Annotated in this window: 54 protein-coding genes (1 of these 54 running past the window's edge); 41 read left to right on the top strand and 13 right to left on the bottom strand. The window is 70.5% G+C overall.

Features of this window, described 5'->3' with window-relative positions:
- The 8 genes from VLJ82_RS13720 to VLJ82_RS13685 all read left to right on the top strand — a co-directional run.
- Positions 1 to 275: the 3' portion of a bifunctional 3,4-dihydroxy-2-butanone-4-phosphate synthase/GTP cyclohydrolase II gene (locus VLJ82_RS13720; protein ID WP_408663920.1), read on the top strand. The gene continues 982 nt to the left of window position 1, outside the view; the window shows 275 of its 1257 coding nt (coding positions 983–1257); its start codon lies beyond the left edge, outside the window; its stop codon occupies positions 273 to 275.
- 162 nt (positions 276 to 437) lie between these two features.
- Positions 438 to 920 (top strand): 6,7-dimethyl-8-ribityllumazine synthase, encoded by a 483-nt coding sequence (gene ribH, locus VLJ82_RS13715; RefSeq protein ID WP_408663919.1) that lies wholly within the window; start codon positions 438 to 440, stop codon positions 918 to 920.
- A 17-nt stretch (positions 921 to 937) separates the two neighbouring features.
- Entirely contained in the window at positions 938 to 1552 is a 615-nt protein-coding gene (locus tag VLJ82_RS13710) for a nucleotidyltransferase family protein (RefSeq protein WP_408663918.1), read from the top strand.
- A 218-nt stretch (positions 1553 to 1770) separates the two neighbouring features.
- A complete protein-coding gene (locus VLJ82_RS13705) occupies positions 1771 to 4389 on the top strand; it encodes a fibronectin type III domain-containing protein (RefSeq protein ID WP_408663917.1) in 2619 nt (872 codons plus the stop codon).
- A 7-nt stretch (positions 4390 to 4396) separates the two neighbouring features.
- Entirely contained in the window at positions 4397 to 4675 is a 279-nt protein-coding gene (locus tag VLJ82_RS13700) for a hypothetical protein (protein ID WP_408663916.1), read from the top strand.
- 416 nt (positions 4676 to 5091) lie between these two features.
- Entirely contained in the window at positions 5092 to 5409 is a 318-nt protein-coding gene (locus tag VLJ82_RS13695; protein WP_408663915.1) for a hypothetical protein, read from the top strand.
- On the top strand, positions 5409 to 5873 hold the full coding sequence (locus tag VLJ82_RS13690) for a hypothetical protein (RefSeq protein WP_408663914.1): 465 nt from the start codon (positions 5409 to 5411) through the stop codon (positions 5871 to 5873). The genes VLJ82_RS13695 and VLJ82_RS13690 overlap by 1 nt, the downstream gene beginning before the upstream one ends.
- 39 nt (positions 5874 to 5912) lie before the next feature.
- Positions 5913 to 6188, top strand: a complete 276-nt coding sequence (locus tag VLJ82_RS13685) for a hypothetical protein (RefSeq protein WP_408663913.1) — start codon at positions 5913 to 5915, stop codon at positions 6186 to 6188.
- Between the two features lie 248 nt (positions 6189 to 6436).
- Here VLJ82_RS13685 and VLJ82_RS13680 read toward each other — a convergent pair whose 3' ends face one another.
- Positions 6437 to 7870: a DUF1116 domain-containing protein gene (locus VLJ82_RS13680; protein ID WP_408663912.1), complete on the bottom strand. Its 1434-nt coding sequence runs from the start codon at positions 7868 to 7870 to the stop codon at positions 6437 to 6439.
- Positions 7867 to 9324: an FdrA family protein gene (locus VLJ82_RS13675; RefSeq protein WP_408663911.1), complete on the bottom strand. Its 1458-nt coding sequence runs from the start codon at positions 9322 to 9324 to the stop codon at positions 7867 to 7869. Before VLJ82_RS13675 ends, VLJ82_RS13680 begins: the two co-directional genes overlap by 4 nt.
- Positions 9325 to 9448: 124 nt before the next feature.
- On the opposite strand from VLJ82_RS13675, the gene VLJ82_RS13670 reads away from it, so the two are divergent.
- From VLJ82_RS13670 to VLJ82_RS13600, 15 genes are all read left to right on the top strand, one after another.
- Positions 9449 to 11119, top strand: a complete 1671-nt coding sequence (locus VLJ82_RS13670) for a PucR family transcriptional regulator (RefSeq protein ID WP_408663910.1) — start codon at positions 9449 to 9451, stop codon at positions 11117 to 11119.
- A gap of 159 nt (positions 11120 to 11278) precedes the next feature.
- Complete coding sequence (locus tag VLJ82_RS13665; protein WP_408663909.1) at positions 11279 to 14851, top strand: metallophosphoesterase; 3573 nt, start codon at positions 11279 to 11281, stop codon at positions 14849 to 14851.
- A 153-nt stretch (positions 14852 to 15004) separates the two neighbouring features.
- Complete coding sequence (locus tag VLJ82_RS13660) at positions 15005 to 15187, top strand: hypothetical protein (RefSeq protein WP_408663908.1); 183 nt, start codon at positions 15005 to 15007, stop codon at positions 15185 to 15187.
- Between the two features lie 292 nt (positions 15188 to 15479).
- Positions 15480 to 15821 carry an ArsR/SmtB family transcription factor gene (locus VLJ82_RS13655; protein ID WP_408663907.1) on the top strand — a complete coding sequence of 114 codons (342 nt, stop codon included), beginning with the start codon at positions 15480 to 15482 and terminating at the stop codon, positions 15819 to 15821.
- The gene (locus VLJ82_RS13650) at positions 15818 to 16306 is read left to right on the top strand and encodes an SRPBCC family protein (RefSeq protein WP_408663906.1); all 489 of its coding nucleotides are present in this window, start codon (positions 15818 to 15820) and stop codon (positions 16304 to 16306) included. Before VLJ82_RS13655 ends, VLJ82_RS13650 begins: the two co-directional genes overlap by 4 nt.
- 17 nt (positions 16307 to 16323) lie before the next feature.
- Positions 16324 to 16791, top strand: a complete 468-nt coding sequence (locus VLJ82_RS13645) for a TIGR00725 family protein (protein WP_408663905.1) — start codon at positions 16324 to 16326, stop codon at positions 16789 to 16791.
- 26 nt (positions 16792 to 16817) lie between these two features.
- On the top strand, positions 16818 to 17837 hold the full coding sequence (speB, locus tag VLJ82_RS13640; RefSeq protein WP_408663904.1) for an agmatinase: 1020 nt from the start codon (positions 16818 to 16820) through the stop codon (positions 17835 to 17837).
- Between the two features lie 108 nt (positions 17838 to 17945).
- Positions 17946 to 18122 (top strand): hypothetical protein, encoded by a 177-nt coding sequence (locus VLJ82_RS13635; RefSeq protein ID WP_408663903.1) that lies wholly within the window; start codon positions 17946 to 17948, stop codon positions 18120 to 18122.
- Between the two features lie 129 nt (positions 18123 to 18251).
- Positions 18252 to 19373 (top strand): TIGR03118 family protein, encoded by a 1122-nt coding sequence (locus VLJ82_RS13630; protein ID WP_408663902.1) that lies wholly within the window; start codon positions 18252 to 18254, stop codon positions 19371 to 19373.
- A gap of 185 nt (positions 19374 to 19558) precedes the next feature.
- Positions 19559 to 21091, top strand: coding sequence for a uracil-xanthine permease family protein (locus tag VLJ82_RS13625; RefSeq protein WP_408663901.1), 1533 nt, complete (start codon positions 19559 to 19561; stop codon positions 21089 to 21091).
- Positions 21088 to 21984 carry an FAD binding domain-containing protein gene (locus VLJ82_RS13620; RefSeq protein WP_408663900.1) on the top strand — a complete coding sequence of 299 codons (897 nt, stop codon included), beginning with the start codon at positions 21088 to 21090 and terminating at the stop codon, positions 21982 to 21984. Before VLJ82_RS13625 ends, VLJ82_RS13620 begins: the two co-directional genes overlap by 4 nt.
- The gene (locus VLJ82_RS13615; protein ID WP_408663899.1) at positions 21981 to 22514 is read left to right on the top strand and encodes a (2Fe-2S)-binding protein; all 534 of its coding nucleotides are present in this window, start codon (positions 21981 to 21983) and stop codon (positions 22512 to 22514) included. Before VLJ82_RS13620 ends, VLJ82_RS13615 begins: the two co-directional genes overlap by 4 nt.
- The gene (gene cutA / locus VLJ82_RS13610; protein ID WP_408663898.1) at positions 22511 to 24913 is read left to right on the top strand and encodes an aerobic carbon-monoxide dehydrogenase large subunit; all 2403 of its coding nucleotides are present in this window, start codon (positions 22511 to 22513) and stop codon (positions 24911 to 24913) included. Before VLJ82_RS13615 ends, cutA begins: the two co-directional genes overlap by 4 nt.
- Entirely contained in the window at positions 24910 to 25557 is a 648-nt protein-coding gene (locus VLJ82_RS13605) for an SRPBCC family protein (RefSeq protein WP_408663897.1), read from the top strand. Before cutA ends, VLJ82_RS13605 begins: the two co-directional genes overlap by 4 nt.
- The gene (locus tag VLJ82_RS13600) at positions 25550 to 26449 is read left to right on the top strand and encodes a carbon-nitrogen hydrolase family protein (protein WP_408663896.1); all 900 of its coding nucleotides are present in this window, start codon (positions 25550 to 25552) and stop codon (positions 26447 to 26449) included. The genes VLJ82_RS13605 and VLJ82_RS13600 overlap by 8 nt, the downstream gene beginning before the upstream one ends.
- Before the next feature lie 52 nt (positions 26450 to 26501).
- Here the strand turns inward: VLJ82_RS13600 and VLJ82_RS13595 are convergent, their stop codons facing one another.
- From VLJ82_RS13595 to VLJ82_RS13580, 4 genes are all read right to left on the bottom strand, one after another.
- Complete coding sequence (locus VLJ82_RS13595) at positions 26502 to 26930, bottom strand: type II toxin-antitoxin system VapC family toxin (RefSeq protein ID WP_408663895.1); 429 nt, start codon at positions 26928 to 26930, stop codon at positions 26502 to 26504.
- Positions 26927 to 27181, bottom strand: coding sequence for a type II toxin-antitoxin system Phd/YefM family antitoxin (locus VLJ82_RS13590; RefSeq protein WP_408663894.1), 255 nt, complete (start codon positions 27179 to 27181; stop codon positions 26927 to 26929). Before VLJ82_RS13590 ends, VLJ82_RS13595 begins: the two co-directional genes overlap by 4 nt.
- 104 nt (positions 27182 to 27285) lie before the next feature.
- On the bottom strand, positions 27286 to 27735 hold the full coding sequence (locus tag VLJ82_RS13585) for a hypothetical protein (protein WP_408663893.1): 450 nt from the start codon (positions 27733 to 27735) through the stop codon (positions 27286 to 27288).
- 173 nt (positions 27736 to 27908) lie between these two features.
- Positions 27909 to 29162 carry an MFS transporter gene (locus VLJ82_RS13580; protein WP_408663892.1) on the bottom strand — a complete coding sequence of 418 codons (1254 nt, stop codon included), beginning with the start codon at positions 29160 to 29162 and terminating at the stop codon, positions 27909 to 27911.
- Positions 29163 to 29329: 167 nt separating this feature from the next.
- Between VLJ82_RS13580 and VLJ82_RS13575 the strand changes: the two genes are divergently transcribed.
- The 7 genes from VLJ82_RS13575 to VLJ82_RS13545 all read left to right on the top strand — a co-directional run bounded on the left by VLJ82_RS13575 (position 29330) and on the right by VLJ82_RS13545 (position 37859).
- Positions 29330 to 31414 (top strand): hydantoinase/oxoprolinase family protein, encoded by a 2085-nt coding sequence (locus VLJ82_RS13575; protein ID WP_408663925.1) that lies wholly within the window; start codon positions 29330 to 29332, stop codon positions 31412 to 31414.
- Positions 31411 to 33315 carry a hydantoinase B/oxoprolinase family protein gene (locus VLJ82_RS13570; RefSeq protein WP_408663891.1) on the top strand — a complete coding sequence of 635 codons (1905 nt, stop codon included), beginning with the start codon at positions 31411 to 31413 and terminating at the stop codon, positions 33313 to 33315. The genes VLJ82_RS13575 and VLJ82_RS13570 overlap by 4 nt, the downstream gene beginning before the upstream one ends.
- Positions 33316 to 33433: 118 nt before the next feature.
- Complete coding sequence (locus VLJ82_RS13565; protein WP_408663890.1) at positions 33434 to 34024, top strand: sigma-70 family RNA polymerase sigma factor; 591 nt, start codon at positions 33434 to 33436, stop codon at positions 34022 to 34024.
- Positions 34008 to 35093 (top strand): hypothetical protein, encoded by a 1086-nt coding sequence (locus VLJ82_RS13560; RefSeq protein ID WP_408663889.1) that lies wholly within the window; start codon positions 34008 to 34010, stop codon positions 35091 to 35093. The genes VLJ82_RS13565 and VLJ82_RS13560 overlap by 17 nt, the downstream gene beginning before the upstream one ends.
- A 44-nt stretch (positions 35094 to 35137) precedes the next feature.
- Entirely contained in the window at positions 35138 to 36094 is a 957-nt protein-coding gene (locus VLJ82_RS13555; protein WP_408663924.1) for an ABC transporter ATP-binding protein, read from the top strand.
- On the top strand, positions 36091 to 36981 hold the full coding sequence (locus VLJ82_RS13550) for an ABC transporter permease (RefSeq protein ID WP_408663888.1): 891 nt from the start codon (positions 36091 to 36093) through the stop codon (positions 36979 to 36981). Before VLJ82_RS13555 ends, VLJ82_RS13550 begins: the two co-directional genes overlap by 4 nt.
- Before the next feature lie 131 nt (positions 36982 to 37112).
- Entirely contained in the window at positions 37113 to 37859 is a 747-nt protein-coding gene (locus VLJ82_RS13545; RefSeq protein ID WP_408663887.1) for a DUF5131 family protein, read from the top strand.
- Here VLJ82_RS13545 and tcmP read toward each other — a convergent pair.
- The gene (tcmP, locus tag VLJ82_RS13540; RefSeq protein WP_408663886.1) at positions 37846 to 39027 is read right to left on the bottom strand and encodes a three-Cys-motif partner protein TcmP; all 1182 of its coding nucleotides are present in this window, start codon (positions 39025 to 39027) and stop codon (positions 37846 to 37848) included. The genes VLJ82_RS13545 and tcmP overlap by 14 nt on opposite strands.
- Before the next feature lie 173 nt (positions 39028 to 39200).
- Between tcmP and VLJ82_RS13535 the strand changes: the two genes are divergently transcribed.
- Entirely contained in the window at positions 39201 to 39737 is a 537-nt protein-coding gene (locus VLJ82_RS13535; protein WP_408663885.1) for a dihydrofolate reductase family protein, read from the top strand.
- A 3-nt stretch (positions 39738 to 39740) separates the two neighbouring features.
- Here the strand turns inward: VLJ82_RS13535 and VLJ82_RS13530 are convergent, their stop codons facing one another.
- The gene (locus VLJ82_RS13530) at positions 39741 to 40196 is read right to left on the bottom strand and encodes a hypothetical protein (protein WP_408663884.1); all 456 of its coding nucleotides are present in this window, start codon (positions 40194 to 40196) and stop codon (positions 39741 to 39743) included.
- A gap of 136 nt (positions 40197 to 40332) precedes the next feature.
- Between VLJ82_RS13530 and VLJ82_RS13525 the strand changes: the two genes are divergently transcribed.
- Positions 40333 to 41529: a CaiB/BaiF CoA transferase family protein gene (locus VLJ82_RS13525; protein WP_408663883.1), complete on the top strand. Its 1197-nt coding sequence runs from the start codon at positions 40333 to 40335 to the stop codon at positions 41527 to 41529.
- Positions 41530 to 41557: 28 nt separating this feature from the next.
- Here the strand turns inward: VLJ82_RS13525 and VLJ82_RS13520 are convergent, their stop codons facing one another.
- Positions 41558 to 42790, bottom strand: a complete 1233-nt coding sequence (locus tag VLJ82_RS13520; RefSeq protein ID WP_408663882.1) for a multidrug effflux MFS transporter — start codon at positions 42788 to 42790, stop codon at positions 41558 to 41560.
- A 60-nt stretch (positions 42791 to 42850) separates the two neighbouring features.
- Here VLJ82_RS13520 and VLJ82_RS13515 point away from each other — a divergent pair, with 60 nt between their 5' ends.
- From VLJ82_RS13515 to VLJ82_RS13505, 3 genes are all read left to right on the top strand, one after another.
- On the top strand, positions 42851 to 43342 hold the full coding sequence (locus VLJ82_RS13515) for a MarR family winged helix-turn-helix transcriptional regulator (protein ID WP_408663881.1): 492 nt from the start codon (positions 42851 to 42853) through the stop codon (positions 43340 to 43342).
- Positions 43343 to 43408: 66 nt separating this feature from the next.
- Positions 43409 to 45811 (top strand): glycoside hydrolase family 31 protein, encoded by a 2403-nt coding sequence (locus VLJ82_RS13510; RefSeq protein WP_408663880.1) that lies wholly within the window; start codon positions 43409 to 43411, stop codon positions 45809 to 45811.
- A 125-nt stretch (positions 45812 to 45936) separates the two neighbouring features.
- A complete protein-coding gene (locus VLJ82_RS13505; protein WP_408663879.1) occupies positions 45937 to 48528 on the top strand; it encodes an eCIS core domain-containing protein in 2592 nt (863 codons plus the stop codon).
- Positions 48529 to 48559: 31 nt separating this feature from the next.
- Here the strand turns inward: VLJ82_RS13505 and VLJ82_RS13500 are convergent, their stop codons facing one another.
- Both VLJ82_RS13500 and VLJ82_RS13495 read right to left on the bottom strand, forming a co-directional pair.
- Positions 48560 to 49294 (bottom strand): YcnI family protein, encoded by a 735-nt coding sequence (locus tag VLJ82_RS13500; RefSeq protein WP_408663878.1) that lies wholly within the window; start codon positions 49292 to 49294, stop codon positions 48560 to 48562.
- A 207-nt stretch (positions 49295 to 49501) separates the two neighbouring features.
- Complete coding sequence (locus VLJ82_RS13495) at positions 49502 to 50503, bottom strand: hypothetical protein (protein ID WP_408663877.1); 1002 nt, start codon at positions 50501 to 50503, stop codon at positions 49502 to 49504.
- A gap of 338 nt (positions 50504 to 50841) precedes the next feature.
- Between VLJ82_RS13495 and VLJ82_RS13490 the strand changes: the two genes are divergently transcribed.
- The 5 genes from VLJ82_RS13490 (at position 50842) to VLJ82_RS13470 (ending at position 54753) form a co-directional block, all read left to right on the top strand.
- A complete protein-coding gene (locus tag VLJ82_RS13490; RefSeq protein WP_408663876.1) occupies positions 50842 to 51795 on the top strand; it encodes a carbamate kinase in 954 nt (317 codons plus the stop codon).
- A 70-nt stretch (positions 51796 to 51865) separates the two neighbouring features.
- Positions 51866 to 52975, top strand: a complete 1110-nt coding sequence (locus VLJ82_RS13485) for a ring-opening amidohydrolase (protein ID WP_408663875.1) — start codon at positions 51866 to 51868, stop codon at positions 52973 to 52975.
- Positions 52976 to 53073: 98 nt separating this feature from the next.
- The gene (locus tag VLJ82_RS13480) at positions 53074 to 53337 is read left to right on the top strand and encodes a phosphoribosyl-ATP diphosphatase (RefSeq protein ID WP_408663874.1); all 264 of its coding nucleotides are present in this window, start codon (positions 53074 to 53076) and stop codon (positions 53335 to 53337) included.
- A gap of 8 nt (positions 53338 to 53345) precedes the next feature.
- Positions 53346 to 54218: an ATP phosphoribosyltransferase gene (gene hisG / locus VLJ82_RS13475; protein ID WP_408663873.1), complete on the top strand. Its 873-nt coding sequence runs from the start codon at positions 53346 to 53348 to the stop codon at positions 54216 to 54218.
- Positions 54219 to 54246: 28 nt separating this feature from the next.
- Positions 54247 to 54753 (top strand): PH domain-containing protein, encoded by a 507-nt coding sequence (locus VLJ82_RS13470; protein WP_408663872.1) that lies wholly within the window; start codon positions 54247 to 54249, stop codon positions 54751 to 54753.
- A 51-nt stretch (positions 54754 to 54804) separates the two neighbouring features.
- Here the strand turns inward: VLJ82_RS13470 and VLJ82_RS13465 are convergent, their stop codons facing one another.
- Positions 54805 to 56370 (bottom strand): C40 family peptidase, encoded by a 1566-nt coding sequence (locus tag VLJ82_RS13465; RefSeq protein WP_408663871.1) that lies wholly within the window; start codon positions 56368 to 56370, stop codon positions 54805 to 54807.
- A 141-nt stretch (positions 56371 to 56511) separates the two neighbouring features.
- A complete protein-coding gene (locus tag VLJ82_RS13460; protein ID WP_408663870.1) occupies positions 56512 to 56883 on the bottom strand; it encodes a DUF1844 domain-containing protein in 372 nt (123 codons plus the stop codon).
- A gap of 233 nt (positions 56884 to 57116) precedes the next feature.
- Here VLJ82_RS13460 and infC point away from each other — a divergent pair.
- Positions 57117 to 57671, top strand: a 555-nt coding sequence (infC, locus tag VLJ82_RS13455) for a translation initiation factor IF-3 (protein ID WP_408663923.1), incomplete at its 3' end; no start/stop codon positions are given.

Below are 57671 nucleotides of genomic sequence, written 5' to 3'. Positions count from 1 at the left end.
TGCCGGCCGACGCCCGGGACTACGGCACCGGTGCGCAGATCCTGGTCGACCTCGGAGTGCGGACCATGCGGCTGCTCACCAACAACCCGGCCAAGCGCGCCGGCCTGGAGGGCTACGGGCTCTCGGTGCTGGGCACCGTCCGGCTGCCGATCCACGCCAACACCGAGAACCTGCGCTACCTGCAGACCAAGAAGGAGCGGATGGGCCACGAGCTGGACCTGGGCGACGCCTCGCTCAGCGCGGTGATCGCCGAGTTCGGCAAGAAGCCCTCATGAGCGAGCATCGAGCGAGGGACGAGCGAGGAGCGCAGCGAATGGTGGCGATGAGCGCTCGCGCGAAGAGCGGGGTGACTCGATGAGCGAGCATCGAGCGAGGGACGAGCGAGGAGCGCAGCGAATGGTGGCGATGAGCGCTCGCGCGAAGAGCGGGGTGACTCGATGAGCGGTCACGGCGCCCCGGAGACCGGTGCGGTGGCCGGCGCGTCCGGGCTGAAGGTGGTGGTGCTGGCCTCCCGCTGGCACGCCACGGTGATGGACGGCCTGCTGGCCGGTGCCGAGCGAGCGCTGGCCGATTCCGGGGTGGACGACGTCACGGTGATCCGGGTGGCCGGCGCCTACGAGCTGCCGGTCGCGGCCAGCCGGGTCGCCAACTCCGGCGTGGACGCGATGGTGGCGCTCGGCGTGGTGATCCGGGGCGGCACCCCGCACTTCGAGTACGTCTGCGGGGCAGCCACCGACGGGCTGACCCAGGTGTCGGTCAGCACTGGCATCCCGATCGGGTTCGGCGTGCTCACCTGCGACAACGACGAGCAGGCGCTGGACCGGGCCGGGCTGCCCGGTTCGAAGGAGGACAAGGGCTACGAGGCCGCTCAGGCGGCGCTGGCCACCGCCGTCGCGCTGGCCGACTACCCGCGCCGCTGACCGCGCCGGGACTGCTGGTGGATGCCGCTCAGCCGACCGGGATCACCGGCATCGTGCTGGCCGCCGGGGCCGGGACCAGGTTCGGCCACCCCAAGGCCGACGTGCTGTTCGGGGGCCGGCGGCTGGTCGACCGGGCGGTGGCCACACTGCAGGCCGGCGGCTGCACGGACGTGCTGGCGGTGCTGCGCCCCGGTCAGCAGCCCGCGTACGGCGCCCATACGGTGGTCAACCCCGAGCCGGACCGGGGGATGGGCTCGTCGCTGCGCTGCGCCCTCGCCGAACTCGACGCCGATCCGGACTCCCGGGCCTGCGTGGTGCTGCTGGCCGACCTGGTGGGGGTGCGTCCGGCGGAGGTCGCGGCGGTGCTCGAGCGGCACCGGGCCGGGGCGGACATCGTCGCGGTGCGCCGGGCCGGCCAGCGCTCGCACCCGGTGCTGGTCGGCCGCAGGTGGTACTCGGAGTTTGCGGGCTCGGCAGAAGGTGACCAGGGCGGCCGGGACTTCTTCGACCGGCACTGCGACAACACCAGCTTCCTGGACTACCCCGACGCGCTGGTTGACATCGACACGCCTGAGGACCTGCGCCGGGTGCTCGCCGATCCGTTTCCCGGCGAGGAAGTCCGGGGCAGCTGAGCCAGCTGCTCGCACACCATCGGTCTGCGCGCTTCGGCCTAGGCGCATCGCCTAACAATTCCCGGCAGAACCTCTACTACTCCCTCCTGATTTATACAGTTTCGATCGTTCCGGCGATGCTAATTTGCGGCCCTTCGACCTGATCCTCCCGTGCATCCCTGGATGCGAGGAGACCGTCCTGACTGCGAGGTGCCCGATTGAAGCGTCGGCGTGGTGGGTTGCGAGCGGTCCTCGTGCTGGCGCTGGCAGCCGGTGTGGTGACCGCGATGCAGGTGGGGCTGACGCCGCGGTCCGGCCCGGCGGCAGCCGACGCCTCGACCGGGCCGGCGGGCCTGTTCGTGCCGGCGACGGGCCGGCTGCTCGACACCCGTAACGGCACCGGCGGGTACTCCACGCCCATGCCGGCCGGTGGGGTGCGGACGGTGACCGCGGCTGGGCAGGCAGGCATTCCGGCGTCCGGGGTCAGCGCGGTTGCCCTGACCCTGACGGCGGTCGGTGCCGGCAGCGTCGGGGCGGTCAGCGTCGCGCCGGGAGATGTGGCGACCCCGTCCGGGGCGGCGCTGGTGTTCAATCCCGGCGACTCGATCTCCAACACCGCGCTGGTGGCGTTGCACGCCGACGGCACGCTGCACGTGCTGGCCGACCATGCCGTGAACCTGATCATCGACGTGCAGGGCTACTTCACCGCCGGGCCGGCCACCGCGCCGGGTGGCTTCGTGGCGGTCTCCCAGGCCCGGCTTGCCGACACCCGCAACGGCACCGGTGTGCCAGCCGCGAGGGTCGGCACCGGGGCAGCGGTGACGGTGCAGGCCGGCGGCATGGCGGGCGTGCCGGCCGACGCCAGCGCCGTCTATGCCAACATCACCGTGCTCAACCAGACCGCCATCGGCTACCTGCGTACCTATGCCGCCGACCAGCCGGCGCCGAGCACCGGGGCGCTGGACTTCGACGACTCGGCCACCGCCCAGTCGGTGGCGATCCCGCTGTCACCCGACGGCCAGTTCAAGGTGCTGGTCGGCGCCGGCGGCCCGGTGGATCTGGCTATCGACATCCAGGGCTACTTCACGGCCGCTGCCACCAGCGCGACCTTCACCCCGGCAACGGTGCACCTGCTCGACACCCGGGTGGCACCGGTGCGGACCCTGGCCGCCAACTCGGTCACCAAGCTCACCGTGGCAGGAGTTTCCGGAATTCCGGCCGTGGCCGACGGCCTCGGCGCGGTCGCGATGAACCTGCGCACCGTGCACGCGGCCGGCGCCGCCGGTGGTTACCTCAGGCTGTGGCCGAGCGACCGGACGGAGCCCGCCACCTCGAACGTCAACTACACCGCCGACAACGTCTACCGCACCGATCTGGCCATCGTCGCGCCGGCCGCCGACGGCAGCATCAACGTCCGCAACGGTGGCTCCGCCCCGGTCGACCTGGTCATCGACGTCGAGGGCTGGTTCGCCGATCCCGGGCCCAGCGTCCCGATGGTCGAGTCGAGTGCCTATCCCCAGCACAGCTGGACACCGCCCGGCGGCGCACCGGCCACCTTCACCATCACCGACATCGGGGCCGGCTCACCGGCCACCCGGTTCAGCTACCACCTCGACGACGCGGCACCGACCACGGTGAGTGGCCCCGCGGCCGCGATCAGCTTCACGCCGCCGACCACGCCGGGCGAGCACACGCTTTCCGTGACGGCGACCGACCGGCTCGGTGTCGCCTCGCCGACCATCCGCTACACCTTCAACATCGGTTCGCCACCCTCGCCGCCAACCGGCTTGGCGATCACCGCCGGCGACGGCTCGGCCGACCTGACCTGGACCGCCGGCGGTGACAACGGCGCCCCCATCCTCGGCTACAGCTTCGCGGTCCTGGACCGGACCACCGCCGGCGAACCGGTGCAGCTGGGCAGTTGCTCCATCTGCACCCACTTCGTGCTTACCGGCCTCGATCCGACCCACAGCTACGCCGCGCAGGTCGCCGCTGTCAGTTCGGCCGGAGACAGTGGCACCAGTATCAGCTCGGACTTCGTGGCAACCGGTGACCCCGTCAGCTGCCCCGACGCCGACGGGACCGACGACACCTGCGCCACTCAGGACATCACCAAACCCGCCGACCTCGACCCGCTCTACGCCGACTACGACCAGTCCGGCACCGACGCGGATCCTCCGGTTGACGCCACCGAATCACTGACCGACTCGGGCGCTGAGCTCCCGTGCACACCGGACACCGGCCGGACCGGACCCTGGGTCTGCGCCGTCCCGGACCCCTCGACCGATCGGGATTCGTCCGCGTTGTGGCGCCTATGCAATATTGGCTGGAGATGCTACGAGCGACCCGACGCCTTCCATGCGAACTGGAGTGGCACCATTTATTTCGGCTATTACAATCTGCGCGGCTCCTACCAACTTGGCGCTATCCACGCGAGAGTCGAGTGGGTGACAAACTGGGCCTATACCGAAAGCGAGATGTTCTACAGCGCCACCGGGCCCGCCTACACCCACAACGTAAGGTTCAACGCAAACATGTTCAACGGCGCACCGGGCGCGCGCCACGGCGGCAGTCCCATCAAGCGCACGCGAGCCGACAGCATCGTCTACGAGTACGTCTCGCAGGGCCATGAACTCACCTTCGATTACTATGAATACAACGACGACATGTGGGACCACAACATCGTCAACCAGTTCAACTGGTCGGTACCCGGCGACTCCGGGCACTGGTATTTCTACATTCGCAGCCCCACCGCGCACACCTATAGCCTGGGTTGGTGGGCGCGGTACTCCTTCAACGACCCGTTCGCCGGCGGCCTGCCAAAAGACAGATGCGGAACCGGATACCACCCGTGGTGAGCCGACCATGACCCGTCCACCGTTCGGTCCTTACAACTTCCGGTCGCGCGAAGATGACCCCGTCCGCCAGGCCCGCCGCACGGCTCCCTTCGTCATCATCGTCTACCACCCCCACAGGGGGGCCTGGAAGGCGACCTGGACCGACAAGGTAGACATCCTCGGCAGGTTAAATGGCACCCGCGAAGAGGTCATCGCCTGGGCCCGCGAACGATGTGACGACATCATCTGCGCCGATCCCTACGACGTGACGGCGCCGATGATGCCGCTTGAACCGGACGACGAGTGATGGGCGCCGCTCGCCGGCGGCCTGCCCCAGGACCGGTACGGCACCGGATACCACTGGTGGTGAGCCGACCATGACAGGTCCACCGTGGCAGGACGACTCCGATGATCTCCCGTCGCGCGGGGATGGGCCCGCCCGGAGGGCTCCCTTCATCGTCATCGGCTACTCATCCCGCAAAGAGATCTGGAGGGCGATCTGGATTGACAACGAAGATCGCCTCGGCAAGTTCCAAGGAACCCGCAAGGAAGTCATCGCCTGGGCACGCGAACGATGCGACGACATCCGCATCTATCCCGGTCCGGACGACGACTACCCATACCCCCGACGGCTAGGACCGGACGACGAGTAATGGGTGCCCGCTGCTACGCGCTCGACATTCGCAACTTCACCGGCGATCGGGAGCGCTATGGCTACCACTGGTGACCGGCCATGACTTATCGGCCCAGCGACGATGTCCCGTCCGGCTGCATTACCTGCCGCCAGACTTCGACGTAGCCAGCGACCTCGCCGCTCGCGAGGCCTACCGCTCGGAACCGTTCATCATCATCGACTGCAGGCCCCACCAAGACATCTGGCGCGCCTTCTGGACCGACAAGATATCGCTCCTTGGCAGGTTCGAAGGGACCCGCGAACAAGCCATCGCCTGGGCACGCAAACGGTGCGACGCCACCCACATCTGCGCCGACCCCGATGACGAAAACGCACAGCTCATACAGCTGGGACCGGACGACGAGTAATGGGTGCCCGCTGCTACGCGCTCGACGTTCGCAAATACACCATCGGCACCATCCAGGCCAGGGTCACCTGGGCGACCTACGGGGGCTTTACCCACAGCGAGATGTTCTTCAACCCAAACCTCACGGTCCACAACATGGTGTTCACCGCGACCATGTTCAACGGCTCAGAACACGCCCCTCATGGCGGCAGCCCCATCCGTCACACCTTTGAGAAGAGCGAGACCTACAGTTACGTCTACCCCCACCGCGACCTCACCTGGGACTACTTCAACTACAACACCACCATGTACGACCACAACCTCGCCAACCGGTTCAACTGGTCAGCACCTGGCTACCCTGGCTACTTCTACCTCTACATCCGCAGCCCAATAGCGCACACCAACCGCCTCGGCGACTTCACCCGGTACACCTTCGACCTGCCCGCGGATCTCGCACAGAACCACGCCGGCTGGGGATACAGGTAACCGGCCATGCCACATCCATTCTGGCGCCTTCCCCGCCCGATGTACCTGCCGCCCGGCTACCCATACAACCCCGAAAGAGAGGCCCGCGAGCGCGAGGCCATGCGATCCGATCCTTTTATCCTCATCGACTACAGCTCCCTTTTCGGCGTCTGGCGGGCAGCCTGGACCGACAAAATCAGCCTCCTCGGCAGCTGCGAAGGCACCCGCGAACAATGCATCGCCTGGGCCCGCGAACGCAGCGACAACATCCGCATCTGCTCCAACCCCCACGACCCGGCAGCCATAATGGTGCAGCTGGGACCGGACGACGAGTGATGCGGGTTATCGTTCGGCGGCCTGCCGAAAGACAGGTATGGCACCGGATATCCGCTACCGGAACCGCAAAGGGACCTGGGCGGCGATCTGGACGACAAGGTAAGCAACCTCGGCAGGTTCGAAGGCACCCGCGCGGAAGTCATAGCCTGGGCACGCGAACGATGCGACGACATCCGCATCACCCACGGCCCGGACGACGACCTCCAATACTCCCGACAGCTGGGACCGGACGACGAGTAGGGGACGGCTCAGGCAGGAGCGCGCCGGGCCAGCGCGGCCAGCGCCTTGGGGAAGATCTCCGCCGGCGGGGTGACCAGCCCGGCGCCCACCTGCCCGACCCCGGCCACCTTCCCGGCCACCCCGGTGTTGATCTGCGGCAGGATCTCGGTGCGCACCACCTTGGTGACGTCGATGCCGGTCGGCGCGCCGCGGAAGTCCAGCACCGGGATGGAGTACATGGGGTGTTCGCCGACGGTGATCTCATACATCCGCCGGGACGCGGCCAGCGCGTCGGCCACCTCGCCGCCGACGAACCGGACGATCGCCGGGGCGGCCGCCATCGAGAAGCCGCCCAGGCCGGCGGTCTCGGTGATCGCCGAGTCGCCGATGTCGGGGTTGGCATCGGATGGCCCGTAGTCACCCAGGAACAACCCCTCGGCCACCTGCGCGGGCCCGGTGAACCACTCGTCGCCGGTGCCCGACACCTGGATGCCGAAGTCGGTGCCGTTGCGCGCCATCGCCACCACCACCGTCGAGCCGGGAATGTCGCGGGCGGCGTCCAGGGTGAGCTTGCAGGCCGGCATCGCCAGGTTGAGGAAGAAGTGGTCGTTGCCGGCCACGAACCGAACCGCGTCGGCGACGTCGGACGACGGGGCGCCGGAGTCGATCAGGTCGGGCAGCAGCTCGCGCAGCAGCATCAGGGTGCCGGCCCGGTTGCGGTTGTGCGCCTCGTCGCCCATCTGCAGCATCTGCGCCAGGATCGCCTTGAGGTCCACCGGGCCGCGCCGGCGCACCGCCGTCTGCAGCAGCGGGCCGAGAACGGCTGACATCCAGCGCAGCCGGGTCAGCACCTCGGGGGAGTAGGCGCCGTAGCGCAGCACCTTGCCCAGGCCCTCGTTCAGGCTGCAGTAGGTGCGCCGCCCGGTGGCCGGGTCCTCGACCACGAACAGCCACATGGACGCCGAGACCACGCCCGCCATCGGGCCGACCGTCGCGTGGTGGTGGCAGGGGTCCAGGGTGAAGCCGGTGCCGCCGGCGAACAGCTGCTCGGCCTGCTCCGGCTGCTCGACCACCCCTTCCAGCGCGGCGGCGCCGAGCAGTGCCCCGCGCAGCGGCCCGGACGCCCTGGCCCAGTCGATCGGCGGCCCGGCGTGCAGGAAGTCCCGGTCGGACAGGCCCAGCGCAGGCCCGGCCGGCAGCACGTCCACCAGGTGGGCCTCGGTGCCGACGATCCGGCGCAGCGCCTCGGCGTTGGCGGCCGTCCGGCGCGGGTCGGCCAGCACCCGGGCGAGATCTGCCTCGGTGCCGGGCATCGGCGGGCGCCAGTCCACCTCGCTGACCTCGGCACCCTGGGCGGCCACCGCCTCGGCGAACAGGCCCACCCCGGCGGTGACCACCCGGGGCGCCTCGCCGGTGAACCGGGAGCCGTGGGATCGGGAACTGTTGGAACGGGCGCCGCTCATGACCGGCCTCCGATCAGGCTGAGGGCGTACCGGGTGGCGGCGGCGTTGGAGGCGAACACCGCGGCGCCGGCGTCGGCCAGCCGCCGGGCCGAGTCCGCCAGGTCCTGCGGGTCGCGACGGGCGCCGATCAGGCTCACCACCACCGGCACCGGAGCCTCGGCCAGCAGCGGCACCAGCTCGCCCACCGGGTCGGGATGGCTGCCGTGCCCGAGCAGCACGTCCAGCAGCACGACGGCGGTACCCGGGTCGGCCAGGTACTCGGCCAGCCGCTGGTTGCGCAGCGACGGGTCGATCATCGGGTGCGCCCGGCCCTGGGTGAGCGCGTCGTCGCCGAAGTCGATCATCGAATGACCGGACCAGCGCAGGGTGGCGTCCAGCGCCCAGTCCGGCCGCAGCGCGATGTTCGAGCGCACCTCGCCGAGCTCGGCGCTGGCGATCAGCATCGCCTCGTCGCACAGCGTGCCACCGCAGAACAGCCCGCGCAGTGCGCCGGCGCGGGGTTCGGGCCGATCGGAAAGCCAGCGCGGCCAGTCCGGCACCGGCACCCCGAGGTCGGCCAGCACCGCCTCGGCCGCCTGGGTCAGATCCGGCTGGCCGGGCCCGAGCAGGGCGAACCGGACCGGGGTGGCCAGTTCCGCGGCCACCTGCCGCACCTGCTCGGCGACCGGTTCGGCGGGCGGCTTGGACACCACCAGGATCAGCTCGGTGTCGGGGTCGGCGTCCAACGCCCGCAGCGCGGCCAGCGTGGACCGGCCGGCCACCGGCTCGGACAGGTCCCGGCCGCCCACCCCGAGCGCGGCGCTGACCCCCACCCCGGCCGCGTCCAGCAGGCACAGCAGCTGCTGGGCACCGGTGCCGGACGCCGCCACCAGGCCGACCGGGCCGCGGTCCACGGTGTGCGAGAAGCCCAGCCCCAGGCCGCCGACCACGGCGGTGCCACAGTCCGGCCCCATCACCAGCAGCCCGCGCCCGGCGGCGGCGTCCTTGAGCCGGATCTCGTCGTCGACGGGAACGTTGTCGGAGAACACCAGCACGTCGCAGCCGGCGTCCAGGGCGTCCATCGCCTCGACGAAGGCGTGCCGGCCGGGCACCGAGATCAGCGCCAGCCCGGCGCCGGTGGCGGCAACCGCCGAGCCGGTGGTCCGCGGCGGCTGCTCGACCGCAGCCGAGCCGGAGGTGCGCTGCGGGGTGCTCAGCAGCTGCTCGGCGAGCCCGGTGGCAGCCTCGACGGCCTGCTGGTCGGCCGCCCGGACGGCGATGAACAGCTCGTTCGGCGACTCGCTGCCCGGCGCCTGGAACCCCATTCCGGCCAGCATCTCGAGATTGAGCTCGGTGGCCATCCCGACCATCGCGGCCTGCACCCCGGGAGCCTGGCCGACCTGCCGGCTGACCTGCAGCAGGGTCACCGAATCGGCGTACAGGCCGCGGCGCAGCAGCACCTGTTCCGAGCTCATGCCTCGCCTCCAACCGGTCTCGCGCCCGCGTCCCGGCCGGCGGCCCCTGGCTGGAACGTAATCGGTGAGCTACCTTCTGCCGATGGTTACAGTTGCCAACCATCAGGCCTCCAACCTACGCAACATGCCAGCGGCGATCACCGACGGCGTGAGCGTGGCGCAGCTGCTGGCAGCGCCGAGCCTGGTCGACGCCGCGGTGCTGGCCGGCTGTTCCGGCCTGGAGCGGACGGTGCGCGGGGTCAGCGTCCTGGAGCTGCCCGACATCGTGCCGTGGGTGAAGCCGTACGAGCTGCTGCTGAGCACCGCCGAGGCGCTGGGCCCGCTGACCGACGGCGAGCGCACTGCCGACCTGTTGGCCCTGATCGCCGACCTGGACGCCCGCCAGGTGCCGGGCCTGGCGCTGCGGCTCGGTGCCGAGCCGCTGCCGCTGCCGGTGGTCGAGTTCGCTGACGAGCTGGGTTTCCCGGTGCTGCGGCTGCCCGCCGGGCTGGCCTTCGAGGAGGTGCTGGCCGAGGTCTTCGGAGTGCTGCTGGACCGGCAGAGCCAGGTGCTAAAGCAGGCCGACGCGCTGCACCAGGCGATCGCCACGATCGTGCTCAACGGCGGCGGCCTGCCCCAGATCGCCGACGAGGTGTCCCGGCTGCTGGACTGCGTGCTGCTGATCACCACGCCGGACGGCCGGGTGCTGGCCACCGAGGGCGGCACCGGGCACCGGCAGGGCATCGAGATGGCGGACCTGTTCGACGCCAGCGGCCGGTTCCTCGTCGAGCGGCTTCGGATCGGCCTGCAGCCGGCGCCGGACGACCCGCGGGGCGGTCAGGTCGCGATGACCTCGATCGTGGCCGGTGGGGTCGACCACGGCCGGATCGTGGCCTACCGGCAGCCGGACGGGCTGCCGCCGGGCACCGTGCAGGCGCTGGAGCGGGTGGCGATCGTGGCCGCGCTGACCATCACCAAGGAGCTGGCGGTCTCGGCCGTGGAGGGCAAGTTCCGCGGCGACTACCTGCGCGACGTGCTGACCGGCCAGATCCCGGTGGACGAGCCGGTGGTGCAGCACTGCCGCTCGCTCGGCTGGGACATCGACCGCCCGATGGTGGTGCTGGTGGCCGAGCTGGACGCCGCCGAGCCCAGCAAGCCCGGGGTGGTGCCGGCCGGGCCCTCGGTGGTGCACCGCTCGCAGCACGAGCGGTTCGTCTCGGCCTGGCAGCAGGTGCTGCGGGCCCGGGACAAGGCCGCGCCGGTGGTGGGCTTCAGCCACGAGGTGGTGGCGCTGGTGCCGGTGCGCTCGGGGGAGGCGTCCCGGATCGTGGCCGAGCTGATCGCGGCCGTCTCCGGCGACCGGGGCGGCGGCCGGCAGTCCTTCAGCGCCGGGGTGTCGCGCCGGGTGCTGGAGCCCGCCCAGATCGCCACCGGTTACGCCCAGGCCCGCAAGGCGGTGTCGGTGGGCCGGCGGGTGCACGGCAACGGCAGCGTCTCGCACTTCGACTCGCTCGGCGTGCACCGGCTGCTGTCGCTGGTGCCCGACACCGGGGAGCTGAAGTCCTTCGCCACCGAGGTGCTGGGCGACCTCGCCAGTGACGCCGCCGAGGCCGCCGACCTGCGGCTGACGCTGCAGACGCTGCTGGACACCAACCTCAACGTCGCCGAGACCGCCCGGCTGCTGCACTTCCACTACAACACGCTGCGGTACCGGATCAGCAAGCTGGAACGGATCGTCGGGCCGTTCACCACCGACCCGCACCTGCGGCTGGACGTGGCGCTGGCCCTGCAGGTCGTCCAGATGCGCGGCATCTAGAGCGCCATGATTGCTCAAGGTGTTATGTCGCAACTGCTCAAATAAAACTACCTCCATGTCAGCATTCGTTCGGTATCGTCGCACCGTATGGCTCCAGCTCGACCGCACGGTGGCTGGCCGGAAACTGGTAATGACGGGAGTTGGAGCTGCATGCCGCATGTGAACATCCTGCACTTGACTGATATCCATTTCGGACAAGCTGGGATGGACGCCAGGTGGCCGACCGTTCGTGCCCAGTTTTTAAGCGATCTTGATTACGTAATCAACAAGAGTGGGCCAATCGACCTAATTGCGCTAACTGGCGATATAGCTAATAAGGCAATTGAAGGGGAGTATGGGCTAGCAACTGCGTTTCTTGAAGACCTAGGACTGTGGCTACTTGAGCGGACCGATAAATTTCCGTCAGTAGCGGTGGTGCCAGGCAACCATGACGTAGCGCGACCCTTGAAACCTTCTGCCGAGCAAACAGTCCTTGAACAGGCGTGGAATTATGAGACACAGGCTGCGTTTATGGCCGACAGTGATTTTTATCTGAGGCCGTTTGTCTCGGACTTGTTCGCTAACTACCAGAATTGGCTAAGAGATCAGCCATTACCCTTGGTAGATAGCTCTTACACTGGAATTCTCCCTGGTGAATTTTCTGCAACATTAGTTGAAAACGGGATGCGAATCGGCATTCTAGGTCTAAATAGCGCCTTCCGGCATATTTCTGACCGAGCCACTGCTGGGAGCTTAACTCTTACTGCAGAACAGGCGCAGTTCGCCTGTGGAGGGGACTTGCCAAAGTGGTCTTCTCAACATGATGTTTGCATTGTTCTGACTCACCATCCGATGTCTTGGATTGCTGGTGCAGATTCGACTGTTGATTCGTTGTTCAATGAAGTGACTAATGTTCGTCTACATCTTTGTGGCCACTTACATGAACAGAAGTACTCTCTGGCCGCATTAGGGTCCACCGCTAGCTACTTGACCCACCAAGGTCTGTCCTTGTTCGGGCTTGAGAATTACGGTAAGTCGGATGAGAGGCGTCGACACGGCTACGCAGTACTGACGTTAACCATGGATGACTTGGAGGTCGATCTTAAGGTTTGGCCGCGTGAGGCAGTACGTACCGGTTCTGGCGTTTGGTCAATTGATCGCAGTTCGACTTTCGGACTCGCTAGGGATGCCAGCGCCTCTAAAGCTGTCAAGATCGTCGAACGAAGTTCAAAGGCCCCTAATAAGGCGGAGAGGGGCCTTCATTCAACGCCGATCTCAAGACATCCCGCCAACGAAACCTCGACCTTGGGACATCCTGCCGACGATACAGCCACTGTAGAGGCAGCGTTCCTAGCCGACCTTAGTTCGGGAGAGATGGTTGCCATCGTCGGTGACCGGCAGGTTGACGTTCTCGGAACGCAGAAGCTCGCAGTTCGAGAATTCCGTGCGGTGCTCTGGGAACAGCTTGGGGCAGGGATACCAGACGATGGTATAACGACACTTGAACAACTGCTAATGATTATCGCCGACCGAGATCCAAAAAAAGCCCGTGAATTGGTAGGCGAGCATTTCGGATGGCCGACTGAAAGTTCACTCGCTGAGATGCGCCGCCTTCTTGACGCGCCATGGTCTGCATTGATTTACATGTCTCCATTGCGAGACTTGGACGAAGTGCATAAAGAGGCGTCCAGCAAAAATGCCTTATACATGCTCGTCGACGGTACCGAAGAGCCATTTAGCCTGCCGGAGCCGTTCGCCAAACCAGCTTTGAGACTGGCCGCTGCAGTGCCTCCACAGGGCAGTCTGCAGCTACGTCTACCTACGGATCTCTCCTTGCAAGACCGAGAGAACTCATCTGCGGATTGGACCCAGTTCGCCAGGCAACTACTGGCTAGATCTCGGACCGTGTTCCTAACCGATGATGTTGTTTCGCTTAACTTCTGGAAATGGATTTCGGATCGCGGTACGTCGCCGTCGAAGTATAAACCGACATCATATCTAGTCTGCCCAAATTTGCCACCTCAGTATGCGGCAATTCTGGCCAGATATGACGTTTATTGGATTCGCAAGTCAGTTCACCTTTTTATTGAGTCGATGCTGCAACCGAGCCGTGCACAAGTGGCTGAGGGCCTTTATCGGCAGCGCCGTCGTCGGTCAGCCAGTCAGCGGTCCAATATCGGAATCGACAGCCTTATGCAGAAGAGCCCCGCCGGCAGTCGAAAGTTTCTGCTTGGAGCCAGCCCGACCTGGGGTGATATCCGTGACGGTTTTACGATCCCACTGGCTAGCCAACAGCAGCTGGTTGCAAAGATCGAGAAAGCAGATCCCGGAACGGTTCATGTCGTTACGGGCACCGCAGGAAGCGGTCGAAGTACCGCTCTTATGCAGTGCGCGCTTGAGGTTAGTAATAACGGCCGACAGGTTGCCTGGGTTGATTCGGCTACGATCGGCAGGATCGGTGACATAGTCGAGGACATCATCAACGACGCCGCTGAGGTTATCTTCATCGACGACGTCGATGTTTTCGGAGCTGAAGCCGCGCATCTCATCGACGAGCTACGGGGATCAGCGGATCACCGCCGTGTTGTAATAGCAGGTGTTCGTACGGTGCGTGAGCACCTTATTGAGGTAATGCCTTTTACTACTAGGCAAACCCTAGGTGACCTTATAGCTAGCGACATCAAGTCGCTGGTGCACCTTCTGCGCGAGCACCTGGCTGTAGCGAACAAGCGACTTTCCGATGCCGAAGTCGAGCGATTGCTGCTTGAGAACGCTGCCGGACAGTTGCTTGTCGGGATGATCCAGGCGACGTCCGGCGTGCCATTTACGCAACGAATTGCCAGCGAATGTGCCCAGCTATCCGATATGGCCCTATACATTTACGGCTGTATCTCGCTGGTCAGCGCAGAACGCGAAGGGATGACTATCGATCAAGCCCTTGCTGCGGCAACTATCGGGGCGCATGGTAGCGACCCCAAGACAGCCTGGCGGGAGTTCAACAGGCTTTTGAGCGCCGACCTGATCCGTCTGATCCCGGGCACTGGCCGCTACAGGGTTCGTCATGACCTGATCGCGGAGGAGGTGCGGGCCTACACAGCCAAGAACGGGCTGCTTGCTGGCATCCTCAAAGGTACGCTGCGAGCGTTTTCTGCTGCTGCTGCCAAATCGCGAGATAGCTCTCAGCCGGCGCGACGCACGCTAATCCGACTTCTGAGTCATTCATACCTGATTGGCCTGCAACTGCCACCGTCCGTTACCCGCAGCGTATATGATTCGGTCGAAGATTTATTGCAGGATGACTTCAATTACTGGCTTCAGCGTGGGTCGTTTGAAGTGGAAAAAGGTGAAGACAATCTTGCCATGCATGACCTCACTGCTGCTATGACAACGCCGGGCGGCGAAAAGCATCATAACGTCCTGACAGAATTCTCTTATTTGCGACTCAGGGTTGCACGCCGAATCAGCAGCATAGAAGCAACCAAAATGGGTATGGATGCTATTAATGACTTGCATACGGTAATCTTGCATCGTGGCGCGGCGTCACCCCACGCGTATGTCGTGCTGGCTCAGCAGGGGGTGGACTGGCTTCGATTGGCGCCTATAGGAGCTACTCAACAACGAGAACTTGCCGAAGAGTCTAGGCGGCTGCTCGACCTGGCGAAAGCCCTAGACGAGAGCAACCCACGCGTGGCGCGCTATCGTGGTCCCGCTGTCGCCGCGCTGGACCGGCTATTGCTCGAGACCGGTGGCTAGTAGCCGGCACCTCTCACTTTCGGCCACCAACCTATGGCTGAGCCCTAGTCGCCAGGTGCGGCATTGAGCAGGGCGCCTCGACATCGGTCTCGCTGGTGCCTGTGTTAGGTAGTGCAGAGCGGTCCATCGTCGTCGAGGCCCTCAGGAGAACCCATGATCAAGCGGGTGCTGCTGACCGGACTGGCCTTGGCCTCGTTGTTCCTGACCTCGGTGATCGGCGCCTCGCCGGCCAGCGCCGACGGCCCCTCGGCCTGTGGAACAGTGACCACCCCGCCCGGTACGGCACCGCCCACTTTCGCTAGCTACGGGGAGATCTTCACCGCCTGCGACAACTAGGGCGCAACGGGGAGGGCATCTCGGTCAACTAGTACGTGGTCAGCACCGAGCAATAACGACGAGGTCTATAACACCAGCGACGCCGACGGCAAAGTGCGCGCCATCAGCAACGGCAGCGTCACCGAGGGCAAACGATCGCCTACCGGATCTTGCCGGCGAACAACGGTGCTGACGTCTTCTGCTCCCAGTACGTCCGCGACACCGCCTGATCCTCGACGCAGCAGCGCCACCTATGACCGATGCTCTATGGCTTATGACTTGACGTATTCCTATATCGGAATATGATTGCCGCATGGCACGGGCGGCGACCACGGCGGACGCGTTCAACGCGATAGCCGAGGCCCGCCGCCGCCAGATTCTGGACCTGCTCGCCACCGGCGAGCGCGACGTCACCGACCTGGTGGCGGCCCTGGAGCTTGCGCAGCCGCTGGTGTCCAAGCACCTGCGGGTGCTGCGCGAGGTGGGCCTGGTCGAGGTGCGCGAGGACGGCCGGCACCGGCGGTACCGGCTCAACGCCGCCTCGCTCAAGCCCGTCTCGGACTGGCTGCGCAACTACGAGCGGTTGTGGTCGGCCCGCCTGGACCGGCTGGAGGACGTACTGCAGGAACTGAAGGAAACGGAGCCTGAGAGATGACTGCACCGACCAGTAGCGGCGCCGCCGTGGTGACGCTGCCCACCGACAGCCAGATCCTGATCACCCGCGAGTTCGCCGCGCCCAGCCAGCTGGTCTTCCGGGCCTGGACGACGCCGGACCTCATCCGGCGCTGGTGGCACGCCAACCGCGGCGAGGTGACGGTCGCCGAGGTCGACCTGCGGGTGGGCGGCCGGTGGCGTTTCGTCCAGGTCACCCCGGACGGGTTCGAGGTGGCCTTCTCCGGCGAGTACCGCGAGATCGTGCCGGGCCAGCGGCTGGTCTGGAGTGAGATTTACGAGCGGATGCCGGACGCGCCGGCGCTGCAGACGATGACCCTGACCGAACGGGACGGCCGGACCGGCATGACCATCCTGGGCGAGTACGGCAGCCGGCAGGTGCGCGACGCGGTCCTGGAGTCCGGCATGGAGGCCGGCATGCAGGACGCGCTCAGCCTGCTGGAGCGGGTGGCGGTGTCGGAGCACTGAACGCGACCGATCGCTACGTGGCGGTGATCGGGCCCGGGACGGCCGACCCACAGCTCGCCGCCCTCGCCTACCAGGTCGGCGCGGAACTGGCCGCCCGGGGCGCGGTGCTGCTGTGCGGCGGCCTGGCCGGGGTGATGGAGGCGGCGGCCCGTGGCGCCCGGGAGGCCTCGCCGCCGGGCCGCTCGATCGGGCTGCTGCCCGGCACCGACCGGTCGGCCGGCAACCCGTACCTGGACCACGCGCTGGCCACCGGCCTCGGCGAGGCCCGGGACGGCGCGCTGGTCAGCAGCGCGGACGCGGTGATCGCGGTCGGCTGCAACCCCGGCACGCTGATCGAGATCGGCTATGCGCTCACCCGGGAACGCCCGCTCGCGGTGCTGGCCGGCTGGTCGGTGCTGGACCCCGCCGGCGAGCCGGTCGCCGGGTTCCGGGTGGCCCGGACGCCGGCCGAGGCGGTCGCCCTGGTGCTCGGCCCGGCGGACTGACCGGACGCCGCGCGCCATACTGGGACATGGCCACTGACGACCCAGCCGTACCGGTCGGCCCGCTGGACGGCGCGGTGGTCCCGCGCTACGCGGGCCTGGCCACCTTCGCCCGGCTGCCGCGCCGCGATGAGGTGCCGGACTACGACGTCGCCGTGCTGGGCGTGCCGTTCGACAGCGGGGTGAGCTACCGGCCGGGCGCCCGGTTCGGCCCGGCGCACATCCGGCAGTCCTCCCGGTTGCTGCGCCCGTACAACCCGGCGCTGGAGGTGTCGCCGTTCGGCACCCAGCAGGTGGTCGACGCCGGTGACCTGACCGTCAACCCGTTCGACATCGGCCAGGCCATCGGCCAGATCGAGGCCGGCGCCGCGGAGCTGGCGGCCGGCGGCAAGCTGCTGGTGCTGGGCGGTGACCACACCATCGCGCTGCCGCTGCTGCGGGTGATGCACGCCCTGCACGGGCCGATCGCGGTGCTGCACTTCGACGCGCACCTCGACACCTGGGACACCTACTTCGGCGCGCCGTACACGCACGGCACGCCGTTCCGCCGGGCCTCGGAGGAGGGCCTGCTGGACCGCGAGCACTGCCTGCACATCGGCATCCGCGGCCCGCTGTACCGGCCGGAAGACCTCACCGAGTCCTTCGACCTGGGCTTCGCGACCGTGCACTGCACGGAGCTGGAGACCCTCGGGGTGGCCGGCACCATCGAGCGGATGCGGGCCCGGCTGGGCGACCGGCCGGTCTACGTCTCGATCGACATCGACGTGCTGGACCCGGCGTTCGCGCCCGGCACCGGGACGCCCGAGGCCGGCGGCATGACCTCCCGCGAGCTGCTGGCCGTGCTGCGCGGCCTGATGGGCGCCAACGTGGTGTCCGCCGACATCGTCGAGGTGTCGCCGGCCTACGACCACGCCGAGATCACCGGCATCGCCGCCGCGCACGTCGGCTACGAGCTGCTGTCGGTGCTCGCCCTCACCGGACCCACGGACGGGCCGGACGGCGACCTCGACGCCGACGCCATGGTGCGGGATCTCGACGCCGAGCGCTGATCCGCACCGTTACCGGCAAGGCATGGCGTTCGGTCCGGTGCCGTCCTACCGTTGAACGCAACGGCACGGTACGCGGCCAGAGTGACGGCGCCGGCCGGGGGAGTCGCCATGACCATCCATCAATGCCCCAAGTGCGAACTGCGCTTCACCTGGAAGACCGAGCTGGACGACCACTGCGCCACCGATCATCCGCAGTTCAAGCACGAGTACCCGGTGCGCAAGCCCGCTGCCGGCCACGAGCCGGTAGCCGGCCGCGGCGAGCCCGGCGCAACACAGCGACCCTAGGAGCCGGCCGGTGCCGCCGGATTCGCCGGCCGGGGGTTGAACCGGGCAGAGATCAGTGCCGTAGTCCCGGGCGTGCACGCTGGCGCGCCAGCAGGACGCGCCACACTCGGACTCCTCTGGAGGCACACCATGATCACAGCTGCGCTCTCCGGCCGTCAGGCGGCGCTTCTCGCGACGGTGGTGACGCTCACCCTCGGCACGGTGGTTGCCGCGCCGGCGGAGGCGGCCACCGCCGGCAGGGTCGCCGCGCACGGCGGCCGATCCGGGCACGATGCGGATGGCTACCGGCAGATCAACCTGGTGTCCGACGTGCCGGGCCTGGCGCAAGTCCTGGACCCGAACCTGGTGAACGCCTGGGGCCTGTCGGCCGGCCCGACCAGCCCGATCTGGGTGTCGGACAACGGCACCAGCAAGTCCACGCTGTACCGCGGCGCGACCAAGCCGGGTGAGCCGGCCAGCATCGTGCCGCTGGTCGTGTCGATCCCGGGCGGTGGCTCGCCCACCGGCCAGGTGTTCAACAGCACCGGCGATTTCGCCCTGCCGTCCGGCGGAAAGGCCTTCTTCGTCTTCGCCGGTGAGAACGGTGACATCAGCGCCTGGAATCCCGCGCAGGGCAGCACGGCCGTACTGGTGGCGCCGAGCAGGGGCGGCGTCTACAAGGGCCTGGCACTGGTGGCCGGTTCGTCGGGCAACCGGTTGCTCGCGGCCAACTTCGCCGCCGACCGGATCGACGTGTTCGACGGCGCCTTCCAGCCGGTGCCGGTGCACGGCTTCCGCAGCGTCGGCATTCCGCACGGGTACGCGCCCTTCAACGTCGCGGTGCTCGACGGCCGGGTCTATGTCAGCTACGCCAAGCAGGACGCCGACAAGCACGACGACGTCGCGGGCTCCGGCCACGGTTTCGTCAATGTCTTCAGCACGAGCGGAAAGTTCCTGCACCGGTTCGCCAGCCGCGGCGTGCTGAACTCGCCCTGGGGGATGACCATCGCACCCGAGGGGTTCGGCGACTTCAGCGGGAAGGTGCTGGTCGGCAACTTCGGCGACGGCCGGATCTACGCCTTCGACCGCTCCGGAAAGATGGCGGGCACCCTGCGCCGTGCCGACGGCCACCCGCTGGCCATCGACGGCCTGTGGGCGCTGATGCCCGGCAACGGAACGGCTGGTGCCACCTCCGACCTCTGGTTCAGTGCCGGGCCGGCCGAGGAGACCCATGGTTTGCTCGGAATCCTGCGCTCCCTCGGCGACGACTGAGCTGACCGCACCCAGCCGGGGCGGGGATCCGACCGGTTCGCCGGGTAGTTCCGCGCTGTCCCGGCCACCCCGCTCCCGGCTGCGGCGTGTCACAGCCGTCAAGCCGATCTTTGGCCCAACACTGCACCGTGTAGCTGAGGCTGCCCGGCGGAAACCGGGCGGCCATACCCCATGCTCGGGAGGCCATGATGTCTGCGTTCGGATGGAAACTGGTCTACGACGGCAAGACGCCGCCGCCGGGCGCGGTGGTGCGTCCCGGCGAACGGCTGTCCTGGCTGCGGATGGGCGGCCTGGGCGCCCAGCACGTGGTGGCGATGTTCGGCGCCACCTTCGTCTTCCCGGCGATCATGGGCCTGAACCCGAACCTGGCCGTGATGATGTCGGGCGTCGCGACCATCCTGTTCCTGCTGATCGTCAAGGGCCGGGTGCCGTCCTACCTCGGCACCTCCGCCTCGTTCGTGGCCGCGGTCGCCGCGATCCGCGCGCAGGACGGCGACTCCGCCGACGTCACCGGCGCGATCCTGATCGCCGGCCTGATCCTGGCCGCGGTCGGCCTGCTGGTGCACTTCGGCGGCAGCCGGTTCGTGCGCCTGGTGCTGCCGCCGGCGGTCACCGGCGCGGTGGTGATGCTGATCGGCTTCAACCTGGCCACCGTGGCCACCAGCATCTACTTCCCGACCGAGCAGTGGATCGGCCTGCTCACCGCGCTGTTCGTGCTGGTGCTCGCGGTGCTGGTGCGCGGCTTCCTGAGCCGGATCGCGATCTTCCTGGCCCTGATCTTCGGCTACCTGATCAGCTGGATCGCCGACCGGATCAACGACGTGCCCAAGTGCGGCGGTGCGGTCACCACCGCCTGCACCGGCACCGGCCACCGGATCGACTGGAGCGGGGTGCGCAGCGCCGACTGGATCGGCTGGCCGCAGGACATCATCAGCCCGACCTTCGGCCCGCTCACCGGCCCGCACCTGCCCACCTTCAAGATCACCTTCATCCTGCTGGTGATCCCGTCGGTGATCGCGCTGATCGCCGAGAACTCCGGCCACGTCAAGGCGGTCTCGGAGATGACCGGCGACGACCTGGACCCCTACCTGGGCCGGGCCTTCGTCGGCGACGGCGTCGGCACCGCGGTGGCCTCGCTGGTCGGCGGCTCGCCGACCACCACCTACGCCGAGAACATCGGCGTGATGGCCGCGACCCGGATCTACTCCACGCTGGCGTACTACATCGCCGCGGTGGTGGCCATCCTGTTCGGGTTCTGCCCCAAGTTCGGGGCGATCGTCGCCGCCACCCCCGGCGGGGTGCTCGGCGGCATCACGCTGGTGCTGTACGGCATGATCGGCCTGCTCGGCGCCAAGATCTGGGTGGAGAACCGGGTCGACTTCGGCAATCCCGTCAACCTGGTGCCGCTGGCCGCCGGCATCATTGCCGGCATCGGCAACCTGGCGATCAAGTTCACCGACACCTTCTCGATCACCGGAATCGCGGCCGGCACCCTGATCGTGCTGATCGGCTACCACCTGGTGCATATCCTTGCTCCCAGGGTCGGGGTGACCCCGGTGGTGGAGAACACCGCTCCGATCACCGACCGACCCACGCAGGGCACTGACACGCCGAGGTACCCAGACGCTGACGCGCCGACCTACCAGGGCACCGACGCGTCGACGTACCGAGGCACCGACGCACCGAGGCACGGACAGGGAGGTTCTGGGACAGGGTGAAGCCGCCAGCGTTCGACTACAGCCGTCCGGAGTCTCTCGACGAGGCCCTGGACCTGCTGGCCGGTTTCGGCCCGGACGCCAAGGTGCTCGCCGGTGGCCAGAGCCTGCTGCCGCTGCTGTCGATGCGGCTGGCCGCGCCGTCCCGGCTGGTGGATGTCAACCGGCTGGCCGAGCTGGCCTACGTACGCTCCGGCCCGGACGCCGTCCGGGTCGGAGCCCTGGCCCGGCACGCCGCGGTGCTGCACGACGCCGGTGCCCGGGACCGCCAGCCGCTGCTGGCCGAGGCGCTGGCCGCGGTCGCCCACCCGACCATCCGCAACCGCGGCACCTCGGTGGGCAGCCTGGTGCACGCCGACCCGGCGGCCGAGCTGCCCGCGGTGCTGTGCCTGCTGGGCGGTTCGGTGACGCTGGCCTCGACCGCCGGCCGGCGCACCGTGCCGGCCGGCGAGTTCTTCCTCGGGCCGCTGGAGTCGGCCGTCCGGCCCGGTGAGCTGGCGGTCGAGGCGAGCTTTCCGGCCCTCGGCGCCCGGTCCGGCACCGCGTTCCTCGAGGTGTCGCGCCGGCACGGCGACTACGCGGTCTGCGGGGTGGCCGTCCTGGTCGAGCTCGACTCCGACCTGCGGATCGCCACCGCCCGGGCCGGCTACCTGTCGGTGGCGCCCACCCCGCTGGTGCTGGACCTCACCGGGGCGGCCGGCGGCCGGGCGTACGACGCGGACTACGCCGGCCCGGAGTCGGCCGTGGCCGCTCTGGTCCGGGACGCGGTGGACCCGGAGCCGGACATCCACGCCAGCGCGGCCTACCGCCGCCAGCTAGCCGGGGTGCTGACCGCCCGGGCGCTGGGCATCGCCGCCCGGCGGGCCGCCGGTGCCGCTGCCGAGGTCGCCGCGTGAGCGAAGCCATCCAGCCGGGAGCCGTGCAGTCAGAGGCAAGGCACCGGGTCGCCCTCACCGTCAACGGCATCGAGCATCGCGTCGCGGTGCCGGCCCGCCGGTTGCTGTCGGACTGCCTGCGCCACGACCTGGGCCTGACCGGCACCCACGTCGGCTGCGAGCACGGGGTGTGCGGCGCCTGCACGGTGCTGGTCGGCGGTGTGCCGATGCGCTCCTGCCTGCTGCTGGCGGTCAGCATGGACGGCGAGCAGATCACCACCGTGGAGGGCCTGGCAGGTACTGGAGACACAGCCGGCGAACTGTCGCCGGTGCAGCAGGCCTTCGCCGAGTGCCACGGCCTGCAGTGCGGCTTCTGCACGCCCGGCTTCCTCACCACTATCACCGCCGGGCTGGCCGACAATCCCGACCCGACGCCCGAGCAGGCCCGGGAGCTGATCGGCGGCAACCTGTGCCGGTGTACCGGCTACCAGAACATCGTCGCGGCCGTGCTGCGCGCTGCCGAGCTCACCCGGGAGCGGGGTGCGTCGTGACCACCCGGATGATGGGCGAGCCGGTCCGCCGGGTCGAGGACCGCCGGCTGCTGACCGGCAACGGCCGTTACCTCGACGACCTGGGAGCCGACGCGGTCGAGGTGGCGGTGCTGCGCTCGCCGCACGCGCACGCCAAGATCCTCGACATCGACGTCACCGGGGCGCTGGAGGTCGAGGGCCTGCTGGCCATCTACACCTACGACGACCTGACCGGCCCGCTGGCCGACCCGCTGCCGCTGCTGATCCCGCACCCGGCGCTGACCCATGGCCGCACCCAGTACCCGCTGGCCCGCGACGAGGTCAACTACGTCGGCGAGGCGGTGGCGTTCGTGGTGGCCGAGAACCGCTACCTGGCCGAGGACGCCGCCGAGCGGATCGTGGTCAGCTACGAGGTGCTGCCGCCGGTGGTCGGGATCACCGCCGCCCGAGCCGCCGAGCAGCTGGTGCATCCGGACGTGCCGGGCAACGTGGCCGCCCACCTGGTGCAGGAGGTCGGCGACGCCGCCGCCGCGATCGCCGCCGCCCCGCACCGGCTGGAGCTGGACCTGACCGTGGAGCGCTCGGCCAGCACCCCGCTGGAAGGCCGGGGGGTGCTGGCCCGCTGGGACGCCGACGCGCAGCGGCTGCGGATCTGGACTTCCACCCAGACCTCGACCGGGGTGCGCGCCGCGGTGGCGGTCAAGCTCGGCCTGGACCTGGGCAGCGTCGAGGTGATCACCCCGGACGTCGGCGGCGGCTTCGGGGTCAAGATCGTGCACCCGTGGCCGGAGGAGGTGCTGGTGCCGATGGCGGCCCGCGCGCTGGGCCGTCCGGTGAAGTGGACCGAGGACCGCCGTGAGCACTTCATCTCCTCCGCGCACGAGCGCGGCCAGCAGCAGCACGTCGAGGTCGGCTTCGACGACGACGGCCGGCTGCTGGGGCTGTCGGTGCGGTTCTGGCACGACCACGGCGCCTACATCCCGTACGGGCTGATCGTGCCGATCATCACCTCGACCCAGCTGCTCGGGCCGTACAAGCCCGGCGCGTACCGGGTGGAGTTCGAATCCCTCTACACCAACACGGTGATCGTCACTCCGTACCGTGGCGCCGGCCGGCCGCAGGGCGTGTACGCGATGGAGCGCACGATGGACGCGATCGCCGGCTACCTGGGCCTGGATCGGGCCGAGGTGCGGGAGCGCAACTTCATCCAGCCGGAGGAGATGCCTTACGACCACGGCCTGATCTTCCAGGACGGCCGGCCGCTGGTGTACGACTCCGGGGACTTCCCGGCGTCGCTGGCCAAGCTGAAGAAGCTCGTCGGCTGGGACGACTGGCCGGCCTACCAGGCCGCCGCACGCGCCGAGGGACGCCGGGTCGGCATCGGATTGGCCTGCTACGTCGAGGGAACCGGCGTCGGCCCGTACGAGGGCGGCCACGTCCAGGTCGAGACCACTGGCAAGGTGAAGGTGGCCACCGGCCTGACCTCGCAGGGCCAGGGCCACCAGACCGCGTTCGCCCAGATCGTGGCCGACGAGCTGGGCGTGCCGATGTCCGACATCGAGGTGGTCACCGGCGACACCCGGCGTTTCCCTTACGCGGTCGGCACATTCGCCTCCCGGGCCGCGGTGATGAGCGGCTCGGCGATCGCGCTGGCGGCCCGGGCGGCCCGGGCCAAGATCCTCAAGGTGGCGGCCGACGCGCTGGAGGCCGAGCCCGGTGACCTGGAGATCGTCGAGGGCCGGGTGCGGGTGAAGGGCAGTCCCGGTGCCGAGATCTCGCTCGGCACCGTGGCGGTGCTGTCCAACCCGCTGCGCTACGCCTTCGACGAGGCGTCCAAGGCGGCCACCCAGTTCGTGGTCGGGCATCCGGACCAGCCACCGGTCGGCGAGGACGACGAGCCCGGCATCGAGGGCCGGGACTACTACTCGCCGGTGGGGTCCACCTTCGCCAACGGGATGCACGCGGTGATCGTGGAGACCGACCCGGACACCGCCGAGATCAAGATCCTGCGCTACTGCGTGGTGCACGACTGCGGCACCCTGATCAACCCGATGATCGTCGAGGGCCAGGTGCACGGCGGCGTGGCACAGGGCGTCGGGGGAGCGCTCTACGAGCGGATGGCCTACGACGAGTCCGGGCAGTTGCAGAACGCCTCGTTCATGGACTTCCTGATGCCCTACGTCTCCGAGGTGCCGGCCTCGATCGAGATCGACCACCTGGAGACGCCCTCGCCGCTGAACCCGCTGGGCATCAAGGGCGCCGGCGAGGCCGGGGTGATCCCGAGCGCGGCGGTGTTCGCCGCCGCCATCTCCGACGCCGAGGGTTTCGCGATCACCTCGATGCCGATCTCGCCGAGCGAGCTTTTCGAACTCCGGGCGGCACATGCCGTGCCGGGCCAGCAGGAAGGGGACCGGTCGTGAAGGTGGCGGGCGAGGCGGTGCTGCACGCGCCGGTCGAGCGGGTCTGGACGGCGTTGCGCGACCCGGCGGTGCTGGTGGCCACCATCCCCGGCTGCGAGCGGCTGGTGACGACCGGCCCGGACAGCTACGACATGACGGTCACCGCGGGGGTGGCCTCGATCAAGGGCAGCTACACCGGCACGGTGTCGCTGGCCGAGCTGCCGGAGCCGAACACCTTCCTGATGAAGGCATCCGGTGCCGGCGGCCCGGGCACCGTCAGCGCGGACGTGACGGTGACCCTTGTCGAGGAAGGCGATGCCACCCGGCTGCGCTATGACGCCGATGCGGTGGTCGGCGGAGTGATCGGCGGGGTCGGGCAGCGGATGCTGGCCGGGGTGGCCAAGAAGCTCGCCGGCGAGTTCTTCGCCGCGGTGGACGAGGTGCTGACCGGTGCCCGGTCGATGGCCCCGGCCCCGATCGGCGAGGCGGGAACCGCCGGCATGCCGACGGTGTACCGCGATGCCGGGCCGGGACGGCTCGCGGCTCGTACCGGTGAGCCGGTGTCGTTCATACTGGGAGCGGTGTTCGGTGCCGCCACCGCACTGGCCGGGGTACTGGTCGGGGTGCGGGTGGCCCGGGGTGGACGGAGGCTTGACGATGCGTGAGTTCGTAGCGGCCGCGGTGCAGGTGGCGCCCGCGCCGGGGCCGTTGACCGCCGCCGGGGTGGCCGCCAACACCGACCGGGCGCTCACGCTGACCCGGCAGTGCCACGCCTCGACCGGGGCCGAGCTGATCGTGCTGCCCGAGTCGGTGACCACCGGCTTCACCCCTGGGGTAGCCGCCGAAGAACTGTGGGACCTGGTCAGCGAGCTGCCCGGTGAGGTGCTGCAACCGTTCGCCGACCTGGCCGCCGAGCTCGGCACCCACCTGGTGCTGGGGACGTACGAGCGCGGCCCGGAGCGCGGCGTGGTCTACAACGCCGCGGTGGTGCTGGACCCGGCCGGCGAGCTGCTCGGCGTCTACCGCAAGACCCATCCGTTCGGCACCGAGCGCGCCGACCGCGGCGGCTGGGTGACGCCGGGCGAGGACGTCCTGGTGGTGGACACCGCGCTGGGCCGGATCGGCGTGATCATCTGCTTCGACGGCGACTACCCCGAGCTGTCCCGGATCACCGCGCTGGCCGGCGCCGAGCTGATCTGCCGGCCGTCGGCGCTGCTGCGCCCGGCCGACATCTGGGAGCTGACCAACCGGGCCCGGGCGTATGACAACCACGTCTACGTGATCGGGGCGAACGCCACCGGGACCGACCCGGGCGGGGTGATCTACTTCGGCAACTCGATGATCGTCACGCCGACCGCCGAGGTGGTGGCGCGGGCCTCGTCGCACGAGTGCTGGGTGTCGGCCCGGTTGGACCCGGACACCGCGATGCGCTCGATGAGCCCGGGCTCGTCGGTGCCGCAGACCTTCGACCACCTGGCCGACCGCAACCTGGCGCTGATCCGCAAGAACGCCGAGCTGCTGCTCTCCGAGGGCCGGACGCCCTTCAAGCTCGGCTGAGCCGGCCGGCGCTCAGCCTGGCCTACAGCGCAAACGCTCGGCCGGGATCCGGTCAGGAGCGGGTCGTGTCATAACAGGCGACGCCCAGCTCAGCCCAGGCACGCAGCAACTCCTGGTCGCCGGCGGCTGCCACCAGCTCCGCGTCCTGGACGCTCTCGGCTGCGGCGCAGTGCACGGCGTCATAACCCCGCAGTGCCAGTTGACGGGCGAGCGCCGCGGCCCGGGAAACGGTGACGTGGTCGGCTTCGACGACCTCGAACTGCTCCCACAACTGATCGAGCAGCGCCAGCGCGTTCCGGTGCGTCCGGTTGGTGATCCGATCCAGCCGTCGGGCCTGGGCAAGTGCCGCTGAAGCTTCGACGTAGGTCAACCGGCTGGTTACGACAGCGTCGGCGTCGTCCCAGAAGCGCCGGCAGGATGGGCTGCTGGGTTCTGAGATCAGCAGCGGAACGACGGCCGAGGTGTCGAGGTAGCCGATCACCGCCGCTGGTCGTCGATGAGATCGGTGACTGTTCCGGCAGCCGGCAGGGGATCGGGAGCCGGGCCCTTGGAACGGCCGGATCTGGTCACCCGGCCATCGGCGATCAGCGTCTCCAGCCTGGTGGGCCGCCCGGCCGGCACGATCCTCGCCACCGGCCGGCCGTGGTCGGTGACGGTCACGGTGTGCCCGTCCCGGACCGAGGCGAGGTGCCGGCTCAGATTGTCGCGCAGGTCCTTGATGCCGACATCCATGACGCCTCCAGGTGGCTAGATTAGCTAAATCAATTGTAGCCACCTAGCCGGCCTGCTGTCGTACGAACATTCGCCGCAGCACATCCGCCAGGGCTACCCGCCGGTCAGCTGGCCTTCTTAAAGTGCCACCGGTCGTTGTCAGCCACCACCTGTGCGACTACCCGCTGCAGTTGCGGCCTGCCGGTCGGGTCGGCTATCCGCAGCAGCAGGGTGGTGGTCCCGCTCGTCGTGGCGGTGACGGTCACCGGGATCACGCCGCCGTCCTTCGGCACCGTGACCTGGTTCGGCTGCACGGTGACCGGGGTGCCGGACTGCATCAAGCTGACCGTGGATCCGGTGAAACTGCCGAGGCAGAAGTAGGCCTGGGCCGGCGTACCCAGTGGCCGTTTGCCGGACGGCCACTTCAGCCCGGCGACGGCGCCGCCGTCCGGGCTGCCGGGATCGGCGGCCGTGCCACAGTCACTCAGCGTCGCCGGAGGTCTGTCCGACCCACCTCTGCCGTCGCAGCCACCGGCCAGCAGCGCCACCAGGAACATCGCGAACAGCCGAAGCACCTGGGACTTCCTTGCAGATGTGGCAGGCAGCCGGTCTGGCGGCGCGGTGGGGCTCACCGGACCCCGAGCGACGTGACCGCCGGCTACCGCCATGTGGAAATGCTATGGCTTCGCGCGGTCTTCCGGCCTGACTTGCACGGCGCGGAGCCCGACCCAGCCCTGTGGGTGTGGAGTCAGGCGCCCGGGCTGCCGGACGTCAGGGCGACCGCCGGGGTGCCGGCTCCGGCCAGCCGCCCGTAACCGACCGCGGCGAGCACGCCAACCAGGGCGCACCCGGCCCACACCGCGCCGTCGCCGTACCAGTCCGTCAGCGCACCGCCGAACGCCGGCCCGGCGAACGCGGCCCCGGCGTAGGCCAGCGCGTAGATCCCGAGGTAACGGCCACGGGCAGCCACCGGCGCCATCTCCGACGCCACCGCCATGGCCGCCGGCGCCAGCAGGATCTCGCCCAGGGTCCAGACCACCACGGTGCCTGCGTAGGCCGGCGCCGTGTAGGCGAACGCCACCAGCCCGAAGCCGCCGCCGGTCAGCATCGCGGCCAGCATCAGCACCAGCCGCCGGTCCACGCCCTGCACCAGTCTGGTCACCGGCAACTGCAGCAGCACGACGACGAAACCGTTGACACCGACCGTGAGGCCGTACTGCGCCGGGGTGAAACCGTGCCTGCCCATCCGGAAGGCGAGCGTGGAGTTGGCCTGGTGGTAGGTCAGGCACACCGCCCAGGTGATCACCACCAGGCTCATGAAGGGCCGGTCTCGCAGGACGCTCGCGATGCTGTACCGGTGCGTCTCGGGCGGCGCGGGGCTGCCCTCGATCCCGGACGACTCGGCAGCCGGGCGGGTTTCGGGCACCCGGATCAGGACCGCCGCGGCGGTGAGCAGGCTGGCCGCGGCCTCGCCGTAGAACAGCGGCAGGAAGCTGCGCTCGGCCACCAGGCCGGCCAGTGCCGCCGAGACGCCGAAGCCGAGGTTGATCGCCCAGAAGTTCAACGCGAACGCCCGCGCCCGGTCCGGCGCCGGGATGATGTCGGCGATGATCGCCGAGATGGCCGGGCGGGAGGCGTTGCTGGCCATGCCGACCGAGAACGCCACGACGGCGATGACCACCGGAGCCGTGCTGTGGCCCAGCGCGACGGTGGTGACGGCGGTCGCCAGCTGTGCCACCAGCAGGGTGATCCGACGCCCAAGGCGATCCGAGAGCACGCCGCCGATCAGGTTGCCGAGCACGCCGCCCAGGCCGTACAGCGCGACCACGAGCCCTACGAACGACGCCGAGGAATGCCGCTCCAGGGTCAAGTAGAGCGCCAGGAAGGCCACCACGAAGCCGCCGAGCCGGTTCACCAGGGTCGCGGCCCACACCCACCAGAACGTCGCGGGGAAGCCGGCCAGCGCCGATCCGGAGGTAACGGGTGCGCCGGTGCCGGGCATAGGCCGAGCTTTCGCGTAAAGGCAATCCATGGTAAAAGCCATGGGGTAGCCCACAAAGGTACAGCAGGAACAAGTCACTGACTACGCCCCAGTGAATGCCAACGCCTCCCCGCCTTCTCGGGCAAGATTCGCCCAAGCGCTGAGCAACATTTGCCAGTTGGATCCTGATCGTGGCAGGAATTCGGATCGGCATCGACACCGGCGGCACCTTCACCGACGTGGTCGCCTTCGACGAGGGCACCGGCCGGCGGATCAGCACCAAGACCGCCTCCACCCCGAGCGACCCGGCCGAGGGTTTCCTGGCCGGCATCGCCAAGGTGCTGCGCCAGCTCGGCCTGCCGGAGGCCGAACACGGCGCGGCGATCGCCGCGGTCAGCCACGGCACCACGGTGGCCACCAACCAGCTGCTGGAGGGCAAGGTCGGCGACCTCGGCTTCGTCACCACCGAGGGGTACGAGTTCCTGCTGGAGATCGCCCGGCAGTCGGTCCCGGACGGCTACGGCAACAGCTACTTCTGGGTCAAGCCGGACCGGATCGTGCCGGTGGACCGGGTCCGGACGGTGCCCGGCCGGCTGGACCACACCGGCGCCGAGGTCCGGCCGTTCGACGAGGACCAGGCCCGCGAGACCGCGCGCTGGTTCAAGGCAAAGGGCATCGACACGATCGGCGTCTGCCTGCTGCACTCCTACGCCAACCCCGACCACGAGCTGCGGATGCGCGACATCCTCGCTGCGGAACACCCGGATGCGGTCGTGTCGATCTCGGCCGAGGTGCTGCGCGAGTACCGGGAGTACGAGCGCTCGATGACCACCCTGGTGGACGCCGCGGTCAAGCCCAAGGTGGCCGGCTACGTCCGCTCCATCCGCCGCCGGCTCGACGGGCTGCGGCCGGACCCGCCGATCCCGTTCTACGTGATGAAGTCCAACGGCGGCGTGCTGTCGGCCGAGGAGGTGGTGCGCCAGCCGATCAGCACGGTGCTGTCCGGCCCCGCCGCCGGCGCGCTCGGCGCCGCGCTGATCGCCGAGCACGCCGGCTACGACCGGGTGCTCACCTGCGACGGCGGCGGCACCTCCACCGACGTGGCGGTGGTGCTGGACGGCCAGCCGGCGCTGACCACCGAGGGCAGCGTCGGGCAGTACCCGTCCAAGATCCCGATGATCGACGTGGTGACGGTTGGGGCCGGCGGCGGCTCGATCGCCTGGCTGTCCCCGGAGGGCGCGCTCAAGGTGGGCCCGCGCTCGGCCGGCGCGGAACCCGGCCCGCTGTGCTACGGCAAGGGCGGCACCGAGGTCACCGTCACCGACGCGCACCTGGTGCTCGGCCGGATCCCGCCGCACCTGCTGGGCGGTGAGATCGGCCTGGACGCCGACGCGGCCCGCACCGGCCTGCACCAGCTGGCCGGCAAGCTCGGCCTGGAACCGGCCGCCTGCGCGCTCGGGGTGCTGGAGATCTCGGCGTGGAACCAGGCCAATGCGCTGCGCCAGGTCACCGTGCAGCGCGGGCTGGACGTCCGCGAGTTCACCCTGACCACCTTCGGCGGCTCCGGGTCGCTGCTGCTCTGCCGGCTGATCGACATCCTCGGCCTGCCCCGGGTGCTGGTGCCGCCCGAGCCCGGCAACGTCTCGGCGTTCGGGCTGCTCACCGTCGACGTCCGCAATGACTACGTGCAGACCTGCGTCGCGCAGCACGACGCGCTCACACCCGACACGGTCAGCCGGATCATCGAGCAGCTGACCGGCCAGGCCGCCGAGGCGCTGAACCGGGAGGGCTTCGCGCCGGCCGAGCAGCAGTTCCGGCGCAGCGCCGACCTGCGCTACTTCGGCCAGGCCTTCGAGGTCCGGGTGCCGGTGCCGGACGGCCCGCTGGGCTGGGCCGAGCTCGACGCGGTGGCGGACGACTTCCACCAGGCCCACGCCGAGCTGTACGGCTACTCCTTCGCCGCCGATCCCCGGCAGCGGGTGGAGTGGGTGAACCTGCGGGTGACCGGGGTCGGCCCGATCCGCCGCCCGCAGCTGGCCGAGTACCCCGATTGCGCGGAGCCGGCGCAGACCGGCGTCCGGGAGGTCTGCTTCGACGTCACCGGCTACCAGCCGACTCCCTTGTACGACCGGACGAAACTCAGTCCCGGCGACCGGATCGGCGGGCCGGCGGTGATCGAGGAGTTCGGCTCCACGGTGCCCATCCATCCCGGCTTCACCGCCGAGCTGGACCGCTACGGCAACCTGCGGGTGACCAAGGACGGTGCCCGATGACCGACTCGCTCACCCCGGATCGCGGCGCCGGCGTCGACCCGATCGTGCTGGAGATCGTGCAGGGCAGCCTGGCCTCGGTGGAGCAGGAGGTGGAGACCGCCATCGCCCGCACCTCCCGGTCGCCGATGATCCGGGACGCCCACGACTTCCGGGCCGGCATCCACGACCGGCTGCTGCGCAAGCTAACCGGCCGCAGCTACTCAGCGCTGGTGCACCCGGTGGCCCGGGACTTCCCGCTGGCCGAAATGCGACCGGGGGATGTGTTCTTCCACAACGACGTCTACCTCTCCGAGGGCGGCATCGGGCACCTGCCGGACCTGTGCGTGACGGTGCCGGTCTTCTGTGACTCCGGGAACAGACCAGAGGTGGTGGCCTTCGTGCAGGCCTTCGGGCACCACGACGACATCGGCGGCGCGGTGCCGGGCTCGATGCCCAGCCACGCCACCAGCGTGTTCGAAGAGGGCCTGATGGTGCCGCCGATCAAGCTGTGGGACCAGGGCGTGCCCAACCAGGCCGCGTTGCGGATCATGACCCGCAACTCCCGGATGCCCGAGTCGCTGGCCGCCGACCTGGACGCCGAGTGCGCCGCGTGCCTGATGGGTTCCCGCCGGCTGGCCGAACTGTTTGCCCGGTACGGCCGCGAGGTCGTGGAGGCCTGCTTCGACCAGATCGTCGAGCGCACCACCGAGACCTACCGCCGGGAGATCCTGGCCAAGATCCCGGTCGGCAGCTGGACCTGGGAGGACTACGCCGAGCACGACGGCGTCGAGCCGCCGAAGCTGCACACCCAGCGGATCACGCTGACCCGGACCGGGCCGGACGACGCGCAGGGGGAAAGGCTGATCCTGGACTTCGCCGGCACCGCGCCGCAGGCCAAGGGCCCGATCAACCACTGCGCCGACTACGCCGACGGCAACTTCCTGAAGAAGTGGCTGGCGCCGATCCTGCGCAACCTGGCCGACAGCCCGGAGCGGATGGCCGAGCTGGACGTCAACGAGGGCGTGGTGCCGCTGATCGAGATGCGCTTCCCGCCGCCGGGCACCCTGCTGACCCCGGTGTTCCCGGCGCCGACCAACGCCCGGACGTTCGTGATCCTGCGGCTGCTCGGGGTGCTGGCCGGAGTGCTGGCCAAGGCGGTGGACGGCCGGATGCCGGCCGACCAGGAGACCATCCGCTACACCGGCGTCTACGGCAACGACCGGGACGGCCGGCCGTACCTGATGCGCGAGGTGCTCGGTGGCGGCTCGGGCGGGCGGTACTACGCCGACGGCGAGGACACCATCCACGTGGTGCCGGACTCCCGCAACCTGCCGACCGAGTTCACCGAGGCCCGGTTCCCGTTCCTCATCGAGCGGCTGGGCCTGGCGACGGACTCCGGCGGGCCGGGGGAGTACCGCGGCGGCCTGGGCTACGACAAGCACATCCGGATGCTGTCCGACGGCCACTTCATGTCCATCGCCGACCGCTCCATCCTGGCCTGCTGGGGGGTGCGGGGCGGCCTGGCCGGCCGGCCGTTCTCGGTGGTGATCGACCCGGGCGGTCCGAACGAGCGCGAGGTGGACGCGTTGGCCGACGCCGAACCGGTCCGGGCCGGCGAGGTGATCCGGATTCGCACCACCGGCGGCGGGGGCTGGGGCGACCCGCTGGACCGGGCGCCGGCGGCGGTGCTGCACGACGTCCGGTGGGGCAAGGTGTCGGCCGGCGCGGCCCGCGACGACTACGGCGTGGTGCTGGCCGGCGACGGAGATTCACTGGCCGTCGACGACGCCGCCACCGCGGCGCTGCGCGAGCGGCTGCGGGCTGCCCGGCCGGCGACGAGGCCGTTCTTCGACCGCGGGCCGGGGTACGCCAGCCTGTCCGGCGGGGCGGCGTCGTCCGGCTATGACCATCTGGCCGACTGACCGTCAGCCGGACACTGACCGCCCGGACTAGTGCGCGGCGCCGGCCGAACCCGAACGGCTGGTGGTTAGCTCGGGCAACCGGGTGTCACATTTCCGCCATCGGCGGTGCTGTAAGGACATGGACCCGGTTCGAGCAACGACGGCCGTCCTGGCGGCACCCGAGGTGGCCACCGGTGCGGCGGGGCGGGACGAGAGGCAGGTGGCCGTGTCGGGTGCGGTGCGCGCCGACCTGGAGGTGATCTTCCGCCGCGACTACCGGCAGGTGGTCGCGGTGGCCGCCCGGGTGCTGGGCTCGCGCGACCAGGCCGAGGACGTCGCCCAGGAGACCTTCCTGGCTTTCAGCCGGTCCACCGTGCCGGCCGAGGACGCCACCGGCTGGCTGTGCGTCGCCGCCGCCCATACCGCGCTGAACCTGCTCCGGTCCGGCCGGCGCCGCGCGTCGCGGGAGGAGACCGCCGCCGCGGTCCATCCCGTCGTGTCGGATGTGGCCGAGGCGGTGGTCACGCTGGAGGAGCGCAGCCGGGTGCGTGCCGCGCTCGCCACGCTGCCCCGCAACCAGGCGGTGGCCCTGGTGCTGCGGCACAGCGGCCTGAGCTACGCCGACGTCGCCGCGGCCCTCGACCTGTCCCCAGGCAGCGTCGGCACCACGGTGCGACGCGCCGAATCCGCTCTGCGCAAGGAGTTGAACCGTCATGCGTCATCCGACTGAAGGCGTGCTGCGCCGGCTGCTCGACGAGCCGGCCGGGGTGGCCGATGCCGACCGGCAGCACGTCGCGGACTGCCAGCACTGCCTGGACGCGCTGGTCGCCACCCGCTCCGACGCCGCCCTGGTGGGCGCGGCGCTGGCCACCGATGCAGATGCCGGCGTCGACCTCGACGACGCCTGGCAGCAGCTGACCACCGCCGGACCGGCTCCCCGGCCCGAGCGGGCTGCCACGCCGGCCCGTCCCGCCCGGTGGCGAGGGGCGCTGAGCCGTCCCGCGGCCGCGGCGCTGGCCGTCGGGGTGGTGCTGGCCGGTGCCGGCACCGCCGCCGCGAACGACTGGCTGCAGATCTTCTCCACCGAGCGGATCACCGCGGTGCCGCTCAGCACCGCCGATCTGGTGGCGCTGCCCAACCTGAGCGCGTACGGCACCCTGAACGTGACCGCCCAGCCGGACGTGCACGAAGTCCCCAATGCGGCGGTCGCGGCGGCCGACACCGGCCTCGCGGTGCCGGAGGTGGTCCGGTTGCCCCGCGGGGTGAGCGGTGATCCGGCCTACCAGGTGGGCGGCAAGGCAAGCGCCACCTTCACCTTCTCCGCGCGCAAGGCCGCCCAGGCCGCCGCCGAGGCGGGTGCCAGCCTGCCGGCGCCGCCGGCCGGGGTGGACGGCAGCTCGGTGCGGCTGGCGGCCGGCCCCGGCGTGGCGGAGGTCTGGAAGTCGGCCACCGGGGTACCCGCGCTGGTGGTGGGCCGGGCCGTCGCGCCGACCGCGTACTCCTCCGGCGCCCCGTTCGAGGTGCTGCGCGACTACCTGCTGTCGCTGCCGGGACTGCCGGACAAGGTGGCCGAGCAGCTGCGCACCTTCACCGCGGACGGCTCCACCCTGCCGCTGCCGGTGCCCGCCGACCAGGTCAGCACCCGGCAGGACAGCGTGAACGGCACGCCGGCCACCGTGCTGGAGACCAAGGACCGGACGCTGGCGGCGGTGATGTGGGTGAACGACGGCAAGGTGACCGTGGTGGCCGGGTCGCTGAGTACCGGCGAGGTGTTGAAGATCGCCCGGGAGCTGCAGTGACCTCGGATCTCAAGGCTGCGCGCAATCGCACCGCGCAGCACGAGATGGCGTGGCTGGTCGCCGGCCTGCCGGCCGCCCCCGCGGTCTGGTGCTCGGGCCTGCGCAAGCGGTACGGCAAGCGGCACGCCGTCGAGGACGTGTCCCTGCAGGTGGCCCGCGGCGACGTGGTCGGCCTGCTCGGCCCGAACGGGGCCGGCAAGACCTCGGTGATCAAGATGCTGCTGGGCCTGGTGCGTCCGGACGCCGGCGAGGTGATGCTGCTCGGCCGGCCGGCCACCGACCCGGCCGCGCGGGCCCGGGTCGGGTACCTGCCCGAGCTGTTCCGCTACCAGCCATGGCTGACCGCGGCCGAGGTGCTCACCCTGCACGTCCGGCTGTCCGGGCTCGAGGTGCCTGCCCGCGATCAGCGGGACTGCCTGGCGCTGGTGGGCCTGGCCGACCGGGCCGGCGACCGGGTGGGCGGCTTCTCCAAGGGGATGCAGCAGCGGCTCGGGCTGGCGGTGGCCCTGGTGACCGGGCCCGAGCTGGTGGTACTGGACGAGCCGACCAGCGCGCTGGACCCGCTCGGCCGGGTCGACGTGCGCGACATCGTGCTGGCGTTGAAGTCCCGCGGCGTCGCGGTGCTGCTCAACTCGCACCTGATCGGCGAGGTGGAGCGGGTCTGCGACCGGGTGGTCATCCTCGACCGCGGCCGGGTCGCCGCCTCCGGCACGCTCACCGAGCTGCTCGGCCAGCGCGAGCTCCGGCTGCACCTGACCGGGCTGTCCGCGCCTGCTCGGGCCCGGCTGGCCGCGGTCGGGACGGTGGAGCAGACCGGCGACTGGTACACCGTGGTGCTGCCGCCCGACGACGACGGGGCGGCGGTGCCGGACCTGGTGACCGACCTCGCCGCTCTCGGGGCCCGGGTGCATGCCGTGGAGCCGGCCCGGATCACCCTGGAGGAACGGTTGCTCGGCATCCTGCGCGCCGGTTCCGCTGCCCGGTCAGGAGCGGAGCAGTGACCGCGGCGGTCGTGTCCCGGCCCGCTGCGGGGACGGTCCGGACGGTGCTCACCATCGCCGCGCTCACCCTGCGCGAGGCGTCTCGCCGGCGGGTGCTGCTGGCGCTGGCGGCGCTCACCGTGGTGCTGCTCGCGCTGAGCACCTGGGGTTTCTCCCGGTTGGCCGCCAATACCGGTGGCAGCGCGCTGACCAGCGGAGAAACCCGGCTGACCGCGTCCATCCTGCTCAACCTGGTGATGTTCGGCTACAGCCTGATCGCCGCACTCGGCACCGCGTTCCTGGCCGGGCCCACCCTGGCGGGGGAGACCGAGTCCGGCATCGCGCTGGCGGTGCTGGCCCGGCCGATCCGCCGGTCGGCGTTCCTGCTGGGCAAGTGGCTGGGACTAGTGGCCTTCGGCGCCGGCTTCGTGGTGCTGGCGGGCCTGGCGCAGTGCCTGGTGGTGCGGGCGACGGTGGACTACTGGCCGCCGCAGCCGGCTGCCGCGCTCGGGTTGCTGGCGTTCCAGACCACCGTGCTGCTCACCCTGGCGGTGCTGCTGTCCACCGCGATCTCGCCGATGGCGTCCGGGGTGGTCGCGGTCGGCCTGTTCGGCACCACCTGGGTGGCCGGGGTGGTCGGCGGCGTGGGGGAGTCGCTGGGCAACCATTCCGTGGCGCGGGTCGGGGCGGTGTCCCGGATGCTGCTGCCGACCGACGGGCTGTGGCGCGGGGCGATGCACGCCTTCCAGGACCCGACCGCGCTGATGGAGTTCGGTGGCGGGGGCAGCGAGGCGTTTCCGTTCCTGAGCGTGGCGCCGCTGACCGCCGGCTACCTGGTCTGGGCCGTGGTGTGGGTGGCGATGGTGTGGGGGCTGGCGGCGACCGCCTTCGTCCGCAAGGACCTCTGACCGGGGCATTCACGGATCGCCAGGGCCGCGTGGTCTCGCGCCTGTGCGGTCGGTACTTTTGGACGGAATCATCCCGGCTGCATCGGCCCGGCATGCCAAGTCGCCGGACGTGCGTGGCATACCTTGGTGCCATGGCGGACGGCAGTGGAATCGAATGGACCGAGGCAACCTGGAACCCCACGACCGGCTGCGACCGCATCAGCTCGGGCTGTGATCACTGCTATGCCCTGACCTTGGCGAAGCGGCTAAAGGCAATGGGCAATCCGAAGTACCAGAATGACGGCGACCCGCGCACCAGCGGACCGGGCTTTGCCGTCACCGAACACCCCTCGGCGCTGGCACTTCCGCACCAGTGGTCGTCCCCGCGGGTGATCTTCGTCAACAGCATGTCCGACCTGTTTCACGCCCGCGTTTCGTCATCGTTCATTCGCGATGTCTTCCAGGTCATGGCGGAAACGCCCCGGCACACCTATCAGCTGCTCACCAAGCGGCCTCGGCGGGCGGCGCGGATGGCCGAAGAACTTCCATGGCCGAGCAACGTCTGGTTCGGCGTCAGCGTCGAGACGTCGGAGCAGTTGTGGCGACTCGATGACCTGCGCCGCGTGCCTGCCGCCACTCGCTTCGTATCAGCCGAGCCGCTGCTGGGGTCGCTCGCCGGTATCGACCTGACAGGTATTCACTGGATCATCGCCGGCGGTGAGAGTGGACCGAACCACCGTCCGCTCGACCCGACCTGGGTGCGTGAACTTCGCGACGACTGCCGCGCCCAGGGAGTCGCGTTCTTCTTCAAGCAGTGGGGAGGGCGCACTCCCAAGACCAACGGGCGCGAACTCGACGGACGCTCGTGGGACGAGATGCCAGCTCCTATGCGGGCGTGATCCAGAGGTCGTAGAGGTCGTCCACGTTCTTGGTCTCGGTGGTCGTCTTCCCTGCTGCCCGCGCCTTGTTGATCGCCGCGCGCAGGTGCATCGTCCGGACCACGCCCACGAGGCCGTCGCCCAGGATTTCCTCCACCTTGTCGATGATCCGGAAGGGCTGCCCCTTGGCCAGTTCCGTGATCAACCGCTGGGTGAGAGTATCGACCCACTGGGCCTTGAGCCTCGCCTCCTCGGCGTTCCAGCCCGCCTCCCACTCGGCGGCCTCGCCGAACAGGGTGTCCTCGGCATCCATCTCGGCGTTGTGCCGACGCCACTTCTCCAGGCCTTTCGACGCGGAATCGCCGAACGTCACCAAGCCATGTGTGCTGCGGGTGGCAAACACGAGGTAGTAGACCGGCTTGAGGTGGGCGCGTGGCTTGACCTCGATGATGCGGGTCCCCGCTCCACCTGCTCGCTTGCTCAGCCTCTCGGCGTACCCTTCTACCACAGCCAATTCGGCAGCCATCTTCTGCTCTTCCGAGGCGCTCTTGGTAGGGCACTTCTCGAGCCAGACTGCTCTCCACCAGTCGCCTCCACAGGCCGCGTCGAGTGCCTTGAGCGAATTCTCCACCACCTTCTCGCTGTAGAGCATGCCCGCGAAGCGCCGCAGGCCCGCCGTAAGGTTGATAAGAACCTCTGTTGCCGGGGTGCCGGGGCCAGCGGGCCGGTCGAAGATGCCAGCGACCTCGTCAAGCGGAATGGGCAGGCCACAGGGGTCGAGATAGACGAATAACGGGATGTCCTTCACGGCGTCGAGCAGTGTGGGCAATTGCGTGGCGATATCACCATCGGTGATCGTGTAGCTCACGCCTTCGCCCTCGTCGCTGGCCACCCTGGCCAGCCGGGCGACTGTCTCCTCCTCGTCATCCACGAAGTGCAGTTCGACCCGGCGCGGACTGCGCATCGCAGCGAGTTCCTTGGCCTTCCGCAGCAACATCGCGCCCGATCCCTCAGAACCGTCGTCGTAACGGCCGGGCCCGGCATACCCGTCGATGAATGCCACGCGGCTTCCTCTGGACGTGCTGCCGGTCTTGCTCGCGAACGGGGTCACATAACTGTCGAGAATGGCGTGCTTCAGGAACGCGGCCGATTTCTTGCTCTTGTGGAAATTGTTGGTGTCGCTGGACAAAGCCTGGCTCCCCGTGGTCTGGCGATTGAAAGGTGTCCAGGCTATGCCGGCCTACGCCGTTTTGCGGGGATCTACTCCGGTAACCGAGGTAGGCCTCGAGAAGCGGCACCGCTAGGCTCTGGCAGCTCATGCCGTCCCCGGCTGGGCGTCCAGGTCGGTCGGAGGTGTCGGGCATGCGCAAGGTCGTCGCGTTCGAGTTTCTGTCCCTCGACGGCGTCGCCGAGGCTCCCGACCGGTTCTTCACGGCCTGGGACGACGTGGTGGACGCCAGCGGCACCGAGCTCATCGCGACGCAGGACGCCGTCATCCTCGGCCGCCGCAGCTACGACGAGTGGTCCGGGTACTGGCCGACCAGCGACATCGAGCCGTTCGCGACGTTCATCAACGGGGTCGCCAAGTACGTCGCGACCTCCACGCCGCTGGAGCGGGAGTGGACCAACACGACGGTGATCGACGGCGACCTGGCCGGGTTCGTGCGGGACCTCAAGGATCGGCCGGGCGGCGACATCGGCGTGCATGCCAGCATCTCGGTGGTCCAGGCCCTGCTGGCCGCCGGCGTAGTCGACGAACTCAGGCTGGCCATCGCTCCGGTGGTCGTCGGTAGCGGGCGAAGGCTCCTCGACGGGTTGCCGGCGATGCGGCTCCAACCGACCCGGAGCCTGACCTCACCCAGCGGCTACCTGCTGGTGGACTACCACGCTGTCGAATAGAGGTCAGCCAGGGATGGTGGCCCAGCGAGTCACCGTCACCTTCGCAGAGCTGGAATAGCTCTGGACCGTCATGGTGATCCGGACCCGTCCCGGGTGCACGGGGGCGCCGCTGAAGGCAAAGATCGGGTCAGTGTTCACCGTGGAGCCCGAAGGGTCCGTACACGAGACCAAGCCCGATCCGGGGTGGCCGCCCCACTCGAAGAGCGTGTGGCCGTCCTGTTCCACAGTGGTGCTCTCACCGTAGTTGTCCGCGCCCGACGTGCAGCCAGACAGCAGTCCGGTTACCTGGATGGCCGGCACCAGGTTCTGCTCCGCGATCCCGGCGTCGAAGAGAAAGATCGGGCTGGTTACCGAGCTGATCTTGAGCTTCAGGTGCTCTGCTCGCGGGGCAGCTCCCGCAGGAGTCGCGATCGACATCGCGGCCAAGGCTGCCGCACCGAGGACGTAGAGGTTGGGCATGGTTGCGATCCTGACATCCTGACGCCTCGTTCGTAGCTCATTGCCGAAGCCGGCGACCTGGCGGCGTCCATCCTGCGCACCGAACTGTGCCGGTCCTGCGCAAGGATCCGCGATCGGGACCGCCTAGCCTGGTCGGGTGACCGACCTCCTTGATCAGCAGCCCGCTTCCGCCGACGGCCCGCTGGCCGGCCTGCTGGTGCTCGACCTGTCCCGGGCGCTGGCCGGCCCGCACGCAGCGATGATGCTCGGCGACCAGGGCGCCCGGGTGATCAAGATCGAGGCACCCGGGCACGGCGACGACTCGCGCGGCTGGGGCCCGCCGTTCCTGCACCCGGACGGCGCCGAGCGCGAGTCGACGTACTTCCTGTCCTGCAACCGCAACAAGGAGTCCATCACCCTCGACCTGAAGGACCCGGCTGGTGCCGGAACGCTGACCCGGCTCGTGAGGCACGCCGACGTGCTGGTGGAGAACTTCCGCACCGGGGTGCTGGACCGGCTCGGTTTCTCCGTGCAGAGACTGCACGAGCTCAACCCACGACTGATCGTCCTGTCCATCACCGGCTTCGGCCACGACGGCCCGGAGGGCGGCCGGCCCGGCTACGACCAGATCGCCCAGGGCGAGGGCGGGCTGATGTCGCTGACCGGCTCGTCGGACGACGACCCCACCAAGGTCGGCGTGCCGATCGCGGACCTGCTGGCCGGCATGTACGGCGCGTACGGGGTGCTGGCCGCCCTGCACGAGCGGCACCGCACCGGCAAGGGCAGCGTGGTGCGCACCTCGCTGCTGGCCGGCATGGTCGGCGTGCACGCCTTCCAGGGCACCCGGTACACGGTGGCCGGCGAGGTGCCCGGGGTGGCCGGCCGGCACCATCCCTCGATCTGCCCGTACGGGCTGTTCTCGGCCGCCGACGGCATGGTGCAGATCGCGGTCGGCAGCGACCGGCTGTGGCAGTCGTTCGCGGCCAGGTTCGGCCTCGACCGGCCGGAGTGGGCCCGCAACGCCGAGCGGGTCGCCGACCGGGAGGCGGTGATCGCCGCCATCGACGCCGCCTTCGGCGGCTATTCGCGCGAGGAGCTGATGGCCATCCTGGCCGAGCTCGGCACCCCGGCCGGCCAGGTGCGCTCGCTGGACGAGGTCTATGAGTGGGAGCAGACCCGGTCGCAGGGGCTGCTGGTCGAGGTGGAGCACCCCAGCCTGGGCGCGCTCACCCTGCCCGGCCCGCCGCTGCGCTACGACGCCGGCGGCCGCACCCAGCACCGGCCGCCGCCGATGCTGGGGGAGCACACCGAGCAGATCCTGGCCTGGCTGGACTCGGCCGACCGCACCGACTGATCGACGATCAGGCAACGCGAACGGCAGATCAGGCGGCGGCGAGGGTTTCCGGCTCGGTCCGGACTTCGACCGCGGCAGCGGAGCGCCGGGTCCGGCCGAGCAGGTAGACGGCGAGCGCGGCGCCCGCGCAGGCGAACATGGTGACGCCCATCCCGACCGGGCTGCCGCGTCCTGCCAGGCCCATGGCCGCGGAGGCGAGGCCGGCCACCAGGAACTGCAGCAGTCCCTGCAGCGACGAGGCCGCTCCGGCCCGCTCGCCGTGCGCGGCCAGCGCCACCGACGTCGCGTTGGCCAGCACCAGGCCGACCATCGACACCACTCCGAACAGGCAGACCAGCAGCACCGGCAGCGGCGCGCCGAGCGCGGTGGCCAGCAGCACGCCGAGGCTCGCGACGCCGGCCACCGACAGGCCGGTGACCAGCATGCCGTGCTCGGTGGCAACCCGGCCGACCAGCAGACCGTTGAGCTGGCCGAAGATCACGATGCCGAGGCCGTTGACGCCGAAGACCACGCTGAACTGCGCCGCGCTCAGCCCGTAGGCCTGCTGCAGCACGAAGGACGATCCGGAGATGTAGGCGAACATGGCGGAGAACATCAGCGCCGCCGCCAGCACGTGGCGCAGGTAGTCCGAGTCGCGGCCCAGGGCGGCGAAGGTGCGCAGCCGGGCGGTCAGGTCGGCGGACTGCCGGCGCGGGACGGGCAGGCTCTCCGGCAGCGCCAGCAGCACCGCCAGGAACAGCACGGCCCCGACGGCGGTGAGGACCACGAAGACGGTGCGCCAGCTCGCGATCGCCAGCAGCTGGCTGCCGATCACCGGCGCCACCACCGGCGCGACGCCGTTGACCAGCATCAGCGTGGAGAAGAACCGGGTCATGGCGATGCCGTCGAAGAGGTCCCGGACGATCGCCCGGGACAGCACGATCGCGGCGGCGGCGCCGAAGGACTGCAGCACCCGGCCGCCGATCAGCCAGCCCGCGGTGGGAGCCAGCGCGCAGAGCACCGAGCTGGTGGCGTAGAGCGCGATGCCGGCCAGCAGCGGCCGGCGGCGTCCCCAGGCGTCCGACAGCGGCCCGACCACCAGCTGGCCGGCGGCCAGGCCGATCACGAACACCGTCAGGGTCAGCTGGATGGTGCCGGGTTCGGAGTGCAGGCTGCGCGCCATTCCCGGCAGGGCGGGCAGGTACATGTCTATGGTGAGCGGTCCGAACGCGGCGAGCGATCCGAGCAGCAGTGCCAGCTTCACCCGGGTAGCGGTGGTCATGGCCGGCCCGGCGGCAGTACCGTTATGCACAGATAATAATGTACGCATAATCACCAGGAGGTGCGACTGTTGACCCCGGACGCCCCTGATGGTGCCCCGCGCAGTACCGCTGACAGCGCCTCTGACGATGCCCTGTCCGAGCTGGCCCAGCTGATCCTCAACGTCAGCCGCCTGGTCCGGGCCCGGACGCCGTCCGGGGATGAGGTGGTTGCGCTCACCGACACCGAGCGCACCGTGATGCGGCTGGTCGACCTGCACCCCGGTTCGGCGCCGAGCGAGATCGCCCGCCGCGCCCGGTTGCAGCGCACCAACGTCAGCACCGCGCTGCGCGCCCTGGAGGACAAGGGCATGGTGACCCGCACCGCCGCCGCCGGCCGCGGGATCGGAGTGCACCCCAGCGAGCGGGCCGCCACCAACCTGGCGGTGCTGCGCGCGGCCTGGGCCCGCGAGCTGGCCGGCGTGCTCGGCGACGAACCGGACGCGGTCCGGCAGTGCAACGACCTGCTCCGGCGCCTGGAACAACGGCTCACCGCGGTCGAACCGGACGCCTAGCCGGTCAGGCCGGCGGCCTCCGAGGCGTCCGGCCGGGGCGCTCGGAGCCTCGGGTAGAAAGAAGCAATGGATCAGCGCTACCGCCTGACCTGCCGTCCGGTCGCTGATCAGCGGGCCGTCGTGCAGGGCCCGGACTACCGGATCACCGTGCTGGCCGACGGCCTGCTGCGCCTGGAATGGTCCGCCGACGGGCAGTTCGCCGACCAGGCCTCGGCATTCGCGATCAACCGCGAGCTGCCGGTGCCGGACTTCCAGGTGATCGACGAGGGCCCGCACCTGGAGGTGCTGACCGAGCGGCTGCACCTGGTCTATGACCGTGGCCCGTTCAGCACCTCGGGGCTGTCGGTGCAGGTCCGCGGCGGGGTGAGCAGCTGGCACAGCGTGTGGCGCTACGGCGAGTCCCCGAACGGCGGCGACGGCAACCTCGGCGGCACCGCGCGCACCCTGGACATGGTCGATGGCCGGTTGCCGGTGGAGCCGGGGGTGCTCTCGCGCAACGGCTTCGCCGTGATCGACGACTCGCGCACCCTGCTGCTCGACGCCGACGGCTGGGTCCGCCCGCGCACCGGCAGTGCGCTGGACCTCTACTTCTTCGGCTACGGCCGGGACTACCCGGCGGCGCTGCGGGCGCTGTACGCGCTGTCCGGGCCGCAACCGCTGCTGCCCCGCTGGGCGCTGGGCAACTGGTGGAGCCGCTACCACCGCTACAGCGCCGGGGAGTACCGGACGCTGCTGGACCGGTTCGCCGCCGAGGGCATTCCGTTCGCGGTGGCGGTGCTGGACATGGACTGGCACCTGGTCGACGTCGACCCGCGCTACGGCAGCGGCTGGACCGGCTACACCTGGAACCGCGAGCTGTTCGAAGACCCGCCGGCGTTCCTGCGCGAGCTGCACGAGCGCGGGCTGATGGTCACCCTCAACGACCACCCGGCCGACGGCGTCCGGGCCTACGAGGAGGCCTACCCCGCGATGGCCAAGGCGCTGGGGATCGACCCGGCCACCGAGCGCCCGATCGCCTTCGACGTCACCGATCCGGAGTTCCTGGTGGCCTACTTCGACATCCTGCACCGGCAGCTGGAGGAGCAGGGGGTCGACTTCTGGTGGCTGGACTGGCAGCAGGGACTGCACAGCCGGGTCGCCGGCATCGATCCGCTGTGGATGCTCAACCACTTCCACTTCCTCGACAGCGCCCGGAACGGCCGGCGGCCGCTGACCTTCTCCCGCTACGCCGGTCCGGGCAGCCACCGCTACCCGATCGGCTTCTCCGGCGACACCATCACCACCTGGGCGTCGCTGGACTTCCAGCCGGAGTTCACCGCAACCGCCGCCAATATCGGCTACGGCTGGTGGAGCCACGACATCGGCGGCCACATGGGCGGCGTCAAGGACGACGAGCTGGCCACCCGCTGGGTGCAGCTCGGGGTGTTCTCGCCGATCAACCGGCTGCACTCGGTGCTCAGCCCCTTCACCAGCAAGGAGCCCTGGCAGTTCGGCCGGGAGGCGGAGCGGGCGATGACCGCGGCGCTGCGGCTGCGGCACCGGTTGCTGCCCTACCTGCACGCGATGAACCACCGGGCCGCGCATGCCGGCGTGCCGCTGGCGACGCCGATGTACTACTCCCACCCCGACGCCGAGGAGGCCTACCGGGCCCGCAACCAGTACGCCTTCGGCAGCCAGCTGATCGTCGCACCGATCACCACCCCCGCCGACCGGCAGCTGCTGCTCGGCTCGGTCACCGGCTGGCTGCCACCGGGCAGCTGGGTCGACGTGTTCACCGAGCTGGTCTACGACGGCGACCGGGAGATGCGGCTGCACCGCGGCCTGGACGGTATCCCGGTGCTGGCCACGGCCGGCGCGATCGTCCCGCTGGACGCCGCCGAGGTGCCCGGCAACACCGCCGGCGACAACCCGGCCGCGCTCGAGGTGCTGGTGGTGGTCGGCGACGACGGCTCCTTCGACCTGGTCGAGGACGACGGCGTCGGGCCGGGTGACGAGCCGGCCCGCTGGGTGCGCACCCCGATCCGGTTCGGCCAGGCCGACGGGGTGCTGCAGGTCGGGCCGGCCGAGGGCAACACCGGCTGCCTGCCGGCCCGGCGGGACTGGACGCTGACCTTCCTGGCCTGCCAGGTGGCGGGGGAGCCGGCCGTCACGGTGGACGGCACGCCGGTGGCGGCCGAGGTGTCGCGGGCCGGCCGGCGTACCAGCGTCCGGGTCGCGGACGTGCCGGTGACTGCGGCGGTCCGGGTGAGCGTGGGTGAGCGGCCCCGGTTGGCCGCCAACGACGTGGCCGACCGGCTGTTCGCCCTGGTGCACCGGGCCCAGCTGTCCTACGACGTCAAGACCCGGCTCTATGCCGCCGCCACCGCGGATGCTCCGCTGGCCACCCGGCTCTCGCAGCTGCAGGCGCTGCGGCTCGGGCCGGACCTGGAGGCGGCGGTCTTCGAGCTGCTGCTGGCCCGGCCGGACTGACGCGCTGGCACGGCACGTCCGAACCGCCCGGACGGCCGGAGTCGCAACGCAGAGGTGACGCGTCCGGAACAGACTCGGGCCTCGCAACAGAGACGTGCCACGGGGTGGCGCTCCCGGGAGAGCCTATGACGAGGTCCCGCCTCTTCCGGATGGCGGAGCGCCCCGCCCCGGCGGCGGAGAACCAGCACGCGGCCACCGCGGCGGCGATCGCGGTGGCCGGTGGCGCCGGCCGGCCGCTGTCCGGCGCGCAGCAACGGCAGGCCGGTCACTGGTTCGGCACCGACCTGACCGACGTGCGCGTCCACGACGACGGCGCCGCCCGGGACGCCGCCGAGTCCATCGGTGCGCGGGCCTACACCGTCGGCAAACACATCGTGTTCGGCGCCGGCGGGCTGGCCGGCGGCGGCAACCGGTTGCTCGCCCACGAGCTGGCGCACGTGGTGCAGAACCGGTCCGTGCCGCAGGCGTCGGCCGCCAGCCGGCTCAGTTCACCCGAGGATCCGGCCGAGCGGGCGGCCGACGCGGTGGCCGACCGGATCGAGGCCGGACGCGGCGCCGCCGGCCTGGCCACTGCCCGGCCCGCGGTGGCCCGGGCGGTGGCAGCCGAGGGCGGCCAGGCCGCTGCCGAGCCGGCCACCGCCGCACCGGACGAGGCGCCGGCCGCCGCCGCACCGGACGAGGCATGGGACGGGGACGCTCCGGTCGGCGGCCCGATCCTGGCGGTCGCCGGCTCGCCCGACGAACTGGATCCCGAGCCGGCCGCCGGCGACCACCCGCTGCCTTCCGACACCCAGCAGCTTGCCGACAACCCGCAGCCTGCCGATCCCCAGCAGTCCGCCGGCTCTCCGGCGGTGCTTGCCAGCGCGGCGGTGCAGCGCAAGGCCAAGCAGCCCGCCGCACCGCCACCGACCAACCGGACGCAGCTGCCGATACCGGCCAGCGCCCGCCGCTGGATCACCCGGATCGACATCCGGCTGGCCGTGCCGCAGAGCATCACGGTGCACTGGAGCGACCGCAGCCCGGACCAGAGTGCGTCGGCATCCTCCGGCCGGGGCCGGCCGTGCACCTCGTCCCCGCCGTGCCCGGGCAACAACGGGCTGAACTGCACCCCGTCCGGCACCTTCCACCCGACGTTCCGGGGCGACGCCAACTACGTCAACGGCCACGGGGACCACATGTCCTACTACGTCGACCTCGGCGTGCAGGATGCCCAGGGCAACGACCGGGGCATCGGCATCCACGACTCCCAGCCGGTGACCGGACGCCCCGCCTCGCACGGCTGCATCCGGGTCCCGCAGTGGATGGCCCGGCTGGTCAACGGCAACGTCATCCGGACCACCGACGTGATCATCAGCGGGGTGGCGCCGGCGGTTGCCTACCGTGACTCCAGCTGCCCGGCGCCGCCGCCGTCGCGGACCCGCCCGCGTGGCGGCGCCCCGGTGCACCGCTCCCGGTCAGACAGCCCGTCCGGCCCGCTTGCCGAGCTGGCCGTCCCGGCCGGCCCGGCCCCGATCCGGCTGAGCCGGCTGGACGTCGGCAACGGCCGTACCGTCAGCGATGCTCCCGGCCCGGCGGCCAACACCCGCGAGGACGTCCTGCAGGTGATGGACCGGATGCACCTGCTGTGGCTGCTCACCAACGCCGACTACGCCGCCGAGCAGCCGGCGGTGGCCCAGCAGCCGCCCGGGTCGGAGGTGGCCACCAGCAGGATCCGCCTGTTGAACGGGGCGATCGACCGGATGCCGGCCGTCGACACGATCCCCGCCCCGGTGGCCGGCGCCCTGTACGGCGGCCTCAGCGTCGCCGGCGGGATCGGTCCCGGCCAGCCGAACCGCCGGGCCGACGTGCTCGCCCTGATCCACGCCATGCACGCGGCCTGGGACCTGCACGAGGCGCCGCCGCTGGCCTTCGCCGACGCACTGGCCGAGCTCGGCACCGCCGACCCGGTCGACGCGGGCCGGCTGGTCGTCACCCGGCAGGCGATCCGGGCCAGCTACGGCCGGTACGTGCGTGGCTTCCCCGGCGCCGGCGCGCCGCAGGCGGCGCTGCCGCCGATCCCGGTGCCGGGCGCCGGCGCACCGCCGGCCGGCACCCGGTCAGCCGGCGGCGGCGGACTGTCCTGGGAGCTGACCGACGCACCGGCCGGACCGACCCCGCGCGCCCGGGTCGGCTCCTGGCTGGGCCGCTACAGCGGGGTGATCGGCGCCGCCGAGACCCGGCACGGCGTGGACCGGCGGGCGATCGCGGCGGCCATCGCCTGGGAGGCGCTGCACAACGTCGCCGGCGGCACCACCCTGCGCCAGTGGTCCGGCCCGGGCAAGGTGCACAACACCGCCTACATCGGCACGCCGGCTTCGCAGCAGGTCGAGTCCCTGGGCTACCTGCCCGCCCAGACCGAGGCTGCCCGGTCGGCCCTGCTGAGCGATCCGGTCGGGGCGATCAGCTACATCGGGGCGATCATGCAGGGCAGCGCCGACGCTGCCGACACCGGCGGCTACAACCTGCGCGCCGACCCGCCGATGCTGTGTTTCCTCTACCACTCCTGGGACATCGAGCGCAGCCGTCGCCACTTCGCCACCAAGCGGTCCCCGGCCCCGCTGGACCACAGCAGCTCGGCGATGGCGGTGTGGATCGAGGACGCCACCAACCTGGCGTTCGTCACCGCCGCCGTCGGCAGCCCGTCCGGTGCGCTGGCCGCCCGGCCGCGCGGTTACTGACCTCCGGTGCGGGCCAGGTCCCGCCGAGGAGTCAGGACGGCCGGCCGGACCGCCTGCCGAGGCCGGCCAGGGTGAGGGCCGCCGCGCCGAGCAGCAGCGCCACGATCGCCAGCACCAGCGCGGTGGTGGCCCGCCCGTTGCCCTCGTCCGCGGAACTGGCGGTGGTGGCCGCGGACGCCGTCGGCGCGGCCGAGGACGGCGGTGCCGACGAGGCGCCGGCCGCGGCCAGCGTCAGGGTGGGCGCCGGATGCTCGGGCTCGGCGGTGCTGCCCTGCGCGGCCTGCTCGATCCAGGAGACCGTCGAGCCGTCGCTGTAGGCCTGGATCGCCTTGAAGGTCATGGCCGCCGCCTTGGGCAGCGGGCCGGCGCTGATCACGAACTGGTTGAACTCGCCGGGCTTGATGGCGGTGGCGGCGCTGGCGGCCTTCCACTCGATCACGCTGACCGCCTCGGTGATGTCGCCGTCGTCGGAGCTGATCGGGGTGGCCAGCTTCGCCTTGGTCACCGTGTAGCTCCAGCCGGGAACCGGCAGCACCGACACCGAGGCGAGCGGCTGGTCGGCCGGCAGCTGCACCTTCAGCCCGGTGGTGCTCGCCGTCGCCGACTCGGTGGGCACCTTGAACACGATGCTGGCGTAGCCGCCCTGCACCGCGCCCGGGCTGGACACGCTCACGTGCGCCGAGGCGGCTCCGGCGCCGGCGAACCCGGCCAGCCAGACGACGGCCAGCGTGACGGCGATGCTCAGGCCCCGGCGGGGACGCCTCATGTGCGGCTCCTTCGACTTCGATGTGATCGGTGCCGGACTAGTCCCGTCCGGGGGCCGGCCGGTTCCCGGTTGCCGGCGAACGAGGCGCAGCTCACATCCGGCGCCGCTCTGCCGGCCGGCCCGGACGCGCGTCGGTGGCGGCCGGCAGGACCGGCCGCCACCGACTGGCGGGAACGGGCGCGGGTCAGGGCCGCGCGCCCGGCAGGATCAGGTGAGGTTGGCCACCGAGGCGTACATGTTGTAGACCGCGTCGTCGAAGTAGGAGGCCCGGTTCCACCCGGTGGACGGTTCCAGGGTCGACATGGCGCCGTTGGCGTAGCCCAGCCCGGTGTTGTTGTCGTACTGCAGCAGCCACGGTCCGCCGGATGAGCCGCCGGTGAACCCGCACTGCAGCGCCACCTTGTACTCGCTGCCGAACCGGGTCGTGGTGCCCTGGCAGTACTGCTGCCAGCCGCCGTCGTAGGGAGGCTGCGCCGGGTAGCCGAGGATCGTGATCGGGTTGTAGAAGCCCCAGTTCCAAGCCAGCCCGTTGCCGCCGACCACGTTCACCAGCGCGCCGGAACCGTTGGGCCACATGGTCACCATGCCGACGTCGCGGTTGAGGTCGGAACTCGACATCCACGAGTTGAAGGTGGTGAAGTACTTGGCCGACCACTGGCCGTACGGCTGGGAACCGTAGTTGTACAGCGGCACGAACACCCAGTTCGAATGCCAGGTGCCGCCGGCGCCACCGTGCACGCAATGCCCGGCGGTCAGCACCAGTTCCTTGGAGCCGCTGTTGAGCGCCGAGGCCGAGCACGAGTAGTCCAGGCCGTTGGTCTGGTTGTGGAAGAACGCCCGGCCCACCGTCGCCGAGGCGGACACGGCGAGCGTCGAGACGTCCCCGGCGCGTGCGTGCGCCGACCCGGGAGCCTTTACCGGCTTGGTGGCCTTCGAGGGGGCCACCGAACCGGGCGCGCCGGTGCGGGGCGCCGGCGTCGAGGCGGCACCGGCCTTCGGGGCCAGCAGGTCGCCGGGCAGCGCGTGGGCCATCCGGTCGGCCGTCCAGTAGGTTGCCGCCAGCCCGGGGGCGGACGCCGACACGGTGGTGGTGCTCGCCTGCGCCAGGCCCGCCGGTGCGGCAGCCTGGGCGGGTGCCCCGACGGCCACGCCTGCTGCCAGCACGCCGGCCAGCAGCCCGGCTACCGGCCATCGTCTGCGATCGAACATGGTTCTCTCCCTCACCTAGCGGCCATGCTTCGTCCCGTGCTGTTCAGGGTTCATGGCCCTCGCCGGGAACCTCTCCCGGCCCTGTGATGAGAATCGAAAATAGCTTAAATCGGACAAAACCCTTAAATGTGAGATGGATTTGTTACAGTGCCAGCCCGCTAGCGCCGGGCGGTCAGGGCAGCACGGACGGCGGGCACCGCAAGCCGGGAGTCCCCGCGCTGGAATGCCGTTGCCAACAATGCGGGGACGGTTGGGCGATGATCGCCGGTGTCGTGCCGGCCGGGCCTTGGCAAGCTGAGCGCCGCACAGCCCGGCGACACGGCGGAAGGGGGGCACAGGTGCGCGTGGTGATCGCGGTGGGCGGCAACGCGATGACCGCTGCCGACGGCTCGGCGCGGCCGGCCGACCAGCAGGCCGCCATCGAGACCGCCGTCGAGCCGGTCGCCGAGCTGATCTCGGCCGGCCACCAGGTGGTGCTGACCCATGGCAACGGCCCGCAGGTGGGCAACCTGCTGGTCAAGAACGAGCTGGCCGCCGCGGTGGTGCCGCCGGTGCCGCTGGACTGGTGCGGTGCCCAGACCCAGGCCACCGTCGGCCTGCTGATGCTCAATGCCCTGGACCGGGCGCTGGCCGCCCGCGGCTCGAAGGTGCGCACCGCGACCGTGGTCTCGCGTACCGAGGTCGCCGCCGACGACCCCGGCTTCGCCGCCCCGTCCAAGCCGATCGGGCGCTACCTCAGCCAGGCCGAGGCGGCCGTGATGGCCGGGCACGGCCAGCACTGGCAGGACCGCGGCGAGCGAGGCTGGCGCCGGGTGGTCGCCTCGCCCGAGCCGGTGCGCTGCCTGGACGCGCCCGCCGTGCTCGCCCTGCTGGCCGCCGGCTTCGCGGTGGTGTGCTCGGGTGGCGGCGGCATTCCGGTGGTGGCCGACGGCAGTCCCAGCGGATACCGCGGCGTGGAGGCCGTCATCGACAAGGACCTGACCGCGGCGCTGCTGGCCGGCACCCTGGCGGCCGACCGGCTGGTGATCGCCACCGACGTCGAGCACGCGGTGCTGGGCTGGGGCACCGAGCACGCCAGGCCGCTGACTGGCATCGGGGTCGGCGAGCTGGAGGCCCTGATCGCCCGGGGCGAATTCACCAGCGGCAGCATGGAGCCGAAGGTGCTGGCCGCCTGCCGGTTCGCCCGCCGCAGCGGCAAGCCCGCCGCCATCACGTCGCTGGGTGCCATCGCCGCGGCACTGGCCGGCACCGCCGGCACTATCGTGCATCCGGACCGGCTCGACCCGGTCTGAGCCGGGCACCGTCCGCGCAGAGGCCAGCAGCACCAGCAGAACCACGAACCGAACCGACAGGAGAGACCGCATGCCAGACCCGATCGAGGTACGCAAGGTCGCGCTGCACAGCGTGACCGACGCCAGCGAGTTCACCGCGCTTCTGGCCGACGGGGTGCTCGAGGCCGACCGGGTGGTGGCGGTGATCGGCAAGACCGAGGGCAACGGCGGGGTGAACGACTACACCCGGATCATCGCCGACCGGGCCTTCCGGGAGGCGATCGTGGCGCACGGCAGCCGCTCGCCCGAGCAGGTCAAGCAGATCCCGATCGTCTGGTCCGGCGGCACCGACGGCATCATCTCCCCGCACGCCACGATCTTCGCCACTACCGATCCGGCATCGGCTCCGGCCTCCGACGAGCCGCGGCTGACCGTGGGCTTCGCGATGAGCGAGGTGCTGCTGCCCGAGGACATCGGCCGCACCGCCATGATCAGCAAGGTGGCCGCGGCGGTCACCGAGGCGATGGACAAGGCCGGCATCACCGACCCGGCCGACGTGCACTACGTCCAGACCAAGACGCCGCTGCTGACCATCGACACCATCCGCGACGCCAAGAGCCGCGGCAAGGACGTCTTCACCGAGGACACCCTGCACTCGATGGACGTCTCCAACGGCTGCACCGCCCTCGGCGTGGCGGTGGCGCTGGGCGAGATCGAGATGCCCAGCGACGCCGACGTGATGCGCGACCGCTCGCTGTACTCCTCGGTGGCCTCCTGCTCGTCCGGGGTGGAGCTGGACCGGGCCCAGGTGGTGGTGGTCGGCAACGCCCGCGGCATCGGCGGCCGGTACCGGATCGGGCACGGGGTGATGACCGACGCCCTGGACGCCGACGGCATCTGGGCGGCGATCCGCGACGCCGGCCTGGACCTGCCCGAGCGCCCGCACCCGTCCGACATCGGCGGCCGGCTGGTCAACGTCTTCCTCAAGTGCGAGGCCAGCTCCGACGGCGCGGTGCGCGGCCGGCGCAACGCCATGCTGGACGACTCCGACGTGCACTGGCACCGCCAGATCAAGGCCGCGGTCGGCGGGGTGGCGGCCTCGGTGACCGGCGACCCGGCGGTGTTCGTCTCGGTCTCGGCGGCCCACCAGGGCCCGGACGGCGGCGGCCCGGTGGCCGCCATCATCGACACCGGCTCCTGACGCCGCGTCCCGCACCCGCCCTGGCGGCCCGGCCGGCCGGCCCGATCGGCCTACCCGGCCCGGCCGGGCCGCTCGGCCGGCCGTAGGCTGGAGCGTCGATGAAGACCTTCGACGACCTCTTCGCCGAGCTGACCCGGCGGCAGGCCGACCGCCCGCCGGGCTCGGCTACCGTCGCCGCCCTGGACGGCGGGGTGCACGCCCAGGGCAAGAAGGTGCTGGAGGAGGCCGCCGAGGCCTGGATGGCGGCCGAGTACGAGTCCGCCGAGCGCACCGCGGAGGAGATCAGCCAGTTGCTCTACCGGGTCCAGGTGCTGATGCTCGGCAAGGGCCTCACCCTCGACGACGTCTACCGGTACCTGTAGAGCTCCCGATGCCAGCCGACGCAACCGCCACCGACCCGCTCCGGGTGGCCGTGCCGAACAAGGGCACGCTGTCCGAGCCCGCCAGCGACATGCTGCGCGAGGCCGGCTACCGCCAGCGCAGCGACACCCGCGAACTGGTGCTGCAGGACCCGGACAACAACACCGAGTTCTTCTTCCTCCGGCCCCGCGACATCGCCCTGTACGTCGGCTCCGGCCGGCTGGACGTCGGGATCACCGGCGAGGACCTGCTGCTGGACTCCGGCGCCCGGGCCGAGGTGATCCTGCCGCTGGGCTTCGCCGGCTCCACCTTCCGGTTCGCGGCCGGCACCGGTTCCGGTCGCACCCTGGCCGACCTGCAGGGCTGCCGGATCGCCACCGCCTATCCCGGGCTGCTGGCGCACTACCTGGCCGAGCAGGGCATCTCCGCGGAGGTGATCCGGCTGGACGGCGCCGTCGAGACCGCCGTCCGGCTCGACGTCGCCGACGTGATCGCCGACGTGGTGGAGACCGGCACCACGCTGCGAGGCGCCGGCCTGGAGGTCTTCGGCGACCCGCTGTTCCACTCGCAGGCAGCACTGGTCCGCCGGTCCGGGGCGGCACCGTCGGCGGCGGTGGACCAGCTGGTCCGGCGGCTGCAGGGGGTGCTGATCGCCCGCCAGTACGTGCTGATGGACTACGACATCGCCGACACCCTGGTGGAGCGGGCGGTGGCGGTCACCCCCGGCTTCGAGTCGCCGACCGTCTCGCCGCTGCGTACCCCGGGCTGGTCGGCGGTACGCGCGATGGTGCCGCGCCGCGACACCAACCGGATCATGGACGAGCTGTGGGAGATCGGCGCCCGGGCCATCCTGGTCACCGACATTCATGCGTGTCGGCTATGAAGCTTGTCGACTGTGAGGTGCGCCGGCTGTGAGCACTGGTGAGCACCGGATGAGCGAGCCCGGCACCGCCCACGAGCAGGTGGGGCCCCGGCTGGTCACCGCCCGGCCGGTCCGGGCGGTCCGGTACGCGGTGCTGGGCGCGGTCGCGGTGCTGGCGCTGTTCACGGTGGCCGCGCTGATCCTGCGCAGCACCTCCGACGACGGGGTCGGCTTCACCGTCGCCGACCAGGTCGGCATCGCCGGCACCGGCCTGCTGGTCGCGCTGGTCATCCTGTCGGTGACCCGGCCCCGGCTGCGCGCCGATGCCCGGGGGGTGGACTGCCGGGGCTTCTTCGGCGGGTACCGGCACGTGGACTGGGACCTGGTGGTCGGGGTGGAGTTCCCGTCCAAGGCGCGCTTCGCCCGGCTGGTGCTGCCCGGGGACGAGCTGATCGCGCTGTATGCCGTGCAGCGCGGCGACGGCGAGCGCAGCGTCGCGGTCATGCAGGGGTTGCGGGCGCTGTTCGCCGCCACCCATCCCACGCCGGCCGAGTAGCCGGCCCGGTTCCGAGCCGGCCCGGCAACGCGCCAGGCCGGCTCGAAGCCGTCAGGAGTGGGTGAAGCTGCCGAAGGTGGCGGTGCTGTCCCAGATCGACTGGGCCCGCACCCCGTGCGCCGGGTCGATCGCGGCGACCGTCATGCCGGGTCCGGTGTACATCCCGACGTGGTACACCGAGCCGGTGTTGTCGTGGTAGAAGACCAGGTCACCGGGCACCGCCCGCACGGCCGGGATCATCCGGGCCGCCTTGAACTGGTCCTGGGCGGTCCGCGGGGTGGTGAACGCGGCCGCCGTCCGGTAGCTGTACTGCACCAGGCCGGAGCAGTCGAAGCCGGTGGTCGGGCTGGCGCCGCCCCACACGTAGGGCTTGCCGATGAAGGTCGTGGCCAGCGTGACCACCTTGGTGTTGGCGGCCGGGGTGGCCGGTGCCGGGCCGGGCAGCATGGTCACCGCCGGGTTGCTCAGCGCCGCGCAGCCGAGGAACTTGTTGTTCCCGATGCCGATGTTCACCGCCCACACGCACACGTTGTGCGAGCCGGCCGGTGCCGGGATGGACAGCGAGTAGCCGGCCGCCGGCCCGACCTGCTGGCTCTCCACCAGGTCCGGGCGCGGGATGGCGGCGGTGGCGGTGATCGCCGCCTTGCCGTCTAAGTAGGCCACCACCTGGATCGAGGCGGCCCGGTTGTCCGGATCGGAGGCCCAGCCGCGCACGCCGAGGTTGGTGGCGCTCTGGGTGCGGGCCGCCTCCAGCGCGCCGGACGGGCTGTGCGCGGCGATCTGGGCGGCGGTGTAGCCGACGTAGAGCTTGAGGCAGGCGCCGAGCTGCCGGTTCACCCCGACGCCGATGTTGGTGGCCGCGGCGCACACCAGGTGGTTGCCGGTGCTCAGGGTGATGGTCACCGAGAATCCCTGGTTGTCACCGACGTTCTGGGCCAGCGCGATGTCGGGCCGGGACACCACCTTCGCCGAGGTGACGGTAGCGGGGCTGCCGTCGTGGCCGGCCAGGATCTTCAGCGGCTGGGTGAGGTTGTCCGGGTCGGCGGCCCAGCCGGTCAGGGTGACGGTGTTGCCGTTGGCGCTCACCTTCTCCAGCAGGCCGACGGGGGAGTGCGCGGCGATCTCGCTGCCGGTCGGGGTGCTGCTGACCGGCGGCGGCACGGTGACCTGCCGGCAACCCAGCGAGGTGTCGGCGCCGGCCGCCACGTTGACCGCGCTGACGCACACGGTGTGGCCGCCGGGGGCGGCGGCCAGCGTCATCGCGAAACCGGGGGTCGGACCGGTGCCGATGGCCTTGACCACGTCCGGCCGCGACACCGCGGTGATCGCGGAGCCCGCGGGGGCGCCGTCCAGGGTGGTCTGCACGGTCAGCTGCAGCGCGAGGTTGTCGGGGTCGGCGGCCCAGCCCTGCACGGTGATCCCGGTGGACCCGCTGGGCACGGCCAGGTCGAGGTAGCCGACCGGGTCGCTGGGGGTGGCCGCCTCGGCCACCGCGCAGGTGCCGCCGAGGATCGCCACGCTGGCGATCACGGTCGCGCAACCGGCGGTACGGGCCAGGCGGGCTATCCCGGACAGCCGGGGGGCACGGAACGGAGACGAGGTGGAGCGTCGAGTCACGTCGAAAACTTCCCTGAATCGCTTGCTTGTCGGCCCCCCGCCGGACAGCAGCTTAAGCCAAATTAACGGCGTGTCACACAGAGTTTACAAATTTTCCTGCTTCAATTACGCGCCGTCATCAGAGGCGGTACCGGCAAAGCACTAGAAGCCGGACTTTTCTCCCGGCCCCTGGCCCGGCTGGTCCGGGTACGGCGAGGCGTCCCGGAACGCCTGCTGCAGCGACCTGAGCCCGGCCAGCAGCGGCTGCCGGTGCACCCCGAGATCGGCCTGGGCGGCGCCCAGCAGGCCGGCGTAGGCCTCGATCAGCCGGCGTGCCTCGTCCAGGTCGAGGTAGCGCTGGCCGTCGGAGGCGAGTCCCAGCTTCTCGGCGGCGGCGCTCATCAGCATCACCGCGGCGCGGGTGATCACCTCGACGGCGGGTATCGTCGCCAGCTCGCGGACCGCCTCGGGACCGGCCGGCCCGGCTCCGCCGTCGTGCCCGGTTGGTGCGGCGTTTGGGCCCTCGGTGCTCACGCTGCTACCCTTGCATACGCGACCCGCCAGGTCCGTGCTGCCGCACGGCTCTGGTGTGCAAGCGGAAGCCACGGTTTCCCACCCGCGCCGCCTCCGGGCAGCCGGGTTCGGTCCGGCGCCGCCTCCGGGCGGTGTCAGCGGCACCCGTCCACCGGCAGCAGCCGGCCCGGCGGGTCCGCTCGGATCGTTATGGAATGTCTCCGGCCCCGACTGCATTGGTTGCAGCGGGGCCGTTGTGCTGTGCCGGGGACGTCTCGGGCACGCAGTGGCCTTCGTCCAGGCAGCACAACCTAGGAGGCCACATCAGCTCTGAACCCCGGATCAACGACCGGATTCGCGTTCCCGAGGTCCGCCTAGTCGGGCCAGAGGGCGAGCAGGTCGGCATCGTGCCGATCGGCAAGGCGCTGGAACTCGCCGCCGAAGCCGACCTCGACCTGGTCGAGGTGGCGCCGATGGCTCGACCGCCGGTCTGCAAGCTCATGGATTACGGCAAGTTCAAGTACGAGAGCGCCCAGAAGGCCCGCGAGGCCCGGCGCAACCAGGCTCTGACCGTGATCAAGGAAATGAAGCTCCGGCCGAAGATCGACCCGCACGACTACGAGACCAAGAAGGGTCACGTCGAGCGGTTCCTCAAGCAAGGCGACAAAGTCAAGATCACGATCATGTTCCGCGGTCGTGAGCAGTCCCGGCCGGAACTCGGGTTCCGGTTGCTGCAGAAGCTCGCCGAGGACATCACCGACCTCGGTTTCGTGGAGTCATCGCCCAAGCAGGACGGCCGCAACATGGTC

It is taken from the genome of Jatrophihabitans sp. (genome assembly GCF_035474675.1).
Lineage (GTDB): Bacteria > Actinomycetota > Actinomycetes > Mycobacteriales > Jatrophihabitantaceae > Jatrophihabitans_A.
Note: the sequence above shows the minus strand (reverse complement) of the source record. Positions and strands in the feature narration are given on the sequence as shown.

Coding starts and splice junctions, on each gene's coding strand:
- VLJ82_RS13670 (WP_408663910.1), top strand. CDS start 9,449: ATGCCAGCGGCGATCACCGACGGCGTGAGCGTGGCGCAGCTGCTGGCA.
- VLJ82_RS13570 (WP_408663891.1), top strand. CDS start 31,411: ATGACCGACTCGCTCACCCCGGATCGCGGCGCCGGCGTCGACCCGATC.
- VLJ82_RS13600 (WP_408663896.1), top strand. CDS start 25,550: ATGCGTGAGTTCGTAGCGGCCGCGGTGCAGGTGGCGCCCGCGCCGGGG.
- VLJ82_RS13685 (WP_408663913.1), top strand. CDS start 5,913: ATGTACCTGCCGCCCGGCTACCCATACAACCCCGAAAGAGAGGCCCGC.
- VLJ82_RS13495 (WP_408663877.1), bottom strand. CDS start 50,503: ATGTTCGATCGCAGACGATGGCCGGTAGCCGGGCTGCTGGCCGGCGTG.
- speB (WP_408663904.1), top strand. CDS start 16,818: ATGGCCACTGACGACCCAGCCGTACCGGTCGGCCCGCTGGACGGCGCG.
- VLJ82_RS13560 (WP_408663889.1), top strand. CDS start 34,008: ATGCGTCATCCGACTGAAGGCGTGCTGCGCCGGCTGCTCGACGAGCCG.
- VLJ82_RS13480 (WP_408663874.1), top strand. CDS start 53,074: ATGAAGACCTTCGACGACCTCTTCGCCGAGCTGACCCGGCGGCAGGCC.
- VLJ82_RS13530 (WP_408663884.1), bottom strand. CDS start 40,196: ATGCCCAACCTCTACGTCCTCGGTGCGGCAGCCTTGGCCGCGATGTCG.
- VLJ82_RS13545 (WP_408663887.1), top strand. CDS start 37,113: ATGGCGGACGGCAGTGGAATCGAATGGACCGAGGCAACCTGGAACCCC.
- VLJ82_RS13580 (WP_408663892.1), bottom strand. CDS start 29,162: ATGCCCGGCACCGGCGCACCCGTTACCTCCGGATCGGCGCTGGCCGGC.
- VLJ82_RS13650 (WP_408663906.1), top strand. CDS start 15,818: ATGACTGCACCGACCAGTAGCGGCGCCGCCGTGGTGACGCTGCCCACC.
- hisG (WP_408663873.1), top strand. CDS start 53,346: ATGCCAGCCGACGCAACCGCCACCGACCCGCTCCGGGTGGCCGTGCCG.
- VLJ82_RS13510 (WP_408663880.1), top strand. CDS start 43,409: ATGGATCAGCGCTACCGCCTGACCTGCCGTCCGGTCGCTGATCAGCGG.
- VLJ82_RS13535 (WP_408663885.1), top strand. CDS start 39,201: ATGCGCAAGGTCGTCGCGTTCGAGTTTCTGTCCCTCGACGGCGTCGCC.
- VLJ82_RS13500 (WP_408663878.1), bottom strand. CDS start 49,294: ATGAGGCGTCCCCGCCGGGGCCTGAGCATCGCCGTCACGCTGGCCGTC.
- VLJ82_RS13680 (WP_408663912.1), bottom strand. CDS start 7,870: ATGAGCGGCGCCCGTTCCAACAGTTCCCGATCCCACGGCTCCCGGTTC.
- VLJ82_RS13485 (WP_408663875.1), top strand. CDS start 51,866: ATGCCAGACCCGATCGAGGTACGCAAGGTCGCGCTGCACAGCGTGACC.
- VLJ82_RS13625 (WP_408663901.1), top strand. CDS start 19,559: ATGATGTCTGCGTTCGGATGGAAACTGGTCTACGACGGCAAGACGCCG.
- ribH (WP_408663919.1), top strand. CDS start 438: ATGAGCGGTCACGGCGCCCCGGAGACCGGTGCGGTGGCCGGCGCGTCC.
- VLJ82_RS13675 (WP_408663911.1), bottom strand. CDS start 9,324: ATGAGCTCGGAACAGGTGCTGCTGCGCCGCGGCCTGTACGCCGATTCG.
- VLJ82_RS13565 (WP_408663890.1), top strand. CDS start 33,434: ATGGACCCGGTTCGAGCAACGACGGCCGTCCTGGCGGCACCCGAGGTG.
- VLJ82_RS13520 (WP_408663882.1), bottom strand. CDS start 42,790: ATGACCACCGCTACCCGGGTGAAGCTGGCACTGCTGCTCGGATCGCTC.
- VLJ82_RS13630 (WP_408663902.1), top strand. CDS start 18,252: ATGATCACAGCTGCGCTCTCCGGCCGTCAGGCGGCGCTTCTCGCGACG.
- VLJ82_RS13555 (WP_408663924.1), top strand. CDS start 35,138: ATGGCGTGGCTGGTCGCCGGCCTGCCGGCCGCCCCCGCGGTCTGGTGC.
- VLJ82_RS13505 (WP_408663879.1), top strand. CDS start 45,937: ATGACGAGGTCCCGCCTCTTCCGGATGGCGGAGCGCCCCGCCCCGGCG.
- VLJ82_RS13690 (WP_408663914.1), top strand. CDS start 5,409: ATGGGTGCCCGCTGCTACGCGCTCGACGTTCGCAAATACACCATCGGC.
- VLJ82_RS13655 (WP_408663907.1), top strand. CDS start 15,480: ATGGCACGGGCGGCGACCACGGCGGACGCGTTCAACGCGATAGCCGAG.
- VLJ82_RS13635 (WP_408663903.1), top strand. CDS start 17,946: ATGACCATCCATCAATGCCCCAAGTGCGAACTGCGCTTCACCTGGAAG.
- VLJ82_RS13590 (WP_408663894.1), bottom strand. CDS start 27,181: ATGGATGTCGGCATCAAGGACCTGCGCGACAATCTGAGCCGGCACCTC.
- VLJ82_RS13660 (WP_408663908.1), top strand. CDS start 15,005: ATGATCAAGCGGGTGCTGCTGACCGGACTGGCCTTGGCCTCGTTGTTC.
- VLJ82_RS13700 (WP_408663916.1), top strand. CDS start 4,397: ATGACCCGTCCACCGTTCGGTCCTTACAACTTCCGGTCGCGCGAAGAT.